We start from the raw sequence: 57,671 nt of genomic DNA on the forward strand, positions 1-57,671 counted from the left end.
AAAGCTCGGACTCACCCTCGAAGCCACCCCGACGCTCGACGAGGTGCTCGCGCCGCGACTCGCCCGCATGGCCACGATGCGGCGCGTCGTCGACGGACTCACCGAGACCGAGCTCGATCGGATCTGCGGCCGCAAGCCGGCGGACCCGTACCCCGACCAGGAGTACGTCGTACGCCGCTGCCTCAAGGTGGTACTGAAGGAAGAGGCCGAGCACCACCGCTACGCAGTACGCGACCTCGCCGTACTCGAGGCCTGAACCGGGGGAAGGGGCTACGTCGGCGCTATGGCCGTAATCCCTGAAGCAGAATCTGCAGGTAGCGCTCGGCCGTGTCAGGCGGCGTGCCCCGGGATGCCTGATGCAGACCGGTCAACAACCTGCGGAGATCGTGCCCGTCGACGCCGTCCCGGATCGCGCCGGCGCGGCGGGCAGCCCGGACCATCAAGACCATCGACTCGATCAGGTCGGCGCTGAGTCTCAGTACGTCGTCGCAGGTGAACTCCGGTGACGCGAGGACGAGCGCGAGGGCAGGGTCGCCGAGCTGCAACTGCTGGGCTCGGCGCATCAGGTCCTCGAAAGCGACAGTGACATCCGTACGCTCAGCTGCGACCCTCACCTCTTCGACCAGCACTCGGAAGCTGTCGATCGCCAGCGCCTCGAGCAGTACTTGAACAGTCGGGAAGTGCCGGTAGACCGTGCCCACCCCGACGCCGGCGCGGGCTGCCAGCGCGTTCATGGACAGCGTCGCGGCACCCTCCGCGAGCTCCTGGCGGGCGACTGCGATCACACGCTCACGAATGCGAGCCGAGTCGGCCCGCAGATTCGGCGGATCGGCGAGTGACCTGATCACGCTCCCGACAGTAGCATCAGTGGATTATTTATCCGCTGAGTGCTACGTTCGCTGAACGGATAATCCATCCGATCAGTAGCTTCAAGGGGCGTCGATGATCGAGGAACTCGAGCGGCTGCTCACCTATCGCCGCAGCTGCCGCGGCTTCACCACCGAACAAGTACCGCGCGCCGACATTCAGCGTCTACTCACTGTCGCTCAACGCACACCCTCCTGGTGCAATGTGCAGCCCTGGCAGGTCGAGATCACGTCGGGCGAAGCAACCACCAAACTGCGCGAGGCATTTCTCGAGTCGTTCGATGGATCAGGCACAGACCTCGACTTTCCCGCCGGCTACTCGGGCGTCTACAACGAGCGTCGCAGGGCGGTTGGATGGCAGCTCTACGAGGCAGTCGGCGTCACCCGGGGCGACCGTGAGGCATCTGGCCGCGAAATGCTCCGCAACTATGAGTTCTTCGGTGCACCACATCTAGCGGTCATCACCACCGAGGCCGAACTCGGGGTCTACGGCGCGATCGACTGCGGCCTGTATATCGACTCATTCCTCTTAGCCGCCCAGGCATTGGGACTCGGCACCTGCGCCCAGGCCGCAGTGGCCAGCCGCTCCCCGCTGCTGCACGAATGGTTCAACCTGCCAGACAACAGGCAAGTTATCTGCGGCATCGCCTTCGGGTATGCCGATCCCAATCACCCATCGGCCCACTTCACCTCGACAAGAGCCCCTCTGAGCGAAGTAGTCACCTTCCACGAATAGGACCCTGGTCCATGCCCGGTACGCCGTACTGCGTGTCCGCCTGCCGAGGCCCCTGATCTCATAGGGTCATCCCCATGGCGACCACCAAGTTCGATGTCGGCGGCCACAAACTCGCAGCCGAGATTTCAGGCGAGGGGACCCCGACGATCGTCTTCAGCTCTGGCAGTGGCAATGCCACCACCAATCCCTTGCCGCCGACCTCGGCGCCACCCACAAGGTCGCCCGCCTCGGCGGTCATTATGTCCAGAAGGACGACCCGACCCTCGTCGCCGAAACGATCGACGACCTGATCGACGCAGCCCGTAAACGCCTTGCAGGTGGCTGAAACCGAGCAGGACCCAGCGAGTGAGCACATCAAGGACGCCCAGCTGATCTGGGACTATCACCAGCTGCATCACCAGCTGCGGCCTGTCGATGTAGGTATCGGCCTGGGCAGCCACGATCTCGGTGTTGCGACCTTCGCAGCTCAGCTCTACCAACGAGTGCTGTTCCCGACTCTTGTCTTCACCGGTGCGAATAGCCGAACGACCGCGGCTCGGTTTCCTCGGGGTGAAGCGGTCCACTACCGCGAACACGCCATCGGTCTCGGCGTACCGGCTTCTGAGGTGCTCGTCGAACCTCGGGCGACGAATACCGGTCAGAACATCGCCTTCACGCACGACCTTCTCGCTGGCCGTGCGGAGTCCGTCGGGTCAGTGCTGTTGATCTCCAAGCCATACATGGAGCGCAGGGCCTTTGCGACCTGTCAGAAGGCGTGGCCAGACGTCGAGGTCATCTGCGCGTCAGAACCGATCGAACTCATCGACTACGTTGCTGGCATCGGCGACCCACAACTCGTCCTCGACATGCTGGTCGGCGATCTGCAACGCGTGATCGAGTACCCCAGCTCTCGGCTTTGCGATCGAGCAAGAGGTGCCGGACAACGTACGCGATGCCTATGAGCGTCTAGTCGATGCCGGCTACACCAGCCGTTTGATGACCTAGCCAGACCGCGACGGGTGCCAGGCAGGCAACTTGGCCTCGTCGCGAGGGAACAACTGCTGGTCTTCGATCAACAGATCCGAATCAGCATCCCGTCGAACGGCGGGTTGTCATAGTCGAAGTCAGCATCGAGCTGTCCTGAGCTATCGAGCGTCAGCCGACCGTTGTACCAGGTGCCCTTGCCTTCCTGATACATCGCTTCACGAAGGTCGGCTGCAGCGTCATCACCGTCATCATCGAGCTCGCAGTCCTGGTCGATGATGACGTCAGCCCTGGTCGCACTCGCGCTGGTTGAAGTCATGCAGCCCGCCGCGGAGATCTCTAATTTCCAGCTTCCGCCAGCCGTCTGACCCCGACCGAGCCAGCGACCGCCCGACCGCAGCCAGCAGTTCCTGTGCTTCACCGATCATGCGTTGAGCTCCCTCGCTTCGGCCTTTGTCGATCAGAGGGTGAATGTCCAGCGACCGTTAGGGCTTGTTAGTGTGCTTTGCTCGGGGCTGAGTTCCACGCGCAGGTGATCGAGTGAGAATCGGCCGGACGAACTCCAGGTCTGCTGGACTCGCTCGAGGTCATCCCAAAGGCGGCGTGGACCACTTTGGTGGACAACTTGGCCGGCGCCTTCGGCCCGTGCCCAGGATCCGTCTGCGCCGAGAAGCCAGATGACCTCAGAGCCGTCGTCAAGCGTGGCTGATCGGTTCTCTACCTTCGGGCTGTCGAGCTCATAGAGGCAGCGCAACTGCCAATCGGTCCACAGGTTCGGCAGAGGGCCGGCGAGATCTCGGACGTCGTCACCGATCGCATCGCGCGCTCCCGTGTAGACCTCATCGAGCAGGGGCGGGTAGTTAGCTTCCTGCCGGGTTCTCATGAAGCTGGCGGGATCCGCCTGGACTCGTCCGCGCGCGATGCCGTAGTCCTGCATCTCTGCGCTGATGAGCAGCGAAGTGCCTGCGATGGTGGTGACAATCCGACCGCCCGGGCGCAGAGATTCCAGCCAGCTGCGGGGGACCGGTCGCACGGACACCGTCGCGAGGATCCGGTCGTACTCGCCACCAGGCAGAGGACCTGTCGTGTCACCAACCTCAATCGTTGGCGTCCGACCAAATGCGGCCAGGCGTTCTCTCGCCGCCTCCACGAGATAGGCGTCACGTCGACGCTGGTTACCTGATCGTCCCCAAGCCGATGACTCAGCAATGCAGCCGAGTAGCCGGATCCAGTGCCGACATCCAGCACTCGTTCCGCCGGCTGCGGGTCGAGCAGATGCAACACCCGAACGATCAATCCGGGAAGGGTCGACGAAGACGTAGGGAGACCAGCCTGTCGATCAGCTTGGTTGGCGTGGTCCGCATGGACAGGCCCACTCGTGTCACTAGCGTCGCGTCGCCATAGAACTGCGCCCATGGATCTTCCTTCTCCGGTACGACGGGACGTCACGCGAACGGATAGCTATCGGGAACCGGTTCCCACCATCTCGGCACCAACCGATGCCGCGGCGTCGCGCAGACGGCGTTGTGCCATTCCGGTGCCCCGGACGTCACATCATCGGCGAGCTGGCGAGCCGCGTTCGTCCAGTCGGTCACTGGCCAGTGATCCTCTCCATGCAGTGCGTCGACGACCGCGTTCGTCCCGCGGGCGAGTCTGCGCTGACCACGAGATAGACAGTTGTCCAAGTTGGTTAAGTCGAACATTTGTTCTACTGTTGAGTGATGGATGCCCGGCGGCAGGATCCGCGCTTGAGAGTCTCAGCTGAAGCGGTGCGACCTGCGGCCGATGCTCATCGTGAAGGGACGTTTCCGGCTCGGGGTGACGGCGCACCGGGGGCAGTCCAGGGATTGTCGGCGGGCGCGTGGCAAGATTCAGATGTGCCGACTACATCCCTGCCGCAGCCAGTTGGCGTAGCCGAGTTCTTCGCCGGGATCGGCCTTATGGCACGCGGCCTTGAGCTGCGCGGATTCCGCGTGGACTGGGCGAATGACATTGAGGCCGCGAAGAGGGATCTATACCTCGCGAACCGGCCTGATGCCCAGAAGCTGTTCCACCTCGGCGACGTCCGTGATGTCCGTGGTAGTGACATGCCCAGCGCCGAGTTGGCAACTGCATCGTTTCCGTGCATAGACCTCAGCCTCGCCGGGAACAGGAAGGGCCTCGCAGGAACCCAGAGCGGGATGTTTTGGGAGTTCGCGAGAGTGCTTGAGGAGATGGGCTCGGCGCGTCCGCGCGTCACCCTCCTCGAGAACGTGCACGGCTTTGCCACCAGCCATGGCGGCCAGGACTTGAGCAAGGCACTGGTGCGGATGTCCGAGTTGGGCTATAGCTCAGACGTTATCGCAATCAACGCTCGTCACTTCGTCCCCCAGAGTCGCCCACGCATGTTCGTCATCGGTGTTCGAAACGATCTCCCCAAGGGTGCCCATGTCGGTGTCCCCCCACTCTCCGACGTGCGGCCGCCGTGGGTTCGGGCCATCTTCGAGCGACACCCCGAACTCCCAATGCACTACCTCGACCTCCCGGACCTTCCGGCTGGACCGGAGGACCTCAGCGGTGTTGTTCAGCGTATGGAGTCCGGTGACCAACGGTGGTGGGACGCAGAGAGGACCTCAGCGTTCGTCGGGAGCCTCAGCGAGCGCCAGGCAGCGAGGCTAGAGGCGCTACGCGGTGGGAACGAGACGACCTGGAGAACGGCCTACCGCCGGACCCGCGGCGGCGTGGCGACATGGGAGATCCGCGCAGACGGTATCGCCGGCTGCCTGAGGACTACGGGCGGCGGCTCGTCCAAGCAAGCGCTGGTTCAGGCTGGCCGGGGTCAGGTGCGCTGTCGGTGGATGACGCCGCTCGAATATGCGCGCCTGATGGGCGCGGGTGGATTCAAGACCCGGGCGCGGACCGACAACCAAGCGTTGTTCGGGTTCGGCGACGCAGTCGTCGTCGACGTCATCAGTTGGATTGCCGACAACTATCTGTTGCCCGCTTTGCGGCCGAATGGGGTTGGCGTCAGCGACGCCGTCTAGAGTCGGCCCGCCGCACGACGTTAGGGTCAGAGATGATGAAGATCGCGAAGAAGGACCAACCGCCGAATCCAGTGAGGCTGATTCGTGCCGAGCTAGCCAAGCTCATGGCCGAGGAAGACCCCCAGCGGCCGGGAGAGGTGATCGGCAGCGCTGTCGGCATCTACGCCTATTTCGACTACGACGGCGAGCCTATCTACGTCGGGCAGACTTCGTCGGCGTTCAGGGATCGGGTCGGCAGACACCTGACCGGCCAGCGGTCGGATGCAGTGGCCAAGTTCATCTTGGACCCTTTCGAGGTGGCGTATGTGAATATGTGGAGCATTCCCGCCGTGGCAACTGCAGTCAGCCTTAAGGACCCCACCAAGACCGCCAGCAGCGCCGAGAAGAAGGCGCTGCTGGACCCTTATGAGTACACCGTCTACAAGAAGCTCGAGAAGCAGTCTCGGTTTGGCGCTGTCCTGAATGAGGGAGTCATTAGACCCCGGGACCTGGTCGGGATGCCGAGCGTAGTCGCTGGACGCATCATCCCGGACGAACTGTGGGAAGACCGCCAGCACTCAGATGTGAGGATCGCCCGTCGCGCAGCCACAATCTCCCGGCTGTCTCAAATGATCTCGGAGCGTGAGGTATCGGGTGGCATGCGACGGACTCTGCTGCTGCAAGCGCAGCGGTTGGCGTGGCTGGCCGAGCATCGCATCCATGAGATCGGCGCAGAGGTTCCGGACTCCGAGGATGCCTTGATCAGCGATGAGTAGCTCGGCAGGCATCGTATTCTTACCGCATGTCGGGGTCCTTGCTGCCGCCAGATGATCTGCGGCACGGCCATATAGATGGTGACGGCAGCCTCGGGTGCTGGCATGTGGCGCGTCGCTGCGACCATCGAATTTACCACGCCGAGCGCATGAAGAGCGCGAGATATTGATGCTCGCCTGGCCTGCTGTCACCGACGGGACGTCGTACACGCGAAAGTGCGGAGCCAACGGATGAATGGGCATGTCGACCCCGGAGTGCGAAGATCCATGCAGGCGAACCGGAGTAGAGACTCCAAGCCAGAACTGCGCTTGAGGTCGATCCTCCATCGCCGCGGCCTGCGGTTCCGGGTTTGCTGTCGGCCTCTCGCCGGCGTGCGACGGACGGCCGACCTGGTGTTCACAAAGGCGCGAGTGGCGGTGTTCGTAGACGGCTGCTTTTGGCACAAGTGTCCAGTGCACTACAGAGCGCCGAATACCAACGTTGACTACTGGGCTCCAAAGGTCGAGCGCAACGTAGCTCGGGACGCCGAGATCGATCGACTCCTGGCCGATGCCGGCTGGACAGTCGTACGAGCCTGGGAACACGAGGACCCCGAGGTTGCAGCAGGCATCGTCGAGGCAGCTGTTCGCCGCTTGCAATAAGCGGTACGCGCACACGATGGCTGGTTTTGTTTGTTGTTCCGGTAGCCAATGATGATTGTATGAGTAAATCGGGTCCGAGAGCTCGTCGGACGCTCACGCCGGCGGACAAGCCGGCGCATCTGGCGGTGTATGACGTGGCCTGCCAAGATGGCCTGGGTGGTGGGTGTCTGCGGGGTGAGGGGGTGTATTCGTTGCATATAACTGAGTGGCGCAAGTTGCGTGATGCTGGCGTGCTGGAAGGGTGCGAGCCGGGTGCGAAGGTCGGGTGGCTAAGTGCTGAGCAGGTAGAGATTGCCTGGTCTCGACGATGTACTGGATTCTCGTCGCGAACGCGCAGGTCAAAGACCGCCGCGAGGCTCGGTGCCCCGACCGGGGGCGTTCCGAGCTGATTGCGACTGGTCCGGGGCATGGGGTCATCTGGGTGCTTCGTAGGCGCGCAGGTTCATGTCACCGAAACCGCTGTAACTCACGGCAGCTCGTGCTACGACTTCGACCGCTGCTGCGATCCACGGCATGAGGGCCGCAACGTCAATCTCCGCGAGACCAAGCAGCGGATCCGCCAATGAAAGCGATGACCGAACCAGCTGCCCCGTCGACGATCTAGTCTGCAGAAGCGCACGACATCGGGACCGCCAGTTGGCGGGAACTCAGCAACTGGGTGGTAGATGCCGCCGAGGCACGACTAGCCCCGTTTACCCTCCCTTGTCGGACCAGATAGGTAGCCTCTGCGGTGCGAGCGAGGCGCGAGGGACCAGCGAGATGAAAGGACGTCGATGACAAGGTTGTGGGCCACTGCCGCAGGGGCCGAAGAGTGACTGGCGCAGAGGCGGCGGCACCATGTCGTCATGTCGGCTCACCCCCACCTGCCGTGGTCGAGCGTGCCGCTGAAGCCATTAAATCCCTAGCAGCCCACCCTGACGTCCTGGCTCGTCACGGCATCTCAGCGAGCGAGTTCGCATCAGCCTTTCCGGCTGCCATCGAATCAGTGCGGGGAAGCATGAGTGCCAGCAACGCTGGACGCCGCGAGTACCTAGCCGGCGTGCTCGGCCACCTTGTCGACCGGGGCTTGGTCACAAACATGTCGACACCTGTCTACGGCGACGACACCGTCTACCGTCTGAGTGTCCCTAACATCGGCACGGTCGCCATCATCCAAAAGGGCTGTCCGGACGGTGCCCACAGCAGTGTCCGTTGGACCGCACCAGGCTGGGCGGACGAGACGTACCTCTGGTGGCTTTGCTCAAGTATGAAGACTCACCCAGGTGAGCACATCGCGAAAGGTGTCAACCGCCTGCGCCAGCGATTCTTCTCAGACGCCCCAGACATCCTGTCGGGTGTGATCTTCCAGAACGAATTGTGCGGCTCGTCTGTGCGCCCATGCCCGAAACGGGACCGTTCGGTCCTCATCGGAACCCAGCGTGTTCCTGCGCCATGCATCTACACCATGCCCGAACGCGCCAACGATGCGAGCAACTGGAACTGGACCGGAGATCGCAATCTGAAGTTTCCGGCCGTACTCCTCGCTGCATTCGGTATCTCGCTGTCCGAGGCCGCCTCGTTCGTGGGCTTCGTTGGATTTCAGCGCAGAGACAGTGGCACCCTTCGCACGGCTATCACGACACGATTTGGATCCGGCCGCTCCTCAACCTTTAGGAACTAATAGTGACCAATCCGGTTCTCGATCAGGAACGCGCCGAGTTTCTCAAGGCACGTACCACCCTAGGACAAGCTCAACTCCCAGCGTGGCCGCGTCAAGCGAAGGACCTGGACCTCGTCCAGTTGGAGGTCGACTGGGTCCGCCTCTCAACCCTGAACCATCGCACCCGTGCTGAACAGCGTGCGGAGATTGCGCGGACCGGTAACGCTAGCCTCTTCGCGGATGACCCGCTTGGACCTGCCGCGCAAGCAGCGCAATACAACATCCTCCGAGGGCAGGACGGTTTTTCTGATCTCAAAGAGGACCTCAAGTCCAGGGGTCAACAGGAACACGCCATCGTGACCTCAGATGGAGTGCTGATCAACGGAAATCGGAGAGTCGCGGCTCTTAGGAGCCTGTATTTCGACGACGACCAGCGGGGCGCGCGCTATGTCAAGTGCCTCGTGCTTCCTGGCGATGCCACACCGACTGAACTTGTGAATCTCGAAACCGAGCTGCAGATCGCCCGCGACTTCAAGCAAGACTACGGCTGGATCAATGAAGCCTTCCTCATCGAGGAACTCTTTGAGCGTGAGAACAAGGATTTCGCGAGGGTCGCGACCAGGATGCACCGCGACGTTTCAGACGTACGATCGCTGCACGAGAAGCTCCAGCAAGTACACCAGCTGGTAGACCTGTCGTCCGGGACTCGCCACCACATCGACTTCAACGACAACGAGTCGGCGTTCGACGAGCTTTCAAAACACATCAAGAACAAGCAGCCTGCCGAGGCCGAAGCCGTCCGTTCCGTTTACTTCCTCGGAACGTTGTCCAACGTTCGATATCGGAAGTTGCGGCACCTTCGACGGCCTGACGCGGCAAGTATCGTTCGCAACGAGTTGGACAACGAGCCGTCGCTCAAGCAGTTGCTAGCGCTCGCCGACGGGGAAACAGCACAAGCGTCCACCACTGACATCCTCGACGATGTCTTGGGGGACGCGGCGGAGGCTGGCCCGCTCACCCCGCTCCTGTCCTTGCTGGCACGCAAGAAGCCCGACGAAACGCTGGTCCTGGGGGACGGCAACGAGGTGGATGTTCAGGACGTCCTTGAGAGCCTCCAAAGCGCCATCACGGCCGCGGCGGACGAAGCAGAAGAAGACCAACGCGACCAGGCTGCGCAAACGACTCCGCTAGCCAGAGCAGACAAGGCAATCGCTGAACTTGACCGCGCTCTAGCGGCTCTACCCAAGGCCCGCACGTTCAGTGGATTCGACGAAACTGGCATGGCTCAGCGGGTGACCCGACTGCAAGAACTCCTTAACCAGTATCCGGGCACCACGCCATGATCACGGTGGAGCTCGGCGACCGCTCACGTCCGACGGTCCTACTCACCAGACCCCCCGGGCCGCCCACGGGTGCCTGGGCTCATCTTCAATCGCTGTTGTCGCGCGGGATAGCGGGCGGCAACATCGAGTCGCTTGAAGTACGGGCCGAAGTGTTCCTGGCCGAATTGTCCGGAGTCCGTGAAGTCCGAACCTTTTTCGGCGAGCAGTTGGCCTTCGGGCCGCGCATCTCATCGCAACTCAGCACATTGGCGAGCGACAGGAAGGCTCGCGAAGACGCGACTTCAAATGACCACGCCCTACCGACTAACAACCTCGCCAAGGAGCTCGTCGACAGCGGGTTCACGCGGGTCCTCAAACCATTCCAACTCGACAATCTAGCAAGGCTCATTCTGCTTCCCCACGGCGCCGACTTCTCGGTGCCGGGCGCTGGCAAGACCACAGTTGCGTTAGCTAACTTCGCTCTCCGGCGCAGTAGGGGAGAGATAGCGCGGATGCTTGTGATCGGACCGATCGCAGCGTTCGAGGCGTGGAAGGTCGACTCGGTCGCCTGCTTGACCAATGCTCCGAAGCTTGCAGTCCATGCAGGCCCCAGCGGCACCATCCCCCGCTACACAGAGCTTCTCCTCACCAACTACAACCGCGTCGCCGCCGACTACGAGCGGATTCGAGATTTCGTGGCTGGTGCGCCGACGCAGGTTGTTCTTGATGAGGCCCACCGAATCAAGCGGGGAGCAGCGGGTGTGCATGGACGCGCGGTACTTGACTTGGCGTATGTAGCGCGACGACGCGACATCTTGACCGGAACTCCCGCTCCACAGGGCGCAAGCGATCTGGTTGCGTTGATGCGATTCCTCTATCCAGGCCAAGACCGGGCGATCCTCCCAGCCGAAGCGTACGACGAATCGAGAGGCCGAGATCCCGATGTCGTAAGCACGACCAGCAACGCGATCAATCGTTATTTCGTTCGCACGCCTAAGTCCAGCCTCGATATTCCGGATCCGATATGGGAGACCATCTCTCGCCCGATGGGACCAATCCAACAAGCGATCTATGACGCCTTGGTTGGTCGCTACCAGGGCGCGTTCGACTTTCCGACTGACTCCCGCCGCCATTTCGATCGTCTCGGCCGGATCGTCATGTACCTGCTGGAAGCCTCCACTAACCCTGCTCTACTCGTCGCGGGATCCGACAGTTCGGATGAGGCCGGGTTCACTCACCCTCCTATCGAATTGCGCGGAGACGAACCACTCAGCAAATTGCTGACCGATTACAACAAGTACGAGCGGCCGTGGAAGTACGACTACGTGATCGACGCAGTTACCGCAGCCGCCGCGAATGGTGAGAAGGTCTTAGTTTGGACAACGTTTGTGCGAAACATCCGCGCACTGACGCACGAACTGGCCGCGTTCAACCCAGCTGTAGTTCATGGGGGCATCCCGCCCGAGGACTCGGCGGCCTCCGGAGCTCTGACACGCGAGACAGAACTCGCGCGCTTCCGAAACGATCCCGATTGCACTGTGCTTCTTGCCAACCCAGCTGCCGCGGGCGAGGGCGTCAGCCTGCACCACTGGTGTCACCACGCCATCTACCTCGACAGAACCTTCAACGCGGGCCATTTTCTCCAAAGCCAAGACCGCATTCACCGGCTTGGGCTCGATCCGGCTATCGAGACCAGGTTCACGTTGTTGATGAGTGACGATTCCCTCGACACCGTCGTCAACGATCGGCTGCGCGAGAAGGTGAGGACGCTAGCGGACCTCATGGATGATTCCGGGCTGGTTCGAGTCGCGCTGCCGGAGAGTGACGAGGACCACGACGCCCCGCCGGCGGAGGGCGACGACGCCAGCGCTGTTCGGGCTCACCTTCGTTCCGAGTAAGCCGTTGATTCCCACCCACGGCGCTGTGACAAGCGTCTTCCACCTCGCCAACTCAATGCGGCACACCAGTCAGCCTGATCTAGCGGCGTGGGTCCACGCCGCTAGCTCCAGAAGCTCCTTCCTGGCGGCAGCGATTGACCACCAGCCGGCTGCTGAGCTCTTGATCGACGCTGGCCTCGTGCTCCCCGGCGCCTCCATGCTGCCAAGTCCGCGGCTGAGGGCGCTGTCTCGGCAGGCTGATCGCCCGACGTTGCTCGCCATCGCGGACCTTCTCCTAGAGATAGCTCCCCCACCATGGCTACCTGTCGCGATCGTCAACGACAGGGTTCGCTACGAGTTTATCCCTTCTGCCGACCTCGCGAGCCTGGACTGGCTGCGGCCAGATCTGGATCAAATCCTCCTGCGCGCTGCAGGCCAGGCCATGCGACACTCTGATCTGGTCGCTCTTGGTCTCGGCAGGGCGGCAGAACTCACTGTCTTCGCAGCGCTGGACCAACTTCGGGCCACACCTGTCCACGTCGCTGAGATATCCGACCGCTTCGGCTACGACATCGAGACCGTTCGAGGTGAGGCCCGTCGCTGGGAGGTCAAAGGCTGCACAAGAAGGACTGCCGAGAGTTTTCATCTGAGCCGCAACGAGTTTGACCAATGCCGGCGATACTCCGACGAGTGGAGGCTCGTACAGGTCGAGTTTGCGTCTGGCGCGCTAACTGCTGAATCACTGACGCGCTCCCATGTTTCGGCGATCCGCGAGTTGACGTCAGGCAAGCTCTTGGCGATCCCCCCGCCCGAAACGGCCCATTTCTACTGGGAGACCAGTGCTCGCATCGCGCCCGCCTCTCGCGCATGGTTGCCGAGTACGCTCACCGTTCCACACGAGTTGCGCCTACCCAGCATCGACAAGCTAGGCAAACAGGCGCTCGAGTTGCGAGCCGCCCACTTGAAGGGTCGGCCGTGACTAGATGACCGATTCCAAGGGGGTCAGCGATGTAGGCCGGGAGCGATCGCTTGACGGGTCGGCCGGCGCGGTCGTTGTGCTAGATCGCGGCGGTCAGAGCCAGGACGCGTTGTACGACGCGGACCCGGACCCTGCGGGGGTGTGACCGCGGTGTTGCTCTAGGTCGAGCTGGCCTTAAGGGTGTCGTTGATGTTCCTCTATAGCCCCGTGGGGTTTCACGAGTTGGCCGATGAGTGGCTGAGTGTTCCTACCGACAAGGGCGCGAATGCTGGGTTAAAGGTGACCTCGCTGGTCGCGGGGATGTCGCCGGCGCGGACAGCATCGACGACATGGCCCTGCTGCACCACGGCGGCATGGGCAAGATCTTCAACCGTGCGTACGCGCCCTCGACGCTGGGCTCGTGGGTGCCTGCGGACGAGGCGGTCCAGAGAGTGACCATCGACCCGCTTCGGCGGCGGGTGGGGGAGGAGATGGCCGACGTTCTTGCGTACCTCGTGCGGCTGGCGGATGTACTGGAGATCGATCTTGCCGAGGTCACCAAGCGGAAGCTCGAGAGCTCAGCTGTGCGGTTTCCGGCTGCTGACTTCCGTGGAGAGGCTCCCGAGAAGGCCTGACGGCAGCTTCGTCATGATGGAGGCCGGCTAGTGTTCCCCGCGCAAAGCGGGCCCGCTGGCTTCACTCTGCGTGTTGGTGTCTTTCACGCGCGGGGACGCCTCGGAAGTCCCATCCACCACGATCCTGTGCCGTCGCTGGCGATGTAACGGATGCGCGTCGGCTGGCGTTCATCCTCACGGGGACTACCGTCAGTGACAAGTGCATGAGATGCTCTGGCGGTCTCTCCTGCGGGGGAGCTGGGGGCGGGGGTAGGTCATTTGCTGTCCGCATGCAGCTCGGCAAATTGTCGGCGCTGCCTTCTAGCCTCGTCTTCAAGCTGATCAGTCGATCATTGAGGGGGGCTCATGACGATTCAGCATCCGGAGTTTGCGCAAGAGCAGCAGTATGTCGAGCATGCCTACGATCTGCTCGACAGGGGGCTGGCCGAGGCCGAGCAGAATATTGTGAACTTCGAGGCTTTGCACCGGTCGACCGCGCACGCCCTGAATAGGGCGCTCGCGATTCTGCAGAATTCACGAGGTTCAGGGCAGCTGGTCTTCGGTCGGATGGACCGCGACGACGACAAGCTGTACATCGGACGCCGGCGGGTCTATGACGAGGAGCGAAACCTCGTCGTCGTGGGGTGGCATGCGCCAGCGGCGGCCGCCTTCTATGAGGCGACGCCCCAGGACCCGGGGGATCTGATTCTGAAGCGGGTCTTCATCGAGCAGGATCGCAGACTTCAGCGGGTCGTGGACGAGGTTGTTCGCGAGAGTGCCCACTCCATCGCGACGAGCGAAGGTGACGCGACCATCAGCGACGCCCTTCTACAGGAGCTCGACCGGTCTCGTGATGGCGCGATGCGTGAGGTCGTCGCGACGATCCAGTCTGAGCAGTATCGAGTCATTCGACATCAGAGCGATGGTGTTGTGGTTGTGCAGGGCGGCCCGGGTACGGGCAAGACCGTGGTTGGCCTGCATCGGGCGGCGTGGCTAGCGTTCAACAGACCCGATATCCGCCGACTCGGCATGCTGGTGGTTGCGCCCAGCTCCACCTTGTTGACGTACTTCAGCGGTGTTCTGCCGTCGCTGGATGTGTCTGATATTGATCAGATGGATCTCGACTCTCTGTACGGGGGCGAGGCCCGCATTACGGCCACAGACCCGGTCGAGACCGCTCGGGTCAAGGGAAGCGCGGCGATGAGCGTCGTCTTGGAGCGAGCCTTGCGCCAGCGCATTGGCTGGGACGAGGACGAACTCGTCCTCCCGCTGGGGGCCGACCGTATACGCATTCAAGGCGACGAGATTCGTCAGATCGTGGACGACGTGCGAGGGCGGGATCTTCCGCACAACGAGGCAAGAGATGTCCTTCGCCAAGCAATGTCCGCGCTCGCGGCCAAACACCATTCGGAAGACCAGCGGCTGCAGAACCGTCCCGTCCGTGCGAACGAGGCCACAATCCGTAGGTTGTCGGCGTTCAGCAACGCTCTCGATCGAATGTGGCCCACCTTCGCGCCCGAGGAATTCATCAGAAGCCTCTACTCGACACAGAGCTGGCTGACGACCTCCGCTGACGGGGTGCTCACCGCAGACGAGCGGGCGCGACTGTTCCGATCCGCTCTGGACGGCGAGGCTTGGACTCGTGCAGACCTGTTCTGTTTGGACGAGATTTCGTACCTCCTCAACGGTGAGGTCATGACTTACGGTCACATCGTGCTCGACGAGGCTCAGGACCTCTCTCCGATGGAGGCACGTGCACTTGCGCGGCGGTGCCCCTCGGGCTCCTTCACCGTGCTGGGTGACCTCGCCCAGGCCACCGGTGTCTGGGTGCGCGACAGCTGGGAGGAGCTGACGCAGCATCTGGCGGTCACCGATACCTCGGTCAACACGTTGACGATCGGCTATCGAGTACCGGCGCCGGCACTCGACCTGGCCGCACGGCAGTTGGCATTGATCTCACCCGATCTGAGGCCACCATTGTCAATCAGGCCTGGCCGGAGCAATCCGCAGTTCTGGCAGACCTCGGACGAGGACCTGATCGGCGACGCCTTGGTACTTGCGAAGCGCTACCGCGATGAAGGTCTGACATCCGCGTTGATCGTGCCGGACACGCTCTACGACCGTCTCCTCGCCGTGGCGGCTGATGATCAGATCAAGCTCGGAGACGGTCGCGATGGTGATTTCGCTCTTGAGACAACGGCAGTACCGGCAAGTCTCTGCAAGGGCCTTGAGTTTGACGTCGTGATCCTGGTGGAGCCGGCGCTGATCGCCGCCCAGAGCGTCCAAGGTGCCAGACAGCTGTACGTCGCGATGACGCGCTGCACTCAGCAGCTCGACATCATCCACAGCGAACTCCTGCCGCCGGGACTTGGAGACCTCAGTGAGATCGACGAGGTAGAAGAGATCGATGCCAGCTCGCCAACTCTCAGCGAGTTGCTCGCCCTTCTAGCCGAGGAGGACTTGGCGCTCGTCGAAGGTCTGGTGCGGCGTCTGGTCCTTCCAGTGGAACCCGGCACCAAGGATGTAGCCCCGAGCAACGAGGAGCCCGTTCGATGACGACCACTGAAATCGATACTGGGTTGAACGGCTCCCAAAGGGACAAGCTCACCAAGCAGATCAACCGATGGCGGGAAGATCTCCTGAACCTGGATCGCCGTCAGCGACTTGTTTACTTCACTCACACCCGCAGCGCCTCCCTGGAGATCATCGGCTCCGAGCTCGAGGAGGTCCTGGGCCAACTGTGGGACGGAGCACGTCTGACGGCCGCCGACACCGAGTCGACTGCCGATGGGTTGGAGGACTCGCTGGCACTCCCATTGGCATCCGGTGGGTTGCTGGTGAAGGACAAGACTCCGACCAAACTGCGCGCAGCCTGCCGCCGCCTCGACCAGGTCTCGAATCAGGTCTACGCCGACAGAGGTTTCTGGACCCTGTACGCCGGCATCGGCATGCTGCAGTGGATCGATCCGGAGACCCAGGCAGAGGTTGACAGTCCGATCCTGCTCTGCCCCGTCAAGCTCCAGCGCAACGGGAGTCAGTCACCGTACTCGGTCCAGCGGACAGAGGAAGACATCGTCGTCAATCCCGCCCTCAGACTGAAGCTGGAGAAGGACTTCGGAATCCACCTGGATGATCTCGACCCTGACGCCTCGGACGTGTTGGAAGCAATCGAGGACGTTCGCGGCAAGGTAGCCGGCAAGGAAGGGTGGGGCGTGCAGCACCGGGCTGTGCTGACGACCTTTAGCTTCCACAAGGAGGCCATCTACCGCGACCTCATGGATCATCAGGACGTCCTGCTCGCACACCCGATGGTGCAGATGATGGCTCTTGGTGACTCAGCGCCCAGCGCCGGCAGCTATTCGTTCGAGACCATCGAGGACGCGGATCTGGATCGGGTGGTCGAGCCTGAGAAGCTGATGAGCATTCTCGACGCAGACAGTACCCAACGGCAGTGCATCATTGCTGCAAGAGATGGCCGGAGCTTTGTCGTGGATGGGCCGCCGGGTACCGGCAAGAGCCAGACCATTGCGAACATCGTCTGCGAGCTGATGGCGACTGGCAAGACTGTTCTGTTCGTGAGCGAGAAGGTCGCTGCCCTCGACGTCGTCCGCAACAGGCTTGCCCATGTAGGGCTTGGCGACTTTCTCCTTGAGCTCCACAGCCACGCGGCTACCCGCAAAGAGGTAGTGGGGCAGCTCGGTCGGGCTCTTGTGCAGCGAGCGAAGCTCAAAGGTCAAATGCCCGAGGCCGAACGTCAGTCGCTAAAAGCTGTTAGAGAAAGGCTGACCCGCTTCGCCGAAGCGATGAGTGAGAGCCGTGAACCGCTACATCAGAGCGTTTATGGGGCGCTCGGCCGGTTGATGCAGCTGAGAGAGCATCAGGTCGGATCACTGACTAGATCCGAGGACTGGGTTGGTCTGAGCGCTGTCCAGCTGGACCAGTTGCTTGAGCACGCAGGCAGGCTAGAGCGAGCGTGGCGGCCAGTCATGCAGGGTGCTGACTTCCTCTGGCGCGAGCTGGAGAACGATTCGCCGACGCCAGCCCAGGCAGATTCTATGCGTCGCGCTGCAGAAGCAGCAGGCGATGCGGCTCGGGCTCTGTCCGACCGAATGCGTGCTGTCGATGAGAGCCTCGGTCTATCCCTGCCACAGACGATCGCCGCGGCAGATGACCGGGTACGGCTGCTCGAGCTTTTGGAAACTAGACCACTGGCACCGTCATCTTGGTTCCAGCTGTCTGACCTTGTGCCGCTGCGAGGCCGGATCGGGCAGCGAGAGAAGTTGTCGGGTGAGTACAGGGTGGCCAAGGACGAGCTGCAAACCGTCGTTGGGGTGACTCGGCAGGAAGTGGACGCAGACCTGTTGCCGAGCGCGAGAAGCCTGCTTGACGAACTGCCGGCACCACTGGACGCGTGGGCGCCTGAAGCGGGTACGACAGTCGAGCAACTCCGAGCCCTCCAGGCATTCGAGAACGCGACGCCGGAGACTCTCGAATCCATCGCCACAGATGCGCGGCAGCTAGGCGCTTTGCTCGGTGTGCGGACCGAAGACATCAGCTTCAACCGTGCGATGCAGCTGGCGGATCTGGCTGCTCTTGGCGGACAGACGGCGCGTCCAGAGCGAGAGTGGCTCAACCCGGCGGTGCAGTCCGCCCTCGACGAGTCGAGCAGAGTCCTCGCCGAGCTCGTGGATGTCGTCAATCAACGGCGCACAGTCATCGAGCAGGTGTTCACGCCGGACGCGCTGAAGCTCGACCTGGGAGCACTCAACGTTCGGTTCTCGCAGACACACCTTGGGCTTCGCAAATTCAGCAAGGCCGCTCGGACGGATCGCAAGCTCCTACGCGGCGCTGTCGTTACCGGCAAGGTAGACAAGGGAGTCCTGGCTCGCCTCGACGAAGCCGTCTCCTGGCAGCAGGCAGAGCTGCGGCTGGCGCGTGACGAAGAGACTTATGCGCCTCGCCTCGGCCGCTACTACCGGCGTACAGAGACAGATTTCAGCCGTCTCTCCGAGGCGATTTCAACTGCCCACCGGACGGTACAGCTGGCCGCAGGAGATCTCAACAACGACGCGATGGCTCAGCAACTGACAGCAGATGGATTGCCGGACCCGCAGCTTCTTGTTGTGGCTCAGCGACTGACAAATGCAGGCACGGAGTGGATCGACCAACTGCGCGTACACAGGGGTGATGGCGCAGCAGTCAGGATCGGTCAGCTGCCGCTCCGGATCATCGCCGAATCGGCTTTGGCCGCCGCGAATCGCGTGAGCGGAGGTTATGAAGCTGCGGCGGCCGTAGCTCGGCAGGCCGGTCGCGACCTCACGCTTGGGGATGTTGTTCACGCTCTTGAGCAAGCGAGCATCGTCGCCGAGTGCTCTGCTGGGCTTCTCGACACGTTCGAGAGCGACCAGGACGACATCGGTGAACTCTATGACGGCGTGGAGACAGACTGGCTGGCGCTGGCGGCTGCGCTGGATTGGGCCGATCGGGTTCGTGAACTGGTGGGCGGCGCGGTCAGCGAACACTCGGCCGAGCGAATGAGCAGCCCTACGGTTGGCGCTGCCGAACTCGCGGAGCCACTCGACCGTTGGAAGGCCACCTCTGCAGTGTTGGCAACGTGCTTCAGGAACGGCTATATCAAGGATCTGCAGACGGAGCTGGACGAGAACATCGGTGCCGCGGCCGAGCTATTGGCGGAGATGACGGCCTCGGCCTCGGCGGATATCAACGAGTGGGCTGCGTACTCCCGTGAGCTCCGTGAGCTCGACAGCGCTGGGCTCGGCGAGATAGTCGGCGCCTTGCACGCACGTCGAGTGCCCGCCGGGACTATCGAGCCCGGTATCGAGCATGCGATTCTCCAGGCCTGGGTCGAATCTGTGATGGCGTCAGATTCGAGGTTGGCTGAGTTCCGCGCGGCTGACCGGGATGCCTTGGTCCATCGCTTCAAGAATCTCGACACACAGCTCGTCCACTCCACGCATGTTGCTGTTGCCGAGGCGTGTAACCGTCGGAGGCCGAAGACGGTTGGCGGGAGTGCGGCAGCTGTGATTCAGCGTGAGGCTCAGAAGAAGAGCCGGCATCTACCGATTCGAGAGCTGCTGTCCAGAACTGAAGACCTCGTTCAGGAGCTCAAGCCGTGCTTCATGATGAGCCCCCTATCCGTGTCCCAGTTCCTGCCTGGATCCTTCAGCTTCGACGTCGTCATTTTCGATGAGGCCTCGCAAGTACTGCCGTCCGATGCGGTCAACTGCATCTACCGTGCCCGCCAGCTCATCGTGGCTGGTGACGAGAAGCAGCTGCCGCCGACGGCCTTCTTCACCCAAGCGATCGACGAGTCTGAAGACGATGAGGGGCTCGACGACTTCGAGTCGGTGCTGAAGCTCTGCAAGACAAGCTTCGCCTCGTTGCCGTTGACCTGGCACTACCGCAGCCAGCACGAGAATCTCATCGCGTACTCGAACTACAGGTTCTATTCACCTGACGACTCTGCTCTGCAGATGGGCGCCTTGCAGACGTTCCCGGGTGCCCGTTTCGAAGCCCCGGATCTAGGTGTCGAATCGTATGTTGTCAACGGCATCTACCGCCGCGGCTCGACGCGAGATAACCCGATCGAGGCTGAAGCCGTGGTTGACAGAGTGCTGCACCATCGGCGACATCACCCCAACTTGTCGATCGGCGTCGTCACCTTCAGCAGCGCCCAGGAAGACACGATCACCGCAGCCATCGATCGGCGCTCTGTCAATGAGCCGCTGCTGCGCGGCCTTCTCGAGAAGCACGACCGGTTGACTGGATTCTTCGTGAAGAACCTGGAGAACGTCCAGGGCGATGAGCGCGACATCATCATCTTCAGCGTCGGCTATGGGCCGGATGAAGACGGAAAATTCACCATGTCCTTCGGACCGCTCAACCCAAAGGGCGGCTGGCGTCGACTCAACGTGGCGATCACCCGAGCTCGGATGCGGGTCGAGGTGGTCAGTTCGTTCCGCGCGGGGGAGATGCACGACACCACGAGCGAGGGGGTCCGCCACCTGCGCGGTTACCTGGACTTCGCGGAGAGGGGGTTGCCTGCGCTCGCTCTCGAACTGGAGCCGAGTGGGATGGACGTCGAGAGCCCCTTCGAGGCCGACGTACTCGAGGTGATTCGAGGATGGGGATATGAGGTCGTTCCCCAGGTTGGTACTGCCGGCTACCGGATCGACCTTGGCGTGCGGCATCCCGACAGGCCAGGTGAGTATCTACTTGGCGTCGAGTGTGACGGCGCTGCCTATCACTCGGCCAAGGCAGCACGAGACCGAGACCGGTTGCGGGGTGCCGTCTTGGAAGGTCTGGGGTGGCACCTGCACAGAATCTGGGGTCTCAGCTGGTATCGCGACCGGGAAGGCCAGATCAATCGTCTGCGGCTCGCAATTGAGCAGGCCTTGACTGGAGTGATGCCGAAAGTGGAGGTCGCTGGCACATCGGCCGCGCCAGTCGAGATGGAGGAGATCGACCTTGATCGGCCGCCTGAATGGGCGGTGACTTATGGTGAGTACGCCGAGGCCGCGCCGTACACACCGTACGAGCTGGGCAGCGTCGAGGCACGCGAGCCGCTGAGGAGCTACCTCACCGCCTTGCTGCGATATGAGGCGCCGATCCATCGCGACCTGGTCAACAGGCGGATCAGGAACGCATTCGATGTCGGTCGGATCGGCCAGGTCATTCGCGACAACATCGACTTCGTCGCGGATCGCTCCCACGTCGACGGGAACCGCATCTCTGTCGATCAAGCGGGCTTCTATCGGATCGAGAAGGTCTCTGCGACAGCTGTGCGCGTGCCTGGAGACGAGGACAGCATCCGAGCCATTCAGCATGTGCCGAACGACGAGCTTGACCTAGCCGTCATCGGCACCGTCATGGATGCCATCAGCGTAAGTGAGGCAGAGATCATTGCCGCAGTACGCCGAGCCTTCGGGTGGCGACGCAGTGGAGGCGACATAGTCGCAGCGATCGAGGCGTCAATTGAGCGCTGCATACGCTCCGGAACAGTCGAACACACAACGTCCGGATCGCTCCGCGTCGCCTCGACGTAGGCACGTCAAGGACAGGGCCGATTCAACCCGCACTGTTGGTGTGCCCAGATAGGTCAGCGCTCGCGGGAGGGGCCGGGTGGCCGGTGGCTCTGGATTGGTGAGCGCGGGGGGTCACCGCTGGGTGGGGTGGCGGCGCCTGAGGCGGGTGGGAGGCCCTCCAAGCCCTTCATCGCCTGGGCCAGTTCAGCGGGGAGCGGTCGGCGTACAGGGCTGACCGGGCGATTGAGATCCTTGTCGGGTCCGACCGCTGGTTCGACATTCGGTAGGGAGTCCAGTTCGGCCAGAGGCACGCCTCGGGTACGCCCGAGGCGGTCGGCGGTGACTTCGAATGGCCGGCCATCCTTGCGTGGTTCGAAGCACATGACCTGGCGGACGGGCAGGTGCTCCGGTGCTGGGGCATCGAACTCTCGGTAGGTCATTCGGTGGGAGGGGCCCATGGGCCTTCCCCGTCGGTTGAACTCCTCAACTACCGGCAGTTTGATCTCCGCGCAGTCGCGGAGGTCGGGGTGCCGGTCGGAGTAGCCGAGGCGTTCACCGTTGAGGTCCGCCTCGCGGCCGCCGCGGAGAGCGCTGAGTCCGCGGCGGACGGCGCCGAACTGTTGCGCCTCGAGGCCTGTCGGATTCTCCTGCGCTTTGGTGCGGAGTTCGCGGAGCTCCTCGCCGAGGTCCGGGTGGACTACGAGGTGGTACTTCGCTGTCATGGGTGGGTCTGTGTGCCGTCGCCTTGAGGTTTGTCGTCGTCGTTCAGATCCCAGCCGAACTCCTCAGCCAAGTCGTCTACTGGAACGTACTGGTCCGGACTGGCGGTGGTCAGGCGCTCGCGTGTGACCTCGCGGGAGCGTTCTGTCTGATCAGCGTCTTCCGCGATCGACTCCAGCCGCTCCCACTCCTCGAAGGAGACGACAACGCCCTCTGGCTTGCCGGCGTCTCCGAAGAACAGCGGTTCTGGATTGCTGTTCCGGAATCGTTCGAGCATCCGAGGGAGGTTGTGCGCGGCCGTGGCGGTGTCGATGACGAGCAGGCGCTCGCCGTTCGCACGATCGTGCGGGGTCTCCGAGGACATCCGGGCTCCTTCCAGCGATGACGTCATCACCCTATGCCATTGAGGAATCGGCACGTGGAGGTTCTCCACAGGCTCCAATGCATCACATCGAGTGAGGTCACACCGGTCCAGCATCTGCTCTGGTCTTCAGCCGGTCTTGAAATGTTTGAGCGACATGGATTGGAGGAGGGGCAGGTTGCTCGCGGGAAGTGTCGGAAGGTGGCGTTAGCGTGCTTGGTCTGGTGATGGGAGGTTTGGGGTGACTGAGGCTAGTGATGCGCCGGTTGGGGTGGTTCTGCGGCTTGGAGAGGTCTGTGAGGGGTTTCCGGATGCGTATGAAGAGGATGCGTGGGTTGGGACTCGGTGGCGGATTCGGAAGAGGACGTTTGCTCATGTGCTGACGATCGTGTCGGGGGTGCCGGCGGCGTACGCGCAGGCTGCCGGCGCTGATGGGCCTGCGACCGTGATGACGTTTCGCGCGGCGGGGCCTGAGCTTGCTGCCTTGACGAGTGTCGGGGCGCCGTTCTTCAAGGCGAGGTGGGGTAGCGACGTCGTCGGGATCGTGCTTGATGAGGAGGAGACCGACTGGGATGAGGTGTCGGAGTTGCTGGCGGAGAGCTACTGCATCCTGGCGCCGAAGGGGTTGGCTCGGCAGCTCCGAGACAGCCTGACTGAAGGCGAAGTGTGATCACTCGCTGTTAGGTGTTGGTGCTTGTAGGTGGGTGCGCGGGCGAGGATCATGTTGGCCGGAACGCGGGGGCGGCTGATGAGGTGGGGGAGTTCGTGGGGCGGACTGAAGGCGATGGCGTGCGGTGGGTCGAGATCGTCGTCCTGGGGGATGACGATGAGCGGCTTGCTCGGCTGGCGCGGCAGCTTCGGAGGGAGTTTGCCGAGCGGGAGTTGGAGACTCGGCCGGTTGCGGTGGATGCGCCTGCGAACAGCAAGGGTGACGCGGCGGCGGTTGGGGCGATCGCGGTGGCGTTGGTTGGGGCAGGCGGGATGATTCCGACCTTGATCGCGGTACTGCGGGACTGGCTCGGCAGAGGGACCGGGCCCGAACGGATCAGCATCAAGCTCGGAGACGACTCGATCGAGCTGGACCGGCCGAGTTTCGATGAGCGCGAGCAGTTGCTTCAGGCCTTCCTCGCCAAGCACTCGGACCAGTAAGCCATGGGCCGTCGGCTGGCGTTGCTGATCGCAACTTACGAGTACGAGGACACCGGGCTCAGGAGGCTGACCGCGCCGGCGCATGATGCGGAGGCGCTTGCGGGGGTGCTCGAGGATCCTGAGATCGCGGGGTTCGCGGTGCAGACCCTCGTCAATGCCCCGATGCACGAGGTGGGTGACGCGATCGCTGAGTTCTACGCGGAGAGCAGGCGCGACGATCTCACGCTGCTCTACTTCACCGGTCATGGGCTCAAGGACGACAGTGGTCGGCTGTACCTGGCGATGTCCAACACCAAGCGGGATCGGTTGAGGTTCAGCGCGTTGGCGGCTCAGGACGTCGACGAAGCCATGTCCGATAGCGTTTCGCGTCAGAAGATCCTCATCCTGGACTGCTGCTACAGCGGTTCGTACGAGACGCAGCAGTTCGCCAAGTCGGACTCCGCCGTTCATACGTTCGAGAAGCTTGGTGGCCGGGGGCGTACGGTGCTGACCGCGTCGGACTCGACGCAGTACGCGTTCGAGGGCAGCACGATTCATGGTGAGGCTGCGCAGTCCATCTTCACCCGGCATCTGGTCGAGGGGTTGCGCGACGGTACTGCGGACATCGACGGTGACGGCGACATCACTGTCGACGAGCTCTACAACTACGTCTACGACCGGGTCACCGCCGAGCAGCCCAATCAGCGGCCGAAGAAGCTGGATCAGGTTGAGGGCCGGACGGTCATCGCGGCCAACGTGCATTGGACTCTGCCGGTGCATCTGACGGCGGCGCTCGCCAACCCGTTGCCAGGGGCAAGAGAAGCGGCGGTGGGAGGGCTCGCGGAACTGCGTCGGTCCGGCAACGAGCTGGTACGCCGTACTGCGATCCGTCGGCTGGAGGAACTCGTCGACGACGACAGCCGATCCGTCTCGGCAGCGGCTCGTGCGGCGCTCGACGCCCCCGGACCACCGACACCTGCCGCGACACCGCCTGCCGCTCCGAAGCCAAGCACCACGCCGGCTGCTTCGGTGCCAGTCGCTTCGATGCCTTCCGCGGCGGTGATGCCCGGCGGGGTGCCGAGCCCCCGCTCAGCCCGCGCGACTCGGCAGCCGGAGTCGGCCGCGGCGCCGAAGGTCGCTATCGGCGCGTTCCTCGGCGCTCCGGTTCGCCGCTGGGGCTCCCGATTGATCCCGGCGACTGTTCCTTGGCCGATCTACTGCCTCAGCGTGCTGGCTGCGCTTGCCATGATGGGTTCGGCCGGCGTTGGGTTCAGCGTCTATGACTGGGATGACGCCGCGCTCTGGTACTGCGTCGTTGCTGCCGTTGCAGCCTGTCTTTCCGTTGTCCTGCAGCGCCGCTACGGCCTGGCCATCGTCGCCGGAACGATCGCGTTCGGAGTACTCGGTGCGGCGATGCTGATCGGGACGTCGACGGGTCAGCTCTCCGCGACTGCCGTGGATAGGCTCAGGTCTCACGCGGTAGTCGCCGGGTATGTGTATGTCGGGCAGGCGGCTTGGCTCGGCGCAGGCGCCGCTGCACTCTGGCGAATCCGTAGCGAACTGTCGGTCGATGTACGCCGGCTGCGCGGCTGGCGGGCCTGGACCATAGTGGGGCTCGGTGGGGTCGCAGCGCTCGTACAACTGGGGATTACGTTCTACCTGACCTACAACGCCAGCCTCCGGTTCAGGTCGGGCGTGCCCTATCCGATTGCGGCCGTGCAGATCGTCGCCGCCGAATTGGCCCTGGTCGGGCCGCTGCTCGCTGTGCTGATGCGGCGGGGCCGCACGTTCCTCGGTGGCTGGGTGTTGACCGGCTTCGCGGTCTGGATCGGGGTTTACGGCAGCCTCCCCAGATTCACCGAACGGACGCAGGCTCTCACGCTCTTGCTTGTCGTGTGGACCTTGCTGGCGGGCGTGGTGGTCGTCGGCCGTCGACCCGAAGAGATTGAGCAGGCCATGACCGGGGCGGCTCGCCGGTGGTGGATCGTCGTGACAGCGGCGGTGCTTCCCGTAGTACTGGGTGGGGCGGTGGTGGTCGTAGATCCGCGGGGGCCAACGTACCCGATCTTGGTGGCGCTAGCCGTCGGGCCCGACAACGATGTGCTCTACGGGGCCGACTCCACCAACGGCAGAGTCGTGAAGATCAACACCAATTCCCTGCGGCAGGAAGGCGATGCCCTCAAGGTCGGCGAGGGGCCGCTCGGCGTGGTTCTCGCGCCGGACGGGCATCGGTTGTATGTGGCCAATACGCGGGCCAACTCGGTGTCGGTGATCGATGTCGACAACTGGAAGGTGCTCGGTGAACCGATACCGGTCGGACCCGAACCGATCGATCTGGCCCTGAGCCCGGAGACGAAGCGGTTGTTCGTGCTCAGCCAGAAGGCGGCCACGATCACGGTCGTCGACACCGAGAAGCGGACGACCGTGGGAGGCCCTGTGAGCGGTGGTGCCACGCCGTCCGCCCTGACTGTGGGGCAGGACGGCAAGCGTCTCTATGTGGCAAGTCACGACGCGTCGACCGTTACCGTGCTCGACACGCAGACGATGCGGTCGGCGCGATCGCCGTACAAGGTCACCGGGCAGCTGACGGACCTGAGTATCACGCGGGACAACTACCTCTATGTGCTGTCGGAGGACTCGTACTCTGTCGTCAACACGAACGTCGAGAGTCCCCGGCCGGCGCCGGTATCGCTGGCGGGACGGTCGCGCGACGCAGTACTGACCGACGACGGCAGCCGGTACGTCGTACTGGGCAAGGCGCCTGAAGGGCAGCCGCTCAAGGACCTGATCACCGTCATCGACACCAAGGGGCGTGAGGTGATCGGTACGGCGGAGGGCGAAGGTGGCCTGTCCGTGGAGGTTGTGGTGAGCCACGACAACCAGCGCATCTACGTGGTGGGCTACAACGTCGAGCACAACGTGCTGATCCTGGACGCGACGATTCCGAAGGCTGTCGGGGCGATCTCGCTCGGGAAATAGTCGGATGTGTGCCAGAGCGGGGCACCTTGGTGAGGTGCCCCGCTCTCTTGGGGCCATCAGGCGTTGCGCAGTCCGGCGAAGAAGGTGCGGAGGTCGGTGGTGACGTCGGCTGGGCGTTCCAGGGAGGCGTAGTGGCCGCCTTCCTTGAAGTTGGACCAGTGGACGATGTTGGTGTTGTCGCGTTCGGCCAGGGGGCGGATGGTTTTGAAGTCGTCGGCGAAGACGGCGACGCCCGTGGGGGCTGAGTTGATTGCCGGTTCGGTGCCGGCGTGGGCTTCCTCGTAGTGGTAGCGGCCGGCGGCGGAGCTGGTGTTGGTGAACCAGTAGAGGGAGACCTCGGTGAGGATCTGGTCGCTGGTCAGCAGGCTGGTGCCGTTGCCGAAGGAGTTGAAGAGTTCGTTCCAGGCGAGTTGGCCGACGGGGGAGTCGGAGATGCCGACGGCGACGGTTTGGGGGCGGGTGGAGTTGATGGCGTTGTAGCCGCCGACTGACTGGAACCACTGGAGGTGCTCGAGCGCGGCGTAGTCCTCGGGGGTGAACTTCTCGAACTCGGTCGGGTCGCCGCTCGGGAAGGAGAAGAGCTGGAGGACGTGGAGGCCCAGGAAGCCGGGAGGGTTCAGGAGGCCTAGTTCGCGGGAGATCATGGCGCCGGCGTCACTGCCGTGGGAGCCGTACGACGAGTAGCCGAGGCGGCGCATCAAGGTGTCGAAGGTCTTGGCTACCCGGGCCATAGTCCAGCCGCGGTCGACGAGCGGAGTACTGAAGCCGAAGCCGGGGATTGAGGGGATGACTACCGAGAATGCGTCCGAGGCCTTGCCGCCGTGGGCTACCGGGTCGGTGAGCGGGCCGATCATGTCGAGGAAGTCGATGAAGGAGCCGGGGTAGGTGTGGATCAGCAGCAACGGGGTCGCGTCGGGTTCCGCGGACGGTACGTGGATGAAGTGCACGGTCTGGCCGTCGATGTCGGTCAGGTAGTGCGGGAACTCGTTCATCCGGGCCTCCTGCTCGCGCCAGTCGAACCCGTTCTGCCAGTGGTCGACCATTTCGCGGAGGTAGTGGTTCGGCGTACCGAGGTCCCAGTCGTCGCCGGGGGCGGCCTCGGGGAGGCGGGTGTTGGCGAGGCGGTTGTTCAGGTCGTCCAGGTCGGCCTGGGCGATCTCGACGCGGAAGGGGTGGATCTCTGCGGGGGAGGTGGTTCCGTTGTTGTTCATGGCTTTACCGTAGGAGGCATATAGGAACGTTAGATTCCTATTCAAGCTACTATTTTCCGCATGCGTGAAACCTCGTCCAGATTGCTGTCCTTGCTGGCCCTGATGCAGTCGCGGCCGGCCTGGCCCGGGTCGGAGTTGGCTGAGCGGTTGGGCGTGAGTACGCGGACCATCCGGAACGACATCGATCGGCTGCGCGAGCTCGGGTATCCGGTGGATGCGACGCGGGGTGCGGCTGGGTACTACCAGCTGGGTGTGGGCGCGAAGCTGCCGCCGTTGTTGCTGGATGACGAGGAAGCGGTTGCTGTCGCCGTCGGGCTGCGGACGGGCGCCGGGGTGGCGGGGATGGAGGAGAGCTCGGGGCGGGCGCTGGCGAAGCTCGAGCAGGTGCTGCCGCATCGGCTCCGGCGGCAGGTGAACGCGATCCACACGACGCTGTCGAAGGGGCCGGACAATACAGGTTCCAATGTGCCGGATCCGGAGGTTGATCCGGTGGTGGTGACTACGATCGCGGCGGCCATCCGCGATGGGCATTACCTGCGGTTCGACTACGCAGTACCGGAGAGCGCTCTACGGACGATCTTGGTCGAACCCTACCGGTTGGTGAGTTGGCAGCGGTACTGGTACCTGGTCGCGCGGGATGAGGCGGGGCAGTGGCACACCTATCGCGTCGACTGGATGGACCTGCGGATGGCGACCGGGCGGCGGTACCAGGCGCGGCCGATGCCGGAGGACGACTACATGGACTTCGTACTACGTGACGTCGCGTCCACCGGGTGGAAGGTGCACGCGAGGATCACCGTGTTCGCGTCGGCCGGTGAGGTGCTCTCGCGGATCCATGCCGCGGTGGGGATCGTGGAACCCGTGGACGACGAGACGTGTGTCTTGATCACGGGGGCCGAGAGCCTGGAAGTCGTTGCCGTGTACATCGGAATGCTGGGCCTCGACTTCCACGTCTCGGCGCCGACCGCGTTGGTGGAGCACCTCAAGATCATCGGAGAGCGCTATCTCCGCGCCATCGACTCCTAGGAGTCGATAGGTGGGACGGATAGGGAGGGAGGGGTTGGGTCTCCCTATCCGTCCCGGAGGGGGCTGTGCCGGAGGCGCTATGCGGTGGGGTGCAGCGCGTTTCGTTCCGGCTCCGCCTGCTTTGTCGCGATCGCCGCAGCGGCCGGTGCTGAGGCCGTGGTGTGTTGCTGGGCGATGCGGAGGAGGGCGATCAGGGCGAGGAGGCACATGCCGTAGACGGTGACGAGGGCAGATGTCTCGTAGATGTCGGCGGTCTGCCAGCTGTTGCCGATGGCATCGGTGACGGTCTCGTGGTCCGCGGTGAAGTAGTCGGCGAAGAAGGAGACCGTCGTGAACCCGTACAAGAGGACGCCCTGGAGATCGCTGGCCAGGTTCGCGCCGACCGGCTTGAAGCTGTCTGGTGCGGCCGGTCCGCGGCTACGTACATAGAGCGCGAAGGCCTGCATGAAGAGATAGACGGTGAAGGTCCAGCCCAGGAAGTTGCCCAGGGGGACGCCGAAGAAGCCGCCGCCGTCTTCCCAGATCCAGTTCTGGTGAATGGTTGAAGCGGTGGGGTCGAGGGACAGGTCCCACAGCGTCATCGCGAAGGCGCCGATGACAGGGGTGCCGATCGTGGTGATCCAGGGGGAGTTGCGGCGTACGTCGCCGAGCAGCACGGTTGCGACGATCCAGGCGAGGTAACCGGTGGCCAAGTACGCCGGGCCGATGAACCACGGCACCTCGAAGATCTTGCCGCTGCCCGTGTAGTGGTAGTCACCGAACGGGAAGCCGGTCGCGATGCTGAGGTTCTCCAGGATGTTGCTGATCACCAGGCCCACCACGATGAAGACCCCGATGGCGCGCCAGCCATAGCGCTGGGCGCCGTGCACCAGTGCGAAGATCACCTGCAGAACGATCAGCGGCATCCGCACGCCGGGAACGAAGCCCGTGACGATCAGCCCGATGGACAGGACCCCTGTGACTGCCCAGAGGGTGTTGTAGCGCTGGGTTGTGGACATCGAAGACTCCGGCTTCATGGGTTGGTCTGGATCAGTAGGCCGTTGAGGATCAAAGTGCTCAGTACCGCGTGATCGTCGGCATCGTCCGGGCGGCCGAACAGTCGCGCCAGTGGCTCTTGGCTGTACATCGCCGTTGGTTTGGTCACCACGAAATGGAAGAGGTACCAGGGGATGTCCCTGATCCGCCCCTGCTTGACGAGTAGGTCGAACTGCGGTCGGCCGGCGTCGTTGAGCGGACCCATCTGCTCGTAGAGGTACGCCAGGCGGGATGAATCGATGCCTGCCTCGTAGTCGATGACCCGCAGGAGGTGGGGGCGCCGGGACGTCGCGAGATGGAAGGCCCGCACGCCGGCGATCAGCCGGTCGAGTTCGTCGTCGCGCTCCTCGGCCTCGACGGCGGCCGTGATCTCAGCCGTTGCCTGCTGGATGGCTGACTGCACGACGGCCTTCCAGAACTCCTCCTTCGTCCCGTACCGGTCGTGGATGAAGGTGTGCCCCATGCCGAGGCGGGCGTTGAGTTGCCGGACGGAGACCGCTTCGTAGCCCAGTTCGGCGAAAGCCTCGAGGCCGCGCTGCAGGATCTGCCCGTACTGCGGCACCGACGCGTCAGCCGGCGGCCTGCCGGGCCCACGCCGTACCGGCCTTTTCATGGCATCTCCGAAGGGTAATCAGGCACCTGTCGGATTAATAGTAGCAAGGCACGGCGGCAACAGACAACGGAGGAGTTTGGCCTCAGCCGCCGAGGCCGCCGAGGCCGCCGAGGCCGGCGTCGCGGGCCTGGATGATGGCGGCGGCGCGGTCGGCGACGGCCAGTTTGGTGAAGATGGTGGAGACGTTGTTGGCGACCGTCTTGGAGGCCAGGCCCAAGCGGGTGCCGATGGCGGTGTTGGAGAGGCCGGCGGCAAGCAGGTCCAGGATCTCGCGCTCGCGAGTGGTGAGGTCGGGGAAGGGGTCCGCGGCGGGGACCGGGGGTGTGGAGAAGAAGGAGAGGACTCGGCGGGCTACGCCGGGGCCGAAGATGGCTTCGCCGGCGGCGACCGCGCGGATGGCGCGGGCGATTTCGTCTTGTTCGGCGCCTTTGACCAGGTAACCGCGGGCGCCGGCGCGCATGGCAGCGAAGACGGAGTCGTCGTCTTCGAACATCGTCAACACCAGTACTGCGACGTCTGGTGCTGTCCGTGCCAGTTCGCGGGTTGCTGCGAAGCCGTCCAGGTCGGGCATCTGGAGATCCAGTACTGCGACGTCGGGGCGGGTCGTCACTGCCTCGCGGACCGCCTCGCGGCCGGTTGCGGCGACGCCGACGACCTCGATGCCGGGCAGCGAGGAGAGCAGTGCCGCAAGGCCGGCGCGGACGACTGGATGGTCATCCGCCAGTACCACGCGGATGACGTCGCCGTCTGGTGGTGCGGTCATGGGGTGGCCATCGGGAAGGTGGCGTGGACTCGACCGCCGGTGGGCGAGGGGCCGGCTTCGAATTCGCCGCCTAGTTCGGCTGCTCGTTCGCGCATGGCTTGCAGGCCGACGCCTGGTCTCCAAGCGCCGTTTGGTGGTCCGTCGTCTGTCACCAGGACCTCCAGTTCTGAGCCGCAGCGCAGGGTCAGTACTGCGTTTGTCGCGCGCGAGTGCCGCACCACGTTGGTGAGTGCCTCCGTGGCGATCCGGTACGCCGCTACCTCAAGCGCCGCAGGCAGGGCGGGCAACCCGTCGGCCGACACCTGCACCGAGACGGATGCGCCATCGGCTCGCCATGACAGCTGGTCGGCCCGTTGCTGGAGGGCGCCGACCAGGCCGAGTTCGTCCAACGCTGGTGGGCGAAGGTCGTCCACCAACCGCCGTACGTCGGCGATCGCCGCTCGCGTGTCCCGACGCAAAGTGCCCAATAGCTCGGACGCTCGCGCCGCATCGACCGAGACGAGATTGGCCGCCGCATCCGCCGTGAAGGCAACGCCGGTCAACGTCGGACCGAGCCCGTCATGCAGATCGCGCCGCAGCCGACGGCGCTCCTCCTCGCGAGCCGCCACGAGCCTCTCCCGCGACGCCTGCAGCTCCGACGACAAGCGAGTCGCATGCACGGCAACGGCCAGCGGTACTGCGACCAGCGTGAGCACATTGCGGTCAGTCTGCGACAACTCGGATTCGCCCGATCGCAGGCCGACGAGCAGCGAGCCGACGGTAGTACCACCGTAAGACAGCTCGACCGGTACTACGGTCCCCGCGACCCCGGCCGAGGCCAGGAGCAAGCCGTCAGCCGCGACAGCGACGTACGGGAGTCGCAAAGCGGAACGAACTGCCTCGACGACGCCCAGGATCCCGCCGGCCACCCCCGACGACAACTCTTCGCCGACGAGCGATGCGACGCGGGCCGGATCGCGCCGGTCGCCGTACATGGCTCGGTCGACCAGTCGTTGCAGCCGTGGCAGAACGGGCGCGATCAGCAGCGCGATGAGCACCGTGACGACCGCGGATCGGCCGAAGCGCGTGGAGATGAACGAGTCGGTGACGGCGACCAGTGCGGCGTAGGCGCCGACGGCAAGGATCGACAGCATGGCCCAGGTGAGTGCGCGGGAGACGACCAGCCGGATGTCGAGAAGCTGATGGCGCACGATCGCCACCGCGACGGCGACCGGGATCAGCGGGATCGCGAGCAGCACGAAGATCGGCGTACCGGTCACCAAGGCCCACGGGGCCATGAAGAGGATCATCACGACGGTTGCCAGTAGCAACCACAGGAGCTGGTGGCGGCCGGTCTCGGTGGCGTGGCGGTAGCGGATGACGAGACTGGCGATCGCCAGGGCGTAGACGATCAGGCCGCGGATCTCGGTTGCCGTCCACAACGGTTGCAGGGCGTCGTACGACGGAAGTTGGAGGTAGGCCGCCGGTCCGTCTTCGAAGAGGGCTCCGGGACCGGTGCCCATCTCGACCGCGAAGAAAGGCGCGGTGACGACGATGCCGATGGCAACGGGTCGCCAGCGAGGCGAGAGCAGTCGGCCGTTGGGGAACAGCAGGAGTGCGAGCGGTAGGAACAAGGCGATCGACCACGGCCACGACCAGTTGCTGATGGTCGCGATCAGGCGTTGTACCCCGAGCGGCGCCGCGTTGTCGTGCAGCAACTGCGATAGGGGCGCGCCGGCAGCAGTCGTCGCGTGGCCGATGCCGTCGGCGATGAACAGCCAGCCGATCGGGTTCGCCGGGCGATGCCAGGCGATCACCGCGCCGCAGATCGCGAAGGTCAGGCCCATCAGGCCGTTGGTGACCAGGAAGCTGTCGAGCGCGGTAGCAAACGACCAGTTGGTTGCGAAGGCCAGGACCACCCCGGCCAGTACCTCGAGCACGGCCAGCCCGCCGAGCCCAGCCGCCAGCGCTCGGCGTCGGGGTGTGGGTTCGCTGCCTCCCGTCATGGGGATCAGTGTGCCCTTCAGGTGTCCCGATGTCTCGGGAATGGGTTCCCGGGGAGGGCGGGCATCCTCCTGTCCGCCGGTGAACCCCGGCCCGGGCGCCGGGACCAGTCCGGCGACGACTGTGGTGGAAACGGCCCGACGGGCCGGCAAACAGGGGAGGTTGACGATGTCTCGTACATTTCGCGCCGGACTGATCTTGCTCGGGCTGCTGTCGGTGGGTGACCTGGCGGGGCCGCTGCTGACGGATGGTGAGCACCCGCCGATGTCGGTCGCGTTGATCGGGTCTGCGCTGGGGCTGGTCAGCCTGGTGCTCGTGGTGCTGGCCTGGCGTGGGGCTCGGCGGGCTGTCGTGCCGCTCATCGTCCTGCGGTTGCTGTCGGGGCTCAGCGCAGTACCGGCGTTCTTCGCTGGTGGCGTTCCCGCGGCCGCCGTGGTCGCGGCGGCGCTCACCGTCGTCCTGGCAGTGGTCGGTACGACGCTGCTGCTCGTGCCCGCCCGTGAGTTCGCAGGTGCGCGATGACCACCACGGCAAACCGTACTACGACCGTGGCGGACACCCGCGGTATCAGCCGCTGGGCAGCCGCGATCGTGTTGCCGATCGGGCCGGCCGCGGTCGCAGTACTGCGGTTTGTACTGCCCTACGACACGGTCGACGACGCGAAGACGATGGCCGCGAAGGTCATCGCCGAACCGGGGCGCGCGTCGGTGGTGTTGTGGATGGGGTTCATCGCCGTACTGACGTTGGTGCCGGCCGCGTACGCCGCGGGCAAATTGACCCGGCGGCGGGCGCCCAAACTGACCCTGGTCGCACTCGCGCTGCTGATTCCCGGTTACCTGTCGCTCGGCTGGCTGGTGGGTGAGGATCAGCTGCTTTGGTCGGGCGCTCACGCCGGGCTGGATGCCGGCGGCCTCACGCGGATCGCCGAGGCAGTCCATCCGACGGGCAATATCGCGGGCGTGTTCTTCGTCCTGGGGCACGTCGTCGGGACCATCCTGCTCGGCGTCGCGCTGTGGCGGTCGCAGGTGGTCGCCCGCTGGGCGGCGATCGCGGTGATTGTCTCCCAGCCGATCCATTTCGTTGCCGCGGTCATCGTTCCCAACCACACACTCGACCTGGTCGGATGGGGGTTGCAGGCGGTCGGGTTCGCCGCGGTGGGATGGGCGATCCTGCAGCTACGCAACGACGACTGGGACCTGCCCGCCCTGCCCTGAACGGCAAGGGCTCCCCTGCAAGGGTTGTCCGGGCTCGGGTGACGGGTTGTTCGGTGGCTGGCGAGCTGTAGAGCGCCAGCCGCCGAACGAACGGCGTTCGGCCGACGCTAGGTCTGGTGTTAGACCCAGATGGCGGCTGGCCAGTTGTCGGTGAAGAGTTCTGGTGGGTTGGGGAGCGATTCCGCTTTGCCTTGGGCGACGCGGAGGGCTGACCAAGCCGCAGCGCCGGCGTCTAGTACGTCGTCGACACCGACGGCCTGGTCGGCGAGGCCTAGCTCGCCTTGGAGGGTGATGCCTGCGTCGGCGAGTAGGGCCCGGCGGCGTTCGGCTCCGGCCCAGGTGGACTTGCGGACCGTCAGCGGAGCGCCTGCGAGGCGGGCGAAGACGACCTCGGGATGAACCTCGACGACCAGTGCATCGGTCTGCCGGATCCACGTTTCGACCTCGAAGATCCGCGCCCTCAGCCCATACGCTTGGATGCTGACGCCCTGACCGCTCAATCGGCGGTTGATCACTACTGCCTCAGCGTGCGTCGGCGCCTGCAGGGCTGTTCGCACCGCCGTGGTGAAGGCGGAGGATGACAAGCGCCCGATCTCGGACCTGGCGAGGTGGTCGGCCGCCCGTAGCGTGGTGTCGGGCAGGCCGATCGGGATGTCGATCGCGATCACCTCGAGCGGGCCGCTCTGCTCGACCTGGGCGATCAGGAGCTCCATCGTGCTTGCGACGAAGGCGCTGACGTTGCCGTCAGCACGCAGTACGCCGACCCAGCCCGCCTTGCACGCGTCGACTCCGAGGACTCTCGGCACTAGACCCCCTGTTGCTTGAGGAAGGCAACGGATCTTGCCATCGAGGTCGGCCAGGCAGCGGCGAAGGCATGTTCCTCGCCGGGGTAAGTGTAGAGGGTGGCTTGCTTGCCGGCCTTCTTCAATGCAGCAAGGGTTTGCGTGGCCCAGACGGGTGGGCAGGTGGAGTCGGCCAGACCTTGCTGGATCAGCAATGGTTCGGTGATGCGGTCGAAGAAGTTGACCGCCGACAGGTTGCGCCAGAAGGCCGGGTTCTTCGCCGGGTCGCCGTGGGCGCGGATGATCGCGGCGGCGGTTGCGGCCTCCGGTCGGGTCCAGCGGTTGAAGTTGTCGACCGCGTTGGAGCTGACGGCCGCGTAGACCACGGCGGCCTTGACCAGTCCGGGTTGGGCCACGAGCACGTTGTACGTGATGCCGCCGCCCATCGACCGCCCGAAGAGGCCGACACGTTGCGCATCGACGTACGGGGAGGCCTTCAGGGCGAGCACCGCGTTGATGACGTCTTCGGTGTAGCCGATGCGCAGGTTGACCTCGGATTGCGGATCCTTGGACGACTGTGCGTGGTTGCGATAGTCGGTGTGCAGTACTACGTAGCCGCGGCGGGCGAGGTAGTCCTGCTCGCGCATCAGGCCGCGGCCGTTGGTGTAGACGGCGGGGTCGATGAAGCCGTGGTTGAGGACGAGCGCGGGATGGCGGCCGGGGGTGGTCGGGACGTTGAGGATGCCGGAGATCCTGAGCGTGCCGCTTGCGTACGTGACGAAGTACCGGGTGTAGGCATCGGTGCGGGTGATGACGCGACCGAGGCGGAGATCACGGCCGTCGTACTTCTTCGCCATCAGCGCCTGGAGGGAGACCGGGTCCGGGGGAGTGGACGGGGTGCTGGTGGGCGTCGAAGGCGCTGGGGCCGAGGTGGCCGGCGTCGACGCGGTCGGGGTTGGAGTGGTGGCGGTGGGTGGTGCCGGGGTCGGGTCGGCTGAGGGGGTCGAGGAACAGCCGACCGCTGTGGTGAGGACGACGGCGACGAATCCCAGCCACGGCAGCTTCATGAACCCATAGTGCAATCCGGCGCCAAAGGCTCTCGACCTGCGGCGCATGCTGGTTGTAGGGCTTCTGCAATAATTGCATGAGCATGGAGTTGATGATGCCTGATCTGCGCCTTGACGCGGGCCGGAGGGAGGGGGAAGGTCAGAGGGAACGGGATTGTCAGGGGGAGGTCTGGCGGTCGTCCGTGGACCAGATGCTCTCTGGGGTGGAACTTCTCGCATTGCGTTCGCTGGGTGGCTCGCCGGTCTGGTCGGCGCCGCCTCGAACGCACGCCGGTCGACAACGTGGGAAAGCCCGCTGGACCGTGGAGGAGTCATGGGCGAGTACACGATCGAGGATCTGAAGGAGCGCACCAGAGGTTCCGTCTTCACCGACGCGGACGAGGGTTACGACGAGGCGCGCAAGGTCTACAACGCGATGATCGACAAGCACCCGCGGGTCGTCGTGCAGTGCGAGAACGCGGGCGATGTGATGGCGGCGGTCGGCTTCGCAGCCGCCAACGAGCTGGATCTGGCGGTGCGTGGTGGTTCGCACAGCGTGCCGGGCTTCGGTACCTGCGACGACGGCGTGGTCGCTGACCTGAGCCCGATGCGCAACGTCCGGGTCGACCCGGTCACCCGTACTGCGCGCGCCGGCGGCGGTGCGACCTGGGGCGACTTCAATGCAGCGACCCACGCCTTCGGGCTGGCGACCACCGGCGGCATCATCTCGACCACAGGTGTCGGCGGACTGACTCTCGGCGGCGGGATCGGCTACCTGGCCCGCGGGCTCGGGCTGTCCTGCGACAACCTGATCTCCGCGGACGTGGTCACCGCGGACGGCCGGTTCATCACCGCCAGCGAGAAGGAGCACGAGGATCTCTTCTGGGCTCTCAGGGGTGGCGGCGGCAACTTTGGCGTGGTCACTGCACTGGAATTCCGGCTGGAGCCGGTGGACACCATCTACGGCGGGCCGATGCTGTTCGAGATGTCGGACGGGGCAGCAGTGCTCGCAGGGTTCCGGGACCTCATCAAGGACGCTCCGGAGCAGCTGGGCGGGTTCCCGGCGTTCCAGCTGGCGCCGCCGCTGCCGTTCATCCCCGAGGACCGCCATGGCGAAGCGTTCACGCTGATAGTGGCTTGCTGGGCAGGGGATCCGGCACGCGGTGCGGAGGAGGTCGACAAGTTCCGGCAGTTCGCTCCTGTGGTCGCAGAGCACGTAGGGCCGATGCCTTACCCCGCACTGAACAGTGCGTTCGATGGGCTCGTACCGCCGGGTCTGCAGCACTACTGGAAGGCCAATTTCGTCACTGAGCTCACAGACGAGGCCATTCAGGCTCACCTGCAGCATGCGCCCGGTCTACCGGCTGTGAACTCCACAGTGCACATCTACCCGATCGACGGCGCCTGTCATCGAGTACCGGCCGATGCGACGGCGTTCGCCTACAGGGAAGCCAACTTCGCGACAGTGATCGCCGGGATGTGGCCGGACCCGGCGCAGAACGACGCAGGGGTCGAGTGGGTGCGTGGGTACTACGACGCAGTGTCGCCGCACTCCGAGGCAGGCGGCTACATCAACTTCATGGCCGGCGACGACCAGGGCCGGATCGCTGACAACTACAAAGGCAACTACGAGCGGCTGGTGGAGGTGAAACGCAAGTACGACCCGAACAACCTCTTCCACCTGAACCAGAACATCGCTCCCTAGCCGGTACTACGCCGCGCGGCAACCCGGCTGCTGGGGCCGGGTGCCGCGCTGCGGCAGGGTTGGCTCAGATCGTCAGGGTTGGCTCAGATTGTCAGCAGGCGCTGGAAGAAGGCGCGGTACTTCTGCAGGGCCGAGCGGAGGTCCTCGGTGGACGGCTCGCCGGTCGACCACTGGCCTTCCAGCGTGCGGTGTTGCTCATCGAAGGTTGCCGAGAGCCGGTCGAGGACCTCGCCGACCAGCTTGTCGGCGTCGGTCACCGCGGACCGCGGGTCGTCGACGAAGCCTTGCTGGATGACGTCCCAGCGGGCCTTGAAGTCGACCCCTTCGGTGGTGGGCACCAGCGGCTCGTCGGTCACGGCCTCGCTGGTGGGCGGCGTGGCTTCGGTAGCCGGCTCGGGCTCGACGCCCGCGGGGTAGGCGACGGGCTCGGTCACGGTATCGAGGGGCGCCTGGTCGTCGCCGACCTCATCCACGGAGTACTCGGGGCGCTCGGCGTCCGTAGTACGGGCGTGGTTACCGATGCCGGCGGCGTCGGCGTCTGCAGTGCGGTTGCCTGCGGTCGGGTACGGGGGTGCGTCCAGGGGTTCGTTGAGGGGGGTGCTCATGACTGCTCCTTGATGTCGGTGCGGCCGTTCAGCTCGGCTGGTTGCTCCAGCAGGGCGTCTACCAGGCGGCGGTAGGCGGTTACTGCCTGGCGGAGGTCTTCCGTGTCGACTGAGCCCTGGGTCTGGGCGACGGCGACGCCGTGTGCCTGGCGGTAGTTCTGCGCGACCTCGGGGTGGTCCACCGAGATGTCGTCGGCTCGCTGGTCGAAGTCGTCGACCGGGTAGCCGGCCTCGCGCATCATGCGCAGTACCAGGCGGTCTGCTTGCGTGACGGCGTCTCCAGGCGCGTCCACGAAGCCCTGCTGCAGTCCACTCCACTCCACGCGGTACTGCTCGGCCGACTCGCGGCTGAGCGGGTGTACGTCGAGCTTGGCTCGCCGCTGCTCCCGCCCACGCAGATCGCGTAGCGCCTCCTTGCGGTCACCCGACTCTTCGAGTGTGCGTTCGTACTCGGGCCCGAAGCGCTGCTGCAGCTGCTCGGTCCTTCGTCGCTGGTACGCGTACAGCGCCGCCGCGGCGACCAGTACGACCACGACGATCAAGATGATGGTGATGACGGTTCCCATCGGATTTCAAGTCCCTTCTGAGTAAGTCAGTTCGGTGCCCGATCCGGGGACGACGAAACGCCCGGAACCCCAGCAGGGTTCCGGGCGTCGGCCGGTGCGTCAGGCTTTCGGCGCCAGCTTGTGGACGACGATGCCGGACTTGAAGGTGGTGGTGCCGAGCAGCTCGAGGTGGTTGATGCCGAGCTTGGAGTCCTCGAACAGACGCTCGCCGTCGGCCAGTACCGGGAAGACCCAGAAGTGGTACTCGTCGACCAGCTTGTGCTCGAGCAGCGTCGTGGAGAACGACCCGGTGCCGAACTTGAGCAGGTCGCCGCCGTCCTCCTCCTTCAGCTTGCGGACGGCGTCGGCGGCGTCGCCCTCCAGCAGCTTGGCGTTCCACTTGGTGTCGGTGAGCGTGCGGGAGGCGACGTACTTCGGCATCGCGTTGAAACCGTCCGTGTAGGGGTCGCCGCTGCGCTGTGACCAGGCCTCGGCGAAACCCTCGTAGGTGACCCGGCCGAGCAGCAGCGCCTCGGTGTTCTCCATCAGCTTCATGGAGTAGCCGCTGTGCTCCTCGTCCCAGTACGGCGGGCTCCAGTGCTGCGGGTCGGAGATGGATCCGTTCAGGGTCACGAAGGTGGACTCGATCAGCTTCCTCATGGTCTTGCCTTTCTGCTGTTGCTTGGTTTCAGGGTTGGTAGGGCTGCTTGATGCGGGCGGCCCGGAGTGCGTGTGCCCACCAGACGAGCTGGTCGAGCGTGTTCTTGGCAGTGGCGTCGTAGCCGGAGCCGGGGCGGGGCCAGCTGCCGTCTGCGGCGAACTGCTCCCAGTAGCAGGGCAGGGTGACGGTGTTGCGGATCGCTACCGCCTGCAGCTCGGTGAAGACCTGCCGTAGCTGTGCAGCGGCGTACAGACCACCTGTCTCGCGGCCGTAGGCCACGATGGCGACCGGCTTGGCGTGCCACTCCTCGTAGTACCAGTCGAGTGCGGTCTTCAGCGGTGCCGGGAAGCTGCTGTTGTACTCCGGCGTAACCACAGCGAACGCATCCGCTGCAGCGAGCCGTGGAGCCAGTACTGCGACCGCGGCGGGCGTGGGCTCGTCCGTGTCGGACAGTGTCTGGGGCAGGTTCGCAGCGGCCAGGTCTACGACGTCTACATCGAGGTCGGCGCGTTTGGCGGCCTGCTGGGCGAACCAGCCGGCCACTGTCGGACCGAAGCGCCCGTGGCGGGTGCTGCCGATGATCACTGCGAGTCGCAGCTTCATCCTGCTCACCTCCCTCGTGCTGTCGTTTGCTGTTGAGGACGACTCTGCCTGAGAGGGATTACGGCTTCTTTCCGGTCGTCGGTGCAGCAGCCGGAAACCGTCGGAAAGCTAGAGTGCGGCCATGCGTTTCGGGGTGCTTGGACCGGTGACGGCCTGGACGGACAGTGGCGAACCGGTCACCGTGCCGGGTCTGAAGGTCCGTGCACTGCTGGCCGACCTGCTTGTGCACGAGGGGCGACCGGTACCGGCGGACCGGCTGATCGACGACCTCTGGGGCGAGGACCTGCCGGGCAACCCGGCCGGGACGCTCTCGGCGAAGGTGTCCCAGCTCCGTCGCGCCTTCGACGACGCTGAGCCCGGCAGCCGCGCACTGGTCGTCTCCGGGCCTGCGGGCTACTCGTTGACGGTCGACACCTGCTCGTACGACGCACTGGGCTTCGCTGCGCACCTGGAGCACGGACGGCTCGAGGAGGCACTCGCACTGTGGCGCGGCCCGGCGTACGCGGACTTCGCGGACGAGGCCTTCGTGGAGACGGCCGTGGCGCGGTTGAGCGAGCAACGGCTCACCGCTACCGAGGACTACTTCGAAGCCCGGCAGGACCACAACGCGTTGATCGGTGAGGTGGCGGCGCTCCTCTCGGAACACCCGCTGCGGGAGCGGCTCCGTGCCGTGCACCTGAAGGCGCTGTACCGCGCCGGCCGGCAGAGCGAGGCGCTGGAGAGCTACGAGCAGTTGCGGACCCTGCTGGCCGACGAGCTCGGCCTGGACCCCAGTCCTGCGCTGGCTGAGCTGCAGCAGTCGATCCTGACGCAGGAGCTGCCACAGGCTCGGCACCGCAGCAACCTGCCCGCCCAGCTGACAGCGTTGGTCGGCCGTAGCGAGGCAATCTCTGAAGTGCGAAGCCGCCTGTACGTCGATCGCCTCGTCACGCTGACCGGCCCTGGGGGAGTGGGCAAGACCCGGCTGGCGCTGGCCTCGGCCGATGGGCTCGCCGGTCGCTTCCCCGATGGAGTAGTGCTCGTGGAGCTGGCCGCCGTAGCTCCTGATGCGCTCGACGTGGCCGGGTCGCTGGCGGACGCAGTACAGGCGGCACTGGATCTGCGGGACTCGGCAGGTGCGGGGTCTGGGGGACTGGTCGGGGCACTGGCGGCGTTGGAGCTCCTGTTGGTGCTGGACAACTGTGAGCACGTGGTGGACGCCGCTGCTGCTCTCGTTGACGAGTTGCTGGCTGCCGCGCCCGGGTTGCGGGTACTGGCGACCAGTCGCGAGCCGCTGGGGCTTACTGGCGAGGCTGTGTGGAGTGTGCCTCCCCTGGAGGTGCCCTTGGCGACTGCAGCGTTGCCCGACTTGCGTGAGGCTTCGGCTGTGCAGTTGTTCGCAGCCAGGGCTGCTGCGGCGGACCGTGGGTTCTCGCTGGATGAGGAGTCGGCTGCTGCCGTCTCGGTGCTCTGCCGGCGGCTTGACGGGATCCCGTTGGCGTTGGAGTTGGCAGCTACGCGGGTACGGGCGTTGGGAGTACAGGGGTTGGTTGCGCGACTGGATGACCGGTTCCGGTTGCTCGCCACTGGGCATCGGGGTGCTGCGCCTCGGCAGCAGACGCTGATGGCGATGATCGACTGGAGTTGGGATCTGCTGTCTGCGGCCGAGCAGGCGGTGCTCCGGCGACTCGCAGTACAGACAGACGGCTGTACTGCGGATGCAGCCGAGCAAGTGTGTTCCGAGGCCGGTGTTGACGTCCTGGACGTATTGATGCGCCTGGTCGACCGGTCCCTAGTGGTGTCGGTGCATGGGGCTGAGGGGCCGCGGTACCGGCTACTGGAGTCGGTGGCGGCGTACTGCGTCAACAAGCTACGCGCGGCCGATGAGCTGGAGATGGTGAGGCAGCGGCATCGCCTTTATTACATGGAGTTTGCGGAGACGGCTCGCGCGTACCTGACCGGGCCGGAGCAGAGTCGGTGGCTGCAGCGGCTTGATGACGAGTCGGGCAACCTGCGGAGCGCACTGGACGGCGCTGTGGCTGGTGGCGACCTGGAGGTGGCTGAGCGGCTGGCGGATGCGCTTGGCTGGTACTGGTTCTTGCGGGGCCGGTTTGCTGAGGCCAGGCGGTCGCTGGAGGCCTTGCCTGCGTCGGCCAAGGCGACTGCGTGGCTTGCTGGATTCCTGTATGCGCAGGGAGATGTCAGTGCGGCTGCTGTGCGGGACCGGGTGACCACTGTCGACCCACGGGCGGAGTGGTGGATCGCCTTCACTGCAAGCGATTCAGGCGATCTTGCTGCCTGTCTGGCGATGTTGGAGCGTGCGCTGGCGGCCTTTGAGGCTACTGGGGATCAGTGGGGCATCGCAGCCGTACTGGCGGCTCGGGCGAAGCATGCGCACGTCCGTGCCGACCTGAAGGCGCTGGAGAGCGATGCGGTCGAGAGTGCTCGGCTGTTCGGGATCCTGGGCGATCACTGGGGTCTGCTGCAAGCTACTGGCTGGCTTGGCGCTCTGGCGGAGCTGACCGGCGACTTCGACGAGGCTGCGCGGCTGCACACCGAGGGGCTTCGGATGGCCGAGTCGCTCGACCTCTGGCCCGAGGTGGCGGGTGAGTTGGGGTGGCTCGGCTGGACTGCCTTGCGGCAGGGGTCGTACGCCGAGGCGACGGCTTATGGCGAGCGGGCGTTGCGGCTGGCGACCGAGCAAGGGCATCGGTCGACCCAGGCGTTGGCTGAGCTCGTGCTGGGGTTTGCAGCTCGGCGGTCGGGCGACTTGGAGTCTGCGGAGAAGCGATTGCAGGCGATGGTCGATGCGGCTCGCAAGCAGGACGAGCCGGTCTTGTACTTGTCGATCGTGCTGGACGAGCTCGGGTACACGCTGGAGCTGCGGGGCGATCCGATGCGCGCCAGGGAGTTGCACGCGGAGGCGTATCGGATCTCGCGGGAGTACGAGTCGCGGCGAGGGATGTGCTGGGCGCTGGAGGGTCTTGCGGCTTGTGTGGGCGACAAGGCGGTGGCTGCGCGTCTGCTCGGGGTTGCGGCGGTAGTACGGGCTGCTGACGGCTATGTGGTCACTGCAGCCGAGCAGGGCGACATTGATCGTGCTGCGGCCGCTGCCCGGGCTGCTCTGGGTGGTGACGCGTTCGATGCGCAGTACGAGGCAGGTGGTCGGATGGAGCTGGAGGAGGCGTACTCAGAGGTAGAGGTCGCCGGCTAGGTACTTGAGGCCGGTGTCGGCTGCCACTGTGACGACGGTCTGCTCCGGGGACAGCTCTGACGCCAGCTGGATCGCCCCGAGCACGTTGAGCGCGGAGGAAGTACCGGCGAAGACTCCTTCGAGACGGGATAGCGACTTGACCAGCTCGCGCGCCTCGGACTCCTCTACTGCCCGGGCCTCGTCGTAGGCGTCTGGGGTGAGCAGGGGTGGGATAGTGCCGGTCGCAGTACCTTCGACGCGGTGTGGGCCGCCGAAGCCCTCGGTGAGCATGGGGGAGCTGGCCGGCTCCAGGGCGACGATTCGGCTGATGTCCGAGCGGATAGCCCGTCCTACGCCGACCAGCATGCCGCCGGTGCCTACGGCCGCGCAGAAGGTGTGCAGCGCGGTACCGGCCGTCTGGTCGACGATCTCGCGGCCGAGCACCGCATAGCCGTCCAGGGCGTCGGTGTTGTTGAACTGGTCTGTCCAGAAGGCGTTGTCGTTCGCGATAATCCGGTCGACCTCGTGGCGCATCCGGACGAACAGGTCGGGCGTGATCCGGCCCTGGTCGCTCGGAACCACCACCAGGTCGGCACCGAACGCCTGCATGGTCCGGAGCTTCTCGGGCGAGAAGGCGTCCGACGAGACGACTGACAGCGGGTAGCCCTTCACTGCACAGATGAAGGCCAGCGACGAGCCTGTACTGCCGCCGGTGAACTCCACTACGCGCTGACCGGGCCGGAGCTCGTTGCGCCGCTCGGCTCCCTCGATCATGGCCAGGGCCATCCGGTCCTTGTAGCTGCCGGTGGGGTTGCCGCCCTCCAGCTTGACCAGCACCTGCGCCGAGCCCTGCGGCACAATGCGCTGCAGCCTGACCAGTGGGGTGTTGCCGATCGCCTGTAGTGCACTCGTCAGGATCATCGCTCTAGTTTGCACAGCGCTAGCCGGCACAGCGCTAGCTGGTGAAGGCCGCGGGTGCGTCGGCAACGACTCGGCTCAGCGTCTTGGCGAACCTGTCGCGCTCGGTGGCGGGCAGCTCTTGCAGGAGCCGCTCGAGCCGCTCAGTGAGCTCGTCGTTGAAGCGGTGCAGCGCTTTGGAACCCTCCGGGGTCAGGGTGACCTTCACCGCCCGACGGTCGTGTGGGTCGTTCTCCCTTGCGACGAGGCCGCGTTGCTGGGCGCGATCGACCAGGCCGGTCAGGCTGGAACGCTCCAGGCAGAGCATGCCCGACAACTGCGCCATCCCGATCGACCGGTCGCTCAGCGAGCACAGCATCTGCGCCTGGGCGGCAGTGAGATCACAGGCGCGGCCGACCTCGGCGTACAGGTTCTGCACCAGGAACGTCAGCCGGACCAGCCCGCTGGCGGCGCCCAGGGTCTCCTTCACGACGGCTCCCACTTGTGATTGTTCGTGGCACGAAGTAATTTGTTCGTCAGGTCAATATTACGCGGCACGAACTATTTAGGGTAGGGGTCTTGGCATGGACTACGGGCACGAGCTGGTCTTCGGCACGTTCCTGACGCCGGCGGTTGAGGACGCGGAGCGGGTGATCGCGCTAGCGCAGCTGACCGAGCAGGTCGGGCTCGATCTGGTGACGGTGCAGGACCACCCGTACCAGCCGCGGCTGCTCGACGCGTGGACGCTGCTGTCGGTCATCGCCGCCCACACGCAGACGATCTCGGTCTCCACCAACGTCGCCAACCTGCCGCTGCGTCATCCGATCGTGCTGGCGCGCAGCGTCGCGACGCTCGACCGGATCACCGGTGGGCGGGTTGAGCTCGGGCTGGGCGCCGGTGGATTCCTGGACGCCGTTGCCGCCAACGCTGGGCCTCGGCTGACGGCGGGGGAGAGCATCGGCGCGCTGGAGGAGGCCATCGCGATCATCCGGGAGGTCTGGTCTGCCGGTAGCGGTGGGATTCGTCTTGCCGGAAAGCACTACACGGTGGCCGGCGCCAAGCGCGGTCCTGCGCCTGCGCATGACGTTGCGATCTGGCTGGGCGCGTACAAGCCGCGGATGCTGGCGCTGACTGGGCGACTTGCTGATGGGTGGCTGCCGTCTAGTTCCTATGTACCGCCGGAGGAGCTGCCTGCGCTCAACAAGCTCATCGACGAAGCCGCGGTGGAGGCAGGGCGCGAGCCGTCGGCGGTACGGCGGCTTTACAACATCTCTGGGCGCTTCGACGGGCGAGGCGGGTTCCTGCAAGGCCCGGAGGAGCAGTGGATCGAGCAGCTCACGGAGCTGACTCTGACCGAGGGGATGAGCACCTACATCCTCGCCTCAGACAACCCAGAAGACATCCACCGCTTCGCCGACCTAGCCCCCGCAGTACGAGAAGCCGTCGCCACGGCCCGCGCATCAGCGACCGCTACCTCCGCCACCGCCGTGGCAGACACCGCCTCGGCTGCGGTCGCTGCGCCTTCCTTCCCGTCCTCCGCGCCCTCGAGCGACGCAGCCGCCGGAGGGCGCGGCAACTTCAGCGTGGTGCCGACGCCGCCGCCTGCGGCGAAGCGCAGCGCAGTACAGCCGTGGGACGAGTCGGAGCGGCCGACCGGACCAGCGCTGGACCCCAAGCGCGTGTACACGCCGCAGCAACTGGCGTCGGGGGAGCACCTGATCCAGGTACACGACCACCTGCGAGCAGAGCTCGAGCAGATCCGCGACCTGGTGGAGCAAGTTGCCGCCGGCTCCATCGGCGTCGGCCAGGCGCGTTCCCACATCAACACGATGACCATGCGCCAGAACAACTGGACCCTGGGCGTCTACTGCGAGACCTACTGCCGCCTGGTCACGACCCACCACTCGATCGAAGACGCCTCCCTCTTCCCACGCCTCCGCCGAGCCGACCCCGCTCTAACCCCGGTGGTCAACCGCCTTCAGGAAGAGCACCTGGTCATCCACGACGTCCTGGAAGGCGTCGACAAGGCCCTGGTAGCCCTGGTGGACGGCTCCGGCACCATCGACACCCTCCGAACCGCCGTAGACCTCCTAGACGACACCCTGCTCTCCCATCTCTCCTACGAAGAAAGAGAACTGGTAGAGCCCCTCGCCCGCCTAGGCGTGATGTAGGCGCGGCCGCGATAGTTCGCGCGACTTTGTGCACCGCCCAGCCATTTCCCGGCGACGAAAACGACTGAACCGTGCCCAAAGTCGCCGGGAGTGGCAGTTACTTGGCTTCGCCGAGGAGGGAGGCGAGAATGTCGAGTAGGCGGAGGCTGGGGGCCTCGGCCAGTACGCGGGCGGCAGAGGTGGCCGGCTCGGCGATCAGGCGGACCTGGAGCAGCTTGAAGTCGCGGACGTTGGCCGGGTTGACCAGGTCGCGGTGCACGGCGGCCAGGAAATCGGGGCCGGCGGACGCCTCGCTGTAGGTCATCCGGATGAAGCTGTCGCTGACCGGGAAGAGATACGGCCGCTTGAGGTGCAGCAGCTTCGCCTTCTTGGCGTGGCCGAAGCCGCGGTGACCGCTGAACTTCTCGTCCAGCTCGGTGGCCGCCTCGAACAGCGGCGTACCAGGCGCGGCATCCTCCAGCCGGGCGCCGACCGGGACCGCGGCGAATTCCTTGTCCGCATCCACCTCGAGCAGCCAGGGGATGTCCGCCGCCCGCAGGTCGGCGCCGATCACCATCGTCCGGGCCAGGTCTTCGAGCGTGATCCGGTCAGGCTCGGATCCGCCGACGTTCGTCATCCCGGGAAGACCGTCGTAGTACTTCAGCACCGCGCCGTTCGTCTCGGCGTACAGCCGCAGCTGTGCGATTGCCTCGTCCACGACGATCTTCCGACTACCGATGTTCATGGCCACACCCTCACACTCTTCGTGGCAGACCCGCCAGCCGGAATAGGCGATCCGACCCGCGAATCCGAACTACATCCGGATGCGGTGAATCGTAGGGGACGCCCACCCCCACCGCAGCACAGGGTGACATCCCCACTTATCCACACCCTGTAACCACCCACCCCACCGGACCTCCACGGCCCCATAAACTCTCAGTCACCACCGCTCACGGCCAGAAGGCGAAAATGCCCCTTTCCCGACGCCTCCCCCTGCGGTGCCTTGGCGATGAGTGCGTGGAGGCCGTCGGCTGTTGCTACGCCGAGGGCAGCGAAGGCGCCGGGTTTCAGGGAGGTGCGGGCGGTGAGGCCCACGAGGTACGTCGCGATGCCTCCGACGGGCGCGGCGATGCCATGGCCGGCGAGGAGCATTCGGCGTGGCCATACGCCAATCGTGTGCCGGTCCGTCGGTGCTGCGGGCGGCTGGATTTAGAGCTGGTGTGCGTGTGCTGTGGTTGGGGCCAGGAAGAGGAGGACGGGGCGGCCGGTGTTGGGGAGCAGGTCCGTGTAGGTGTGGAGTTGGGGCGCGTAGTGGGCGATGCGGGCGTCGAGGGCTTCGGCGGGGATGGCGTCGGTTTTGTAGTCGACGATGATCAGGGTGCCGTCGTCTTCGCGGTAGATCAGGTCGACGAAACCTTCGAGAACGGTGCCGTCTGGTTGGAGGGTGCCGACGTAGGACTCTCGCCAGTGTTCGCGGGCGGCTGCACGTTGGACCACCTCTGACGACAGGGCTGAGCGGACCAAGGCGGTGACGACGTCGGCGTACTCGACGACGCCCTCGGCCAGACACTGCGCGGAGACCGCGGCGTCCAAGCCGGCTCCGGTGGAGAGGTCGACGATCTGGAGCACGCCGTGTACTGCGCGGCCGATGGCCGTGCCGTAGCGGCCCTTGGACCATGGTGGGAGCTCGACGTCGCGGGCGGCCTTGGCGGCACCGGGGTCAGCCCCTTGGAGGGCCACATCCGGGCCGGTGCCTTCGAGGCCTGAGGCGCTTTGGGCTGAACGCTTGCGGCTGGCCTGGCGGGCGTCTGTGATGCGCGCTTCCCACTCTTGGCGGTTGACCGGTGGGCGCACTTGTTCAGTGGCGCCGGCTGACTCGGAGGACGCCGTGACTGCAGGGCCGGTGAAGAGCGTTGGGTTGGCCGCGGTGTCAGCGTTGGCGGACGCGAAAAGCTCGGCGTTGCTGGAGTGGCGGCGGCTGCCGGAGCGGTGGAGCGAGATGACCAGGTGGTCGCGGGCGCGGGTCGTGGCGACGTACAGGAGGCGGCGGCGTTCGTAGTCGTCCATCTGCTCGTCGACGGGCTGGACCAGGTCGAAGTCCTCGGTCTGGACGGAGGCCTTGAGCTTCACCGCGTAGCCGCCGTCGTTCGGCCAGAGAACCTGTACGCCGCGTTGGCGGTTCGGCGCGGCGGTCATGCCGGAGAGGATGACGATCGGGAACTCCAGGCCCTTCGCGGCGTGGATCGTCATCACCCGTACCGCGTCGGCGTCGGTCTCGGGCAGGACCGCTTCGGCGACTCGCGACGCCTCTTCGCCTTGGTGTGCGGCCCAGGCGAGGTAGGAGCGCAGGCCGCCGTGTTCGACCTCGGACCATGCGCGGGCCTGGTCGACGACGAAGCGGACCCGGCGCCAGGCGTCGCGGGCGCGTGGGCCGGTGGCGGCGACCTCGAGCATGCGGCGGTCGGCGACGATCTTGGCCAGTACCTCGCTCGGGGTCAGCCAGCGTGAGGCGTAGTACGTGCGGCGGAGCCACTCCATCGCTTCGCCGACCGGGTGGGTGAGGAGGGCGTCGGGGACGGGGGCGGTGAGATTGAAGGAGCCGCCGGATCGCTTCCAGGTGAAGAGATCGTCGTCGCCGCAGCCGAAGAGGGGCGAGCGAAGTGCGGTCACCAGGGCGAGTTGGTCGCTGGGGTCGCCGAGGGCGCGGGCACAGGCGAGCAGGTCGCGGACCTCGGCCGTTTGGTAGACGAGGGAGCTGGCTTCGGCGCGGTACGGGATGTCGGCGCGGTCGAGGGCTTCCTCGAGGAACGGTAGCGACGTCCGGGCTGGAACCAGTACTGCGATGTCGCCCGCGCCGGCGGGTCGCCAGGACGCGGCCTTCTCGTCGTAGACCTGCCAGCCGTTGCTGAGGGCCTGGTCGATGACGGCGGCGACGTCGGCTGCTTCGCGTTCGCGCAGGATGGAGGCTCCCGCGCGCGGGAGATCGTCGTGCGGCTCGGCGCCGAGGATCGTCACCGCAGGACCGTCGGCGGATCCGCGGCCGGTGGATGGTGCGGTGGGGTCTGGCCCGGGCGACTGGTCGGCCGCGGGCGGCTCGGCGGTCGTGGCAGACGGTGCGGGGACCGACGAGAGATGCCGTCGGAGCGGCGTGACGCTGGCGAGGTGAGTGGCCTCGGCCGAAAAGGTCTCGGCCGAAGTGGTCTCACCTGCGGCGTCGAGGTGAGTGGCGTCGGCCGGCGCCTCGGGCGACGTGGTCTCGTCTGCGGCGGCGCGGCTGTCAGCAGCGTCGGGCTCTTCCTCGGAGAAGTCGAGGAAGGAGAGTTGGTCACCGCTCACTGGAGAGCTGTGGTCGTGGGCCGGCCCCGGTGAGCCAGCGAGGCCGGGCGGGAGCGAGTCGGCCGTCGCGCGAGACGACGTGGCCTGGACGCCTGAGTTGTCTCCGGCCGTTGGCGGAGGCTCGGCATCGCCGGTGGCGGCGGCCACCGAGGTGCCGTGGGTGGTGAGGAGCGTGGTGGGGGTGGTGGTGCTCGACGGGGTGGAAGGTGTGGCTGCGGGGCGGCGGTGGGGCGCCAACGGGTGGTACGTGGGTTGGGCGGCTGGTTCGGGGGTGATCAGGGTGGCGAAGACCGTGTTGATCCAGTCGAGGACGGACGGCACAGTGCGGAAGTTGGTGGTCAGGGTGACGGTCTCGCCGAGTAGGTCCTGGGCGGTGAGGTAGGTGGCGATGTTGGCGCGGCGGAAGCGGTAGATCGACTGTTTGGGGTCGCCGACGACGAAGAGGCTGCCGTCGGGGACGTCCACGTCGCGCCAGTCGGGTGCGTCGGCCTCGGCGCCGCCGGCGATGCGGACCGCCAGCTCGATCTGGATCGGGTCGGTGTCCTGGAACTCGTCCAGCAGCAACCGCTGATAGCGCTCCTGCAGCGCGGACCGCACCGCGGGCTCGCGGCGCAGCAGGTCGCGGGCGAGGACCAGCAGGTCGTGGAACTCCAGGCGCCCTTCGGCCCTGCGCAGCTCGGCCGACTCCAGCACGCGGATCGCGAGCCAGTGCGAAAGGTGCCGTAGGCAAGCATCTAGTAGCAGCTCGACGAGCGAGCCCGCGACGTCGACGACCTCGGTGCAGTCGGCGCGGAGCTTGTTGATGTCGGGCCAGTTCTCCTTGCGGCCGATCCGGCCGACCTTGAGGCTGCGCAGGGCCTGCAGATGGGCGAGCTGTGTCTCCTGGTCCGTCGCGGCGTCGAGCATCAGGCCGAGGTCGTGGATCTGGCGGACCTTCGGCAGCAACTTGTCGTCGGTGTCGCGGCAGTCTGCGGTCGCCGAGCCGATCTGCCCGGCGGCCGTGATCAGACCGCTCAGGTCAGGCATGGCGACCAGCTCGGGCGGATCGACCAGGACACGGTCGCCGATCAGGTCCCAGTCGTTGCCGAACAACCGGGCCAAGGAACGCAGGTGCTTCAGCTCCACGCCGACGGCCATCGCGAGCAGCAGTGGTTCGGCGATCGAGTCGTCGTCGAGCAGTTGCTGCTGCAGCTCGGACCAGCGCTCCTCGAAGGCGACCGACGAGCCGACCTCGTCCAGTACGTCGATCAGCGGCGGCAGCCCGGCCTCGATCGGATGCGCGAGCAGGATCTGCTGGGCGAACGAGTGGAGCGTCCCGATCGACGCCGAGTCCAGATCGTCCAGCGCGTCATCGGCGGCGGCCCGCGCCGGACCCTTCCGCGCCTTCTCGAACTCCACGCGCAGCCGGTCGCGCAGCTCCGCACCGGCCTTCTCGGTGAAGGTGACGGCCGCGACCGTGCTCAGCGGTACGCCGTCGCGCAGTACGAGCGTGATGACGCGCTCGACGAGAGCATGCGTCTTGCCCGAGCCGGCGCCCGCCTCGACGAACAACGTCGACGAGGTGTCGGTCCGGATCCGGTCGCGCGCGTCGGCATCCAGCAGTTCAGTCATCGAGGGCCACCTCCTCGAAGGCGGGCAGAGCGGTCGGATCGATCAGGCGGACCAGCCGATCAAGCGTCTGGTCATGACGTTTGCGCTCCCACCGGGCCCGTACTTCGCTGTGCCCGATCGCATCGGGATTGCAGTAGTGACATTGCACCCAGAGGAAGTCGGGAACCTCGGGCGCCTTGGCGGGGAAGTAGCCGGCCGCGATCGACGACACGATCACGTCGAGCGTGTCGACGTATCGAGCCTCCACCTCAGGCGTGAGCGGCACCGGGATTCGTCCTCCGCCCCTGCGGACGAACCAGTACGACGCCTCGACCGGTGTCGTCGACTCGCCCAGCCGGGCGCGAGCGGCGTAGGCATAGACCGGCAGTTGGAGCTTCGTCCCCGCGGCGACCGGATCGAGCTCGATCGCTTCGAACCGCCTGGGGCTACCGGTCTTCACATCGGTGACGTAGATGGTGCCGTCCCTGCCGCGATCGACCTTGTCGGCGGAACCGCGGAGCAGCACCCGCCCGGACGCCACCTTGATCTCTACCGGCGGCTGTCCGTCCGATCCGAATCGCAACTCACTCGCGATCACCGAGGCGTCGTGCTCGGCACGCCACTCCTCATCGTCGGTGAGTAACCTCTGCAGATCCTGCAAGATGCGCAACCGCTCGCGCTGCCACAACCGCGGATGCCCGGTCAGCCCGTCGGCCTCGAACTGGCCGGCCAGATCAGCCCCGATCACCAGCAGCAGTGACCGTTGCTCCGCGGTCCACGGCTCGCCGAACCCCGGCAGCGAACCAGTCAACCCACTCACAAACCTGTCCAGGCTGTCGTGCATCAGGTTGCCCACCTGCAAGGGCGAGATGACCAGCAGATCCTCGGGCGCCTCCAGCCGCTCGACCTGCAGCAACCGCTCGACGAAGTACGCGTGCGGACAGCTCGCATAGGACTCCAGCGACGTCGGCGACGCGATCCGATCTTCCAGCGCGTAGTCCGGCAGCCCTGGCACGCCGGAGAGGTTGCCGTCGAAGCGGGTGAACTCGTCGCTGCCGCGTGAGCGCAGCAACACCCGGGCCCGGTCGACCACGTCATCGGCCAGCGTCAGCCCGGCGGTCAAGGCGCGCACGCGCCAGTCCTGCTCGGTCGCGGGCAAGGTTGTCGTGGTCAACGATCCCGCGTATGACGCCGAGGTCAGCAGGCGATCGCCGTACGACGCCTGGTCCCACTCCGTCGCGGCCAGTGCATGGTCGCCGGTCAGGGATCGCAACGTCCCGAGCAGCCACCGCGTCGGCAGCCGTCGACTCGATCGGCGCAGATCGCCACGAGGGAATGATGCGACGACCCGAGATGCGCCGGAAGCGAAGGCGACGAGCAGATGGCGTTGCTTCGCGTCCAGCCGGTCGCGGAACGACGCAAGCTCGGGCGCAGCCGCCTCGCGCACGCGGTGGGGGAGCAGCGCATCCTCATGCACCTTGCCGGGATACAGATCCTCCGACAGCCCGACCACGAACACGACATCCACCGACAGCCCGACACTCGCGGACATCGGCGCGACCAGTACTCCGGTGCCGAACGTCCCGACGCGGGGCAAAGACTGCTGCAGCTCGAGATCGAGCACATCCCGCAGTACCGACAAACTGGCCGGCGTCCCGAGCTCATCAAGGACAGAAAGACCGCGTAGAACACCCTCGACTGCGACCGCGGCGTACAGCTCCTCTTGCTCCTGCGGGGGCAGCGCATCTATGTCGAGCAAGGCGTGAAAGAGCCCGAGCACCGAATGAGCCAACTCGGACCAAGTGCCCAACTGGGCAGCGCCGAACAGCCGTCGCCGAAGCTCGACGGCGAACTCACGCAGTTGCTGCGCGTTGCCTGCGTTGCCCTGCGCTCGGCGGATCACGCCCGCGATCGGGTCGTCCGAGGCCTGCTCCTGCTCAGCCGTCCGATGCTCCGACTCGACATAGCGCCGCAGTCGCTCGTCCCAATCCTCGCCGCGAACCACTCCGGCGACGCGCGACAACCGCTCCCATCGCGGCACGGGGATCCGCTCGCCGGTGAAGTCACGCGTCGGCGCGTTCGCCAGTGCGCGGAACAGGTCGGCCCGCGGCAGATCGTGATCGACCAGCGCCAGTACTTCGAGCAGCGTACGAGCGATCGCACGTTCGTGAACTGGCCGCGTGCCCGGCCCGTTGACCTCGATCTCGGCGGCGGCCAGGTGCTCGTGCAGCAGTCGCGCGTACGGCGTTGCGGCGGAGTACAGGATTGCGATGCGATGAGCCGGCGTTCGCTTGAGGGACGCGACTACATCCCGGACGACGCAGCGGACCTCGTCGTCGGCGTCGGACGCGTTGAGCACCTCGGTGGCGACCGGGTAGTTCTTGGAGATCGAGGTCGGCAGGTCGATCCCGATCCGCTCCAGCGACCGCCGGACGGCCCGGTCGGCGCGGCGGACGTCGGTCAGCCCGACGATCACCGTCAGGTCGGCGGCCGCGTCGCCCAATGCCGAGACGAAGCCGGCTTCGGCTTGGGTCAGCTCCTGCGGGAGATACAGCACCAAGGCGCCGAGCTCTCCCACCATGCCCGGCTCGCAACGCGCCGAAGCAGCGTGCAGGAGCTCGGTCTCGTCGTACCAGTCCGGCAGCAGCTCATCCGTCACGTGGCGGTGGAGCCTGACCAGATCTGGCCCGAGAGTCGAGGCTGACGACACTTTGTCGAGCGCGGGAGAAGTGAGGTCGCGCAGCTCGCGATGCGCTGCAGCAAGCGCTTGGATCGTCGACGGGTGATCGGCGACGGCCTCGAAGACGCCGGGCGCCTTGGACAGCGCAGTACGCCAGGTCGCCGCGACGATCGGCCGGGTCGCGGGCCGCCTGGGCGCGAGGGTGCCGGCGGCGAGTTGCTCGGCCAGACGTGGCAACGTCGCCAGATACAGGGCGCCGATGGTCGAGCGGGCCAGGAAGCGGCGCGCGGTGACGCCGGCCAGGTTGTTGGGCAGGAGCAGGGTGACCGGCTTCATCGGGTCGTCGCCCTTGAGCTCGGCGACGACCTCGCCGAGCTTGGCCAGCGCAGCCGCGCCGTACGCCGTCGTCTCGATCCTGGTCGCGCTCATCTGGCCCCCTCCTGACTAGTCTCCCCAGACGCTAGACCACCCGGCCGACAGTTTGCTGAACCCCTGGCCAAGACTGTGGAAAACCAGCAGACCAAGGGAAGGAAGGAGGGCGGGGGAGGGGAGAAACGCCCACATCTCTGCGGCGATCGCGATCGGCTCGGACAATGAAGGAATGACCAAGGAGAGCAGCGTCGCCCGCGTACTGCTGGTGCTGGTCTTCGCGCCGTCCGGCGGCCTGTTCGGCAAGGCCGTGGCCGACGCCGCGTCCGGTCGCGAATGGTGGCCGTGGCTGGTCGCCGCGCTGGTCTGGCTGGTGCTGTCCGGGCTGGTCTCGGTGGCGGTGTCGAGCCGGTATGACGATGAATACCGCGACCAGCACAGATAATGCTCCGATGGCCGCCGCTGTGCACCACATCGAAATCTGGGTCCCGGACCTCTCCCGGGCGCTGAACGACTGGGGCTGGGTGCTCCACCAGCTGGGCTGGAAGGACGGCGACGGCTGGCCCGGCGGCTTCAGCTGGAAGGCCGGCGTCGACAGCTCGTACATCGTCGTCGAGCAGAGCCCCGCACTGTCCGCCGACAGCCATGACCGGCTCCGCCCCGGTATGAATCACCTCGCCCTGAACGCCGCCAGCCGGGCTGAGGTCGACGCGATCGTCTCCGCTGCGGCCGGCCACGGCTGGACGCTGATGTTCGCCGACCGGCACCCGTACGCCGGCGGTCCCCAGCATTACGCCGCATTCCTGCATAACCAGGACGGCTACGAGCTCGAGATCGTCGCCCCCGGATAACCGATCGGTTGGTGAGACTTCTGTGCCTGGAGTGACGGACGGGACTGCCGATGTGACATGGTTGGCGAAGGCATTCGGTTGGTCGCGGGGCGAAGGTGGAAGGACGGTGCTCGTGACGGAGCAGCCTGACGGGGAGAGCACGCCCGCACCTGGCTCCGAGGTCGCAGCCGGTCCAGAGATCCTGGAAGCACGGATCCGCGGCCTCCAGTTCGCGCTCGGGCAGCTGCTCGAGAACGCTCGTCAGCTCACGCGAGGCGAGCACCAGCGCGCAGTACAGCTGCATCGCCACTTACAGGCCGAAACCGCGGCCGCCCGGCGCGAATCGCGAGGCCTGGTCGAGGCCGCCACCACGGAGGCGCTGTCGGCCGCTGAGCCCGCCGCGCGTCTACTGGCCGACCGGCTGGCGCCTGGCCTGGCATCCATTCCCCCCAACGACGCGCGCTGGCGTTCCCGGCAGTACGTCGGCACCGGCACCCCGTCGTACGTGCGAGTCGGCGCCCTCGATTCCGGTACGCCGGTAGTGGCGCCCTTGTTGCGTACGAACGGGTGGAAGGTGACCGCCGATCGCAACGAGTCGGCCCGCCGGTTGCTGCAGAGCGTCGCGTTGCGGCTGATCTCGGCGGCCGAGCCGTTCCGGTTGCGGATCGACGCGTTCGACCCACGGCTGACCGGGACGATGGGCCTGCTCGGGCACCTGACCACGAAGTACCCGCAATTGGTGCCGAGGGCAACGCACACGGCCGACCAGTTGCACACGGTGCTGTCCGGGCTGGTCGACGTCTCGTCGTTGCGTGCCAGCAGGCAAGCACAGTTGGGGCACAAGCACTTCGAGGACCTCGTCCGCGAGACCGGGCGCGTCACCGATCCATACCGGTTGATCGTGCTGTTCGACTACCCGTCCGGCATCGACCAGCTGGCCCAGCGCGACCTGGTCCGGCTGGCGGCGACCGGCGCGGATCGGGGCATCTGCTTCCTGGTCCACCACGACCCGGCCAGTGCCGGCGAGCACGAGGTCGACGCTCGCCAGTTGCTGGAGCTGCTCAATCCCGTTGCCATCGCCAACGAGAAGGTCGAGCTGTCGCAGCTGCCGAACGTGCCTGCCCGGCTCGACCCGGCCTTCGACGCGAACATCGCCGCCGGCGTCTGTGACATCGTCGCCGAGCTGGCCGAGATCGCTGTCCTGCCGACGATCGAGTTCAACCGGACACTGCCGGACAGATCCACCTGGTGGCAGCCCGTCACCGACGAGATCAGCACGGTGATCGGGTACGACGATCGCACGCCGGCGCTGGTGCGGTTGCGCAGCGGCAACCCGGCGCTGCCGCATGTGCTCGTGGGTGGCGCTGTGGGGCAGGGCAAGTCCAACCTGCTGCTCGTGCTGATCCACGGTCTGGCCGCGCGGTACGACCCGGCGGATCTGGAGATGTACCTGCTCGACTTCAAGCACGGGGTGGAGTTCTCGGCGCTCGGGCCGGCCGGCGAGCGGGAGCATTGGCTGCCGCATGTGCGGGTGCTCGGGGTGCACAGTGACCGGGCGTTCGGCCTCGCGGTACTGCGGCATCTGTCCGACGAGTTGGCTCGGCGGAGCGAGATCTTCAAGTCACACGGCAATGTGGCCGACATCGCCGAGCTTCCCCCGGGTCCTGGCCGGCCGCCGCGCATCCTCGCAGTACTGGATGAGTTCCAGGTGTTGCTCGAAGATGATGACGAGCTGGCCGATGAGGCTGCGCGGTTGCTGGAGCGGCTGGTGCGACTCGGGCGGGCGTACGGCGTGCACGTGGTGCTCGCGACGCAGACGATCGAGGGCGTGAAACGGTTGTCGACGCGGCGCGACTCGATCTTCGGGCAGGTGCCGTACCGGATCGCGTTGAAGACGACGCCGGCTGACGCGCAGGCGATTCTGCGGACGGGCAACACGGCCGCGGCGGAGTTGCAGTTCCGCGGCGAGGCGGTGCTGAACGCGAACTTCGGCTCGCCCGACGACAACCAGCACGTGCTGGTGAGCTTTGCGGACAAGGCTGTGCTGGATGATCTGCGCCGTGAGTTGTGGGTGAGATCCGGTACTACGCACCCGCCACGTATTTTCCACCTGGCCGAGCCGGCGCGGCTGACCGATACTGCGGCAGCTGTCCAGCCCGAACTCGGGCGACCGTGGACCGGGTTGCCGATCGCGGTGACCGAGGAGCCGGTTTCGGTGGAGGTGCGGCCG

The 57,671-nt window shown here is 65.6% G+C and carries 46 protein-coding genes and 4 pseudogenes (2 of these 50 cut by a window edge); 26 read left to right on the forward strand and 24 right to left on the reverse strand.

Going from position 1 to position 57,671, the window contains the following annotated elements; all coding sequences use genetic code 11:
- Positions 1-256, forward strand: the 3' end of a protein-coding gene (locus G3I17_RS00245; protein ID WP_164592688.1) for a DinB family protein. It extends 494 nt beyond the left edge of the window; the window shows 256 of its 750 coding nt (coding positions 495-750); its start codon lies beyond the left edge, outside the window; the stop codon is at positions 254-256.
- A 25-nt stretch (positions 257-281) separates the two neighbouring features.
- Here G3I17_RS00245 and G3I17_RS00250 read toward each other — a convergent pair whose 3' ends face one another.
- Positions 282-848, reverse strand: coding sequence for a TetR/AcrR family transcriptional regulator (locus tag G3I17_RS00250; protein WP_164592690.1), 567 nt, complete (start codon positions 846-848; stop codon positions 282-284).
- Between the two features lie 94 nt (positions 849-942).
- Between G3I17_RS00250 and G3I17_RS00255 the strand changes: the two genes are divergently transcribed.
- Complete coding sequence (locus tag G3I17_RS00255) at positions 943-1,602, forward strand: nitroreductase (protein ID WP_164592692.1); 660 nt, start codon at positions 943-945, stop codon at positions 1,600-1,602.
- A 58-nt stretch (positions 1,603-1,660) separates the two neighbouring features.
- Here G3I17_RS00255 and G3I17_RS00260 read toward each other — a convergent pair whose 3' ends face one another.
- Complete coding sequence (locus G3I17_RS00260) at positions 1,661-1,840, reverse strand: hypothetical protein (protein WP_164592694.1); 180 nt, start codon at positions 1,838-1,840, stop codon at positions 1,661-1,663.
- Positions 1,841-1,919: 79 nt separating this feature from the next.
- Between G3I17_RS00260 and G3I17_RS00265 the strand changes: the two are divergent.
- A pseudogene (locus tag G3I17_RS00265) lies at positions 1,920-2,586 on the forward strand (YdcF family protein).
- Between the two features lie 67 nt (positions 2,587-2,653).
- Here G3I17_RS00265 and G3I17_RS00270 read toward each other — a convergent pair.
- Genes G3I17_RS00270 through G3I17_RS00280 form a run of 3 tightly spaced genes read right to left on the reverse strand, consistent with a single transcriptional unit; the run spans position 2,654 to position 3,715 of the window.
- Positions 2,654-2,884, reverse strand: coding sequence for an immunity protein YezG family protein (locus G3I17_RS00270; RefSeq protein ID WP_164592696.1), 231 nt, complete (start codon positions 2,882-2,884; stop codon positions 2,654-2,656).
- A complete protein-coding gene (locus G3I17_RS00275) occupies positions 2,850-2,993 on the reverse strand; it encodes a hypothetical protein (protein ID WP_164592699.1) in 144 nt (47 codons plus the stop codon). The genes G3I17_RS00270 and G3I17_RS00275 overlap by 35 nt, the downstream gene beginning before the upstream one ends.
- A gap of 32 nt (positions 2,994-3,025) precedes the next feature.
- Positions 3,026-3,715 (reverse strand): hypothetical protein, encoded by a 690-nt coding sequence (locus G3I17_RS00280; protein WP_164592701.1) that lies wholly within the window; start codon positions 3,713-3,715, stop codon positions 3,026-3,028.
- 727 nt (positions 3,716-4,442) lie between these two features.
- Between G3I17_RS00280 and dcm the strand changes: the two genes are divergently transcribed.
- The 11 genes and pseudogenes from dcm to G3I17_RS00335 all read left to right on the forward strand — a co-directional run bounded on the left by dcm (position 4,443) and on the right by G3I17_RS00335 (position 21,458).
- Positions 4,443-5,588: a DNA (cytosine-5-)-methyltransferase gene (dcm, locus tag G3I17_RS00290; RefSeq protein WP_343238174.1), complete on the forward strand. Its 1,146-nt coding sequence runs from the start codon at positions 4,443-4,445 to the stop codon at positions 5,586-5,588.
- A 32-nt stretch (positions 5,589-5,620) separates the two neighbouring features.
- Positions 5,621-6,343, forward strand: coding sequence for a GIY-YIG nuclease family protein (locus tag G3I17_RS00295; RefSeq protein ID WP_164592708.1), 723 nt, complete (start codon positions 5,621-5,623; stop codon positions 6,341-6,343).
- A gap of 264 nt (positions 6,344-6,607) precedes the next feature.
- A complete protein-coding gene (locus G3I17_RS00300; RefSeq protein ID WP_164594097.1) occupies positions 6,608-6,982 on the forward strand; it encodes a very short patch repair endonuclease in 375 nt (124 codons plus the stop codon).
- A 59-nt stretch (positions 6,983-7,041) separates the two neighbouring features.
- A pseudogene (locus G3I17_RS40265) lies at positions 7,042-7,290 on the forward strand (IS3 family transposase); the annotation flags it as partial.
- 689 nt (positions 7,291-7,979) lie between these two features.
- Positions 7,980-8,642 carry a hypothetical protein gene (locus G3I17_RS00305; RefSeq protein ID WP_164592709.1) on the forward strand — a complete coding sequence of 221 codons (663 nt, stop codon included), beginning with the start codon at positions 7,980-7,982 and terminating at the stop codon, positions 8,640-8,642.
- Between the two features lie 2 nt (positions 8,643-8,644).
- A complete protein-coding gene (locus G3I17_RS00310; RefSeq protein WP_164592711.1) occupies positions 8,645-9,964 on the forward strand; it encodes a ParB/RepB/Spo0J family partition protein in 1,320 nt (439 codons plus the stop codon).
- Positions 9,961-11,841 carry a DEAD/DEAH box helicase gene (locus G3I17_RS00315; protein ID WP_164592713.1) on the forward strand — a complete coding sequence of 627 codons (1,881 nt, stop codon included), beginning with the start codon at positions 9,961-9,963 and terminating at the stop codon, positions 11,839-11,841. Before G3I17_RS00310 ends, G3I17_RS00315 begins: the two co-directional genes overlap by 4 nt.
- A gap of 25 nt (positions 11,842-11,866) precedes the next feature.
- The gene (locus G3I17_RS41940; protein ID WP_164592715.1) at positions 11,867-12,799 is read left to right on the forward strand and encodes a DUF3883 domain-containing protein; all 933 of its coding nucleotides are present in this window, start codon (positions 11,867-11,869) and stop codon (positions 12,797-12,799) included.
- Positions 12,800-12,988: 189 nt separating this feature from the next.
- Positions 12,989-13,206, forward strand: a pseudogene (locus G3I17_RS39590) (IS1380 family transposase); the annotation flags it as partial.
- 552 nt (positions 13,207-13,758) lie between these two features.
- Complete coding sequence (locus tag G3I17_RS00330; protein ID WP_164592717.1) at positions 13,759-15,948, forward strand: ATP-binding domain-containing protein; 2,190 nt, start codon at positions 13,759-13,761, stop codon at positions 15,946-15,948.
- Positions 15,945-21,458, forward strand: a complete 5,514-nt coding sequence (locus tag G3I17_RS00335; RefSeq protein WP_164592719.1) for a DUF3320 domain-containing protein — start codon at positions 15,945-15,947, stop codon at positions 21,456-21,458. Before G3I17_RS00330 ends, G3I17_RS00335 begins: the two co-directional genes overlap by 4 nt.
- Before the next feature lie 53 nt (positions 21,459-21,511).
- On the opposite strand, the gene G3I17_RS00340 is transcribed toward G3I17_RS00335, so the two are convergent.
- Both G3I17_RS00340 and G3I17_RS00345 read right to left on the reverse strand, forming a co-directional pair.
- Positions 21,512-22,159: a hypothetical protein gene (locus G3I17_RS00340; RefSeq protein WP_164592721.1), complete on the reverse strand. Its 648-nt coding sequence runs from the start codon at positions 22,157-22,159 to the stop codon at positions 21,512-21,514.
- On the reverse strand, positions 22,156-22,521 hold the full coding sequence (locus G3I17_RS00345) for a type II toxin-antitoxin system Phd/YefM family antitoxin (protein ID WP_164592723.1): 366 nt from the start codon (positions 22,519-22,521) through the stop codon (positions 22,156-22,158). Before G3I17_RS00345 ends, G3I17_RS00340 begins: the two co-directional genes overlap by 4 nt.
- Before the next feature lie 373 nt (positions 22,522-22,894).
- On the opposite strand from G3I17_RS00345, the gene G3I17_RS00350 reads away from it, so the two are divergent.
- The 3 genes from G3I17_RS00350 (at position 22,895) to G3I17_RS00360 (ending at position 26,625) form a co-directional block, all read left to right on the forward strand.
- The gene (locus G3I17_RS00350; protein ID WP_239062084.1) at positions 22,895-23,188 is read left to right on the forward strand and encodes a hypothetical protein; all 294 of its coding nucleotides are present in this window, start codon (positions 22,895-22,897) and stop codon (positions 23,186-23,188) included.
- 119 nt (positions 23,189-23,307) lie between these two features.
- Complete coding sequence (locus tag G3I17_RS00355) at positions 23,308-23,667, forward strand: hypothetical protein (RefSeq protein ID WP_164592727.1); 360 nt, start codon at positions 23,308-23,310, stop codon at positions 23,665-23,667.
- A 3-nt stretch (positions 23,668-23,670) separates the two neighbouring features.
- On the forward strand, positions 23,671-26,625 hold the full coding sequence (locus G3I17_RS00360; RefSeq protein ID WP_164592729.1) for a caspase family protein: 2,955 nt from the start codon (positions 23,671-23,673) through the stop codon (positions 26,623-26,625).
- Positions 26,626-26,681: 56 nt separating this feature from the next.
- On the opposite strand, the gene G3I17_RS00365 is transcribed toward G3I17_RS00360, so the two are convergent.
- Positions 26,682-27,836, reverse strand: coding sequence for an epoxide hydrolase family protein (locus tag G3I17_RS00365; RefSeq protein WP_164592731.1), 1,155 nt, complete (start codon positions 27,834-27,836; stop codon positions 26,682-26,684).
- Positions 27,837-27,896: 60 nt separating this feature from the next.
- Between G3I17_RS00365 and G3I17_RS00370 the strand changes: the two genes are divergently transcribed.
- Entirely contained in the window at positions 27,897-28,862 is a 966-nt protein-coding gene (locus G3I17_RS00370) for a WYL domain-containing protein (protein WP_164592733.1), read from the forward strand.
- Between the two features lie 77 nt (positions 28,863-28,939).
- Here G3I17_RS00370 and G3I17_RS00375 read toward each other — a convergent pair whose 3' ends face one another.
- The 4 genes from G3I17_RS00375 to G3I17_RS00390 form a co-directional block, all read right to left on the reverse strand.
- Positions 28,940-29,860: a carotenoid biosynthesis protein gene (locus G3I17_RS00375; RefSeq protein WP_164592735.1), complete on the reverse strand. Its 921-nt coding sequence runs from the start codon at positions 29,858-29,860 to the stop codon at positions 28,940-28,942.
- 14 nt (positions 29,861-29,874) lie between these two features.
- Positions 29,875-30,510, reverse strand: a complete 636-nt coding sequence (locus G3I17_RS00380; RefSeq protein WP_164592737.1) for a TetR/AcrR family transcriptional regulator — start codon at positions 30,508-30,510, stop codon at positions 29,875-29,877.
- An 82-nt stretch (positions 30,511-30,592) separates the two neighbouring features.
- Positions 30,593-31,273, reverse strand: coding sequence for a response regulator transcription factor (locus G3I17_RS00385; protein WP_164592739.1), 681 nt, complete (start codon positions 31,271-31,273; stop codon positions 30,593-30,595).
- Positions 31,270-33,258: a histidine kinase gene (locus G3I17_RS00390; RefSeq protein WP_164592742.1), complete on the reverse strand. Its 1,989-nt coding sequence runs from the start codon at positions 33,256-33,258 to the stop codon at positions 31,270-31,272. Before G3I17_RS00390 ends, G3I17_RS00385 begins: the two co-directional genes overlap by 4 nt.
- A 166-nt stretch (positions 33,259-33,424) precedes the next feature.
- On the opposite strand from G3I17_RS00390, the gene G3I17_RS00395 reads away from it, so the two are divergent.
- Both G3I17_RS00395 and G3I17_RS00400 read left to right on the forward strand, forming a co-directional pair.
- The gene (locus tag G3I17_RS00395) at positions 33,425-33,778 is read left to right on the forward strand and encodes a hypothetical protein (RefSeq protein ID WP_164592744.1); all 354 of its coding nucleotides are present in this window, start codon (positions 33,425-33,427) and stop codon (positions 33,776-33,778) included.
- On the forward strand, positions 33,775-34,470 hold the full coding sequence (locus G3I17_RS00400; protein WP_164592746.1) for a DUF4386 family protein: 696 nt from the start codon (positions 33,775-33,777) through the stop codon (positions 34,468-34,470). The genes G3I17_RS00395 and G3I17_RS00400 overlap by 4 nt, the downstream gene beginning before the upstream one ends.
- A gap of 119 nt (positions 34,471-34,589) precedes the next feature.
- Here the strand turns inward: G3I17_RS00400 and G3I17_RS00405 are convergent, their stop codons facing one another.
- Positions 34,590-35,276: a DUF429 domain-containing protein gene (locus G3I17_RS00405; RefSeq protein WP_164592748.1), complete on the reverse strand. Its 687-nt coding sequence runs from the start codon at positions 35,274-35,276 to the stop codon at positions 34,590-34,592.
- Positions 35,276-36,319 (reverse strand): alpha/beta fold hydrolase, encoded by a 1,044-nt coding sequence (locus G3I17_RS00410; RefSeq protein ID WP_164592750.1) that lies wholly within the window; start codon positions 36,317-36,319, stop codon positions 35,276-35,278. Before G3I17_RS00410 ends, G3I17_RS00405 begins: the two co-directional genes overlap by 1 nt.
- Positions 36,320-36,632: 313 nt before the next feature.
- Here G3I17_RS00410 and G3I17_RS00415 point away from each other — a divergent pair, with 313 nt between their 5' ends.
- The gene (locus tag G3I17_RS00415; protein WP_164592752.1) at positions 36,633-38,003 is read left to right on the forward strand and encodes an FAD-binding oxidoreductase; all 1,371 of its coding nucleotides are present in this window, start codon (positions 36,633-36,635) and stop codon (positions 38,001-38,003) included.
- A gap of 83 nt (positions 38,004-38,086) precedes the next feature.
- On the opposite strand, the gene G3I17_RS00420 is transcribed toward G3I17_RS00415, so the two are convergent.
- The 4 genes from G3I17_RS00420 to G3I17_RS00435 all read right to left on the reverse strand — a co-directional run bounded on the left by G3I17_RS00420 (position 38,087) and on the right by G3I17_RS00435 (position 40,417).
- The gene (locus tag G3I17_RS00420; protein WP_164592754.1) at positions 38,087-38,608 is read right to left on the reverse strand and encodes a hypothetical protein; all 522 of its coding nucleotides are present in this window, start codon (positions 38,606-38,608) and stop codon (positions 38,087-38,089) included.
- A complete protein-coding gene (locus tag G3I17_RS00425) occupies positions 38,605-39,174 on the reverse strand; it encodes a hypothetical protein (RefSeq protein ID WP_164592756.1) in 570 nt (189 codons plus the stop codon). Before G3I17_RS00425 ends, G3I17_RS00420 begins: the two co-directional genes overlap by 4 nt.
- 99 nt (positions 39,175-39,273) lie before the next feature.
- The gene (locus G3I17_RS00430; RefSeq protein WP_164592758.1) at positions 39,274-39,813 is read right to left on the reverse strand and encodes a dihydrofolate reductase family protein; all 540 of its coding nucleotides are present in this window, start codon (positions 39,811-39,813) and stop codon (positions 39,274-39,276) included.
- A 28-nt stretch (positions 39,814-39,841) separates the two neighbouring features.
- Positions 39,842-40,417 carry an NAD(P)H-dependent oxidoreductase gene (locus tag G3I17_RS00435; RefSeq protein ID WP_203589564.1) on the reverse strand — a complete coding sequence of 192 codons (576 nt, stop codon included), beginning with the start codon at positions 40,415-40,417 and terminating at the stop codon, positions 39,842-39,844.
- Positions 40,418-40,538: 121 nt separating this feature from the next.
- Between G3I17_RS00435 and G3I17_RS00440 the strand changes: the two genes are divergently transcribed.
- Entirely contained in the window at positions 40,539-43,610 is a 3,072-nt protein-coding gene (locus G3I17_RS00440) for a BTAD domain-containing putative transcriptional regulator (protein ID WP_164592760.1), read from the forward strand.
- Here the strand turns inward: G3I17_RS00440 and G3I17_RS00445 are convergent.
- Both G3I17_RS00445 and G3I17_RS00450 read right to left on the reverse strand, forming a co-directional pair.
- Positions 43,587-44,510: a cysteine synthase family protein gene (locus G3I17_RS00445; protein WP_164592762.1), complete on the reverse strand. Its 924-nt coding sequence runs from the start codon at positions 44,508-44,510 to the stop codon at positions 43,587-43,589. The two genes, G3I17_RS00440 and G3I17_RS00445, sit on opposite strands and share 24 nt — an antisense overlap.
- Positions 44,511-44,544: 34 nt before the next feature.
- Positions 44,545-44,976: a MarR family transcriptional regulator gene (locus G3I17_RS00450; RefSeq protein ID WP_164592764.1), complete on the reverse strand. Its 432-nt coding sequence runs from the start codon at positions 44,974-44,976 to the stop codon at positions 44,545-44,547.
- A gap of 94 nt (positions 44,977-45,070) precedes the next feature.
- Here G3I17_RS00450 and G3I17_RS00455 point away from each other — a divergent pair, with 94 nt between their 5' ends.
- Positions 45,071-46,657, forward strand: a complete 1,587-nt coding sequence (locus tag G3I17_RS00455) for an LLM class flavin-dependent oxidoreductase (RefSeq protein WP_164592766.1) — start codon at positions 45,071-45,073, stop codon at positions 46,655-46,657.
- Between the two features lie 97 nt (positions 46,658-46,754).
- On the opposite strand, the gene G3I17_RS00460 is transcribed toward G3I17_RS00455, so the two are convergent.
- From G3I17_RS00460 to G3I17_RS00475, 4 genes and pseudogenes are all read right to left on the reverse strand, one after another.
- A complete protein-coding gene (locus G3I17_RS00460; RefSeq protein WP_164592768.1) occupies positions 46,755-47,381 on the reverse strand; it encodes a DUF6308 family protein in 627 nt (208 codons plus the stop codon).
- Between the two features lie 260 nt (positions 47,382-47,641).
- Positions 47,642-47,788, reverse strand: a pseudogene (locus tag G3I17_RS40275) (lysine transporter LysE); the annotation flags it as partial.
- A gap of 57 nt (positions 47,789-47,845) precedes the next feature.
- Positions 47,846-51,583, reverse strand: a complete 3,738-nt coding sequence (locus G3I17_RS00470) for a UvrD-helicase domain-containing protein (RefSeq protein ID WP_164592770.1) — start codon at positions 51,581-51,583, stop codon at positions 47,846-47,848.
- Positions 51,576-54,671, reverse strand: coding sequence for a PD-(D/E)XK nuclease family protein (locus tag G3I17_RS00475; protein ID WP_164592772.1), 3,096 nt, complete (start codon positions 54,669-54,671; stop codon positions 51,576-51,578). Before G3I17_RS00475 ends, G3I17_RS00470 begins: the two co-directional genes overlap by 8 nt.
- Before the next feature lie 172 nt (positions 54,672-54,843).
- Here G3I17_RS00475 and G3I17_RS00480 point away from each other — a divergent pair, with 172 nt between their 5' ends.
- The 3 genes from G3I17_RS00480 to G3I17_RS00490 all read left to right on the forward strand — a co-directional run.
- Positions 54,844-55,056, forward strand: coding sequence for a hypothetical protein (locus G3I17_RS00480; RefSeq protein ID WP_164592774.1), 213 nt, complete (start codon positions 54,844-54,846; stop codon positions 55,054-55,056).
- A gap of 7 nt (positions 55,057-55,063) precedes the next feature.
- Positions 55,064-55,462, forward strand: a complete 399-nt coding sequence (locus G3I17_RS00485; RefSeq protein WP_164592776.1) for a VOC family protein — start codon at positions 55,064-55,066, stop codon at positions 55,460-55,462.
- Positions 55,463-55,574: 112 nt separating this feature from the next.
- Positions 55,575-57,671: the 5' portion of an FtsK/SpoIIIE domain-containing protein gene (locus tag G3I17_RS00490; protein ID WP_164592778.1), read on the forward strand. It continues 669 nt past the right edge of the window; the window shows 2,097 of its 2,766 coding nt (coding positions 1-2,097); its start codon is at positions 55,575-55,577; its stop codon lies beyond the right edge, outside the window.

The sequence above is a fragment of the Streptomyces sp. SID13031 genome (assembly GCF_010548305.1).
In the GTDB taxonomy this organism is placed as follows: domain Bacteria; phylum Actinomycetota; class Actinomycetes; order Propionibacteriales; family Kribbellaceae; genus Kribbella.

Coding starts and splice junctions, on each gene's coding strand:
- G3I17_RS00375 (WP_164592735.1), bottom strand. CDS start 29,860: ATGTCCACAACCCAGCGCTACAACACCCTCTGGGCAGTCACAGGGGTC.
- G3I17_RS00330 (WP_164592717.1), top strand. CDS start 13,759: ATGACGATTCAGCATCCGGAGTTTGCGCAAGAGCAGCAGTATGTCGAG.
- G3I17_RS00380 (WP_164592737.1), bottom strand. CDS start 30,510: ATGAAAAGGCCGGTACGGCGTGGGCCCGGCAGGCCGCCGGCTGACGCG.
- G3I17_RS00455 (WP_164592766.1), top strand. CDS start 45,071: ATGGACTACGGGCACGAGCTGGTCTTCGGCACGTTCCTGACGCCGGCG.
- G3I17_RS00430 (WP_164592758.1), bottom strand. CDS start 39,813: ATGAGGAAGCTGATCGAGTCCACCTTCGTGACCCTGAACGGATCCATC.
- G3I17_RS00305 (WP_164592709.1), top strand. CDS start 7,980: ATGAGTGCCAGCAACGCTGGACGCCGCGAGTACCTAGCCGGCGTGCTC.
- G3I17_RS00470 (WP_164592770.1), bottom strand. CDS start 51,583: ATGACTGAACTGCTGGATGCCGACGCGCGCGACCGGATCCGGACCGAC.
- G3I17_RS00410 (WP_164592750.1), bottom strand. CDS start 36,319: ATGAAGCTGCCGTGGCTGGGATTCGTCGCCGTCGTCCTCACCACAGCG.
- G3I17_RS00400 (WP_164592746.1), top strand. CDS start 33,775: ATGACCACCACGGCAAACCGTACTACGACCGTGGCGGACACCCGCGGT.
- G3I17_RS00335 (WP_164592719.1), top strand. CDS start 15,945: ATGACGACCACTGAAATCGATACTGGGTTGAACGGCTCCCAAAGGGAC.
- G3I17_RS00360 (WP_164592729.1), top strand. CDS start 23,671: ATGGGCCGTCGGCTGGCGTTGCTGATCGCAACTTACGAGTACGAGGAC.
- G3I17_RS00300 (WP_164594097.1), top strand. CDS start 6,608: ATGCAGGCGAACCGGAGTAGAGACTCCAAGCCAGAACTGCGCTTGAGG.
- G3I17_RS00345 (WP_164592723.1), bottom strand. CDS start 22,521: ATGTCCTCGGAGACCCCGCACGATCGTGCGAACGGCGAGCGCCTGCTC.
- G3I17_RS00295 (WP_164592708.1), top strand. CDS start 5,621: ATGATGAAGATCGCGAAGAAGGACCAACCGCCGAATCCAGTGAGGCTG.
- G3I17_RS00340 (WP_164592721.1), bottom strand. CDS start 22,159: ATGACAGCGAAGTACCACCTCGTAGTCCACCCGGACCTCGGCGAGGAG.
- G3I17_RS00445 (WP_164592762.1), bottom strand. CDS start 44,510: ATGATCCTGACGAGTGCACTACAGGCGATCGGCAACACCCCACTGGTC.
- G3I17_RS00480 (WP_164592774.1), top strand. CDS start 54,844: ATGACCAAGGAGAGCAGCGTCGCCCGCGTACTGCTGGTGCTGGTCTTC.
- G3I17_RS00475 (WP_164592772.1), bottom strand. CDS start 54,671: ATGAGCGCGACCAGGATCGAGACGACGGCGTACGGCGCGGCTGCGCTG.
- G3I17_RS00260 (WP_164592694.1), bottom strand. CDS start 1,840: ATGACCGCCGAGGCGGGCGACCTTGTGGGTGGCGCCGAGGTCGGCGGC.
- G3I17_RS00370 (WP_164592733.1), top strand. CDS start 27,897: ATGCGTGAAACCTCGTCCAGATTGCTGTCCTTGCTGGCCCTGATGCAG.
- G3I17_RS00485 (WP_164592776.1), top strand. CDS start 55,064: ATGGCCGCCGCTGTGCACCACATCGAAATCTGGGTCCCGGACCTCTCC.
- G3I17_RS00385 (WP_164592739.1), bottom strand. CDS start 31,273: ATGACCGCACCACCAGACGGCGACGTCATCCGCGTGGTACTGGCGGAT.
- G3I17_RS00425 (WP_164592756.1), bottom strand. CDS start 39,174: ATGGGAACCGTCATCACCATCATCTTGATCGTCGTGGTCGTACTGGTC.
- G3I17_RS00440 (WP_164592760.1), top strand. CDS start 40,539: ATGCGTTTCGGGGTGCTTGGACCGGTGACGGCCTGGACGGACAGTGGC.
- G3I17_RS00395 (WP_164592744.1), top strand. CDS start 33,425: ATGTCTCGTACATTTCGCGCCGGACTGATCTTGCTCGGGCTGCTGTCG.
- G3I17_RS00315 (WP_164592713.1), top strand. CDS start 9,961: ATGATCACGGTGGAGCTCGGCGACCGCTCACGTCCGACGGTCCTACTC.
- G3I17_RS00275 (WP_164592699.1), bottom strand. CDS start 2,993: ATGATCGGTGAAGCACAGGAACTGCTGGCTGCGGTCGGGCGGTCGCTG.
- G3I17_RS00390 (WP_164592742.1), bottom strand. CDS start 33,258: ATGACGGGAGGCAGCGAACCCACACCCCGACGCCGAGCGCTGGCGGCT.
- G3I17_RS00270 (WP_164592696.1), bottom strand. CDS start 2,884: ATGACTTCAACCAGCGCGAGTGCGACCAGGGCTGACGTCATCATCGAC.
- G3I17_RS00420 (WP_164592754.1), bottom strand. CDS start 38,608: ATGAGCACCCCCCTCAACGAACCCCTGGACGCACCCCCGTACCCGACC.
- G3I17_RS00255 (WP_164592692.1), top strand. CDS start 943: ATGATCGAGGAACTCGAGCGGCTGCTCACCTATCGCCGCAGCTGCCGC.
- G3I17_RS00435 (WP_203589564.1), bottom strand. CDS start 40,417: ATGAAGCTGCGACTCGCAGTGATCATCGGCAGCACCCGCCACGGGCGC.
- G3I17_RS00415 (WP_164592752.1), top strand. CDS start 36,633: ATGGGCGAGTACACGATCGAGGATCTGAAGGAGCGCACCAGAGGTTCC.
- G3I17_RS00365 (WP_164592731.1), bottom strand. CDS start 27,836: ATGAACAACAACGGAACCACCTCCCCCGCAGAGATCCACCCCTTCCGC.
- G3I17_RS00460 (WP_164592768.1), bottom strand. CDS start 47,381: ATGAACATCGGTAGTCGGAAGATCGTCGTGGACGAGGCAATCGCACAG.